The following is a 40,490-nucleotide window of genomic DNA, read 5'->3' as shown; positions in this document are numbered from 1 at the left end:
CGCGCCGGTCACCTCCACCACCTCGTCGGTGGTGGACACCGCGTCCTGCACGGAGGCGACCGTGAAGACCTGGTCCGGTCTCGACAGGCTCGACCAGCGGGATTCCGCTCAGCGCACGCTCGACCCGAACCACCGTGTGAGCGGCCCGACCAGGTCCGCCTGGTCCTCGCCGACCCACACGACGTGGCCGTCCGGCCGGAGCAGCACCGCCGGCACGTCCAGCTCCGCACCCGGGTCGGCGACGTGCGCCACCCGGTCCGTCCATCCGGCCACGGAGAGGCGGCCGGTCCGGTCGAGCAGCACGCCGCGGCCGTCGTGCATCCGCTCGTAGAGGCGGCCCCGCTCCAGCGTGACGTCGGGCAGCCGCCGGCCGAGCAGCTCGTGCCCCTCGCCGACGTCGTAGCGGATCCCCGTCGCCATGACCTTCTCGGCCAGGCGCCTGCTCACGTCCTCGATGTCCATCAGCTCGGACAGCAGCCTGCGCACGGCCTGGGCGCCGGGTTCCAGGGACAGCAGCTCGCCCTGGGCGCGGGTGTTGTCCAGCACGTCGGCGGCCACCGGGTGGCGTTCGGCGTGGTAGCTGTCCAGCAGCCCCTCCGGCGCCCGGCCACCGACCTCGGCGGCCAGCTTCCAGCCCAGGTTGAAGGCGTCCTGGACGCCGAGGTTGAGCCCCTGCCCGCCGTACGGCGGGTGGACGTGCGCCGCGTCACCGGCGAGCAGCACCCGGCCGACCCGGTAGCGGTCGGCCAGCCGGGTGGCGTCCCCGAACCGGGACAGCCAGCGCGGCGAGTGTGCGCCGAAGTCGGTGCCGGCGAGCTTGCGCACCTGCCGCTTCAGCTCTTCCAGGGTCGGCGGCGTCGCCCGGTCCTCGGCGACCCCCTCCGCGGGTGCCCCGAGGCGGAACAGCCCGTCCCCGAGCGACATGGCGCCGAACTCCCGCTGGGTCTTGCGCACCTCGGCGACGACGGCGTCCACCTCCTCGGGCGGCGCGGTCAGCTCTACCTCGCCGAGCAGCGTCTCGCGCCGGGCGGGCTCCCCGGGGAAGCCGACGCCGAGGAGCTTGCGCACGGTGCTGCGGCCGCCGTCGCACCCGACGAGGTAGCGGGAGCGCAGCCGCGTGCCGTCCGCCAGCTCGGCGGTCACGCCGTCGTCATCCTGACTGAGGCCGACCAGCTCGCAGCTCCGGCGGATCTCGATGCCGAGGTCGGTCGCGTGCTCGGTCAGCAGGCGCTCCGTGGTCGGCTGCGGGATGCCGAGCACGAACGGGTACGTGGTGTCCAGGCCGCCCGGCGTCGGCTTGCTGATGCCCGCGAAGAAGCCGCCCACCGGGTACTGCTTGCCGAGCGGGAGGAACCGGTCCAGGAGCCCTCGCTGGTCCAGCACCTCGACGGTGCGGGCGTGCAGCCCCAGCCCGCGGACCACCTTGGTCGGCGCCGCCTCCTTGTCCAGGACGAGCACGCGCACGCCCCGCAGCCGCAGCTCGCTCGCCAGCATCACGCCGGTCGGCCCGCCACCCACCACTGTCACATCGATCATCGGTTCCCCCGTCAGCATCGCGACATCCGCAGGCTCTGGCCTGGGTCGCCGATTCTGCGTCACGACGGGGGTCTTGCCGCAAGACCCCCTGTGCGCTATACGTTGAGAGTGGAGGGGAACGCCATCGCTCAGGCGGTGCCGGGAGCGCCCGGCAACAGCTCGCCCAGGTCGAAGCCGACCGGCTCCTCCAGCTGCTCGTAGGTGCACGACGCCGGCTCGCGATCCGGGCGCCAGCGCTTGAACTGGGCGGTGTGCCGGAACCGCGTGCCCTCCATGTGGTCGTAGCCCACCTCGAGCACGCGCTCGGGACGCAGGGGAGTGAACGACAGGTCCTTGCCCGAGCTCCAGCGCGACTGCGCTCCGGGCAGCCGGTCGCCGGCCTCGCCGCTCGCCGGGTCGGTCCAGCCGCGCCACGGATGCTCGTCCGCCGCCGGCGTGCCGGGCTCCACGACCAGCGCCGCCAGCTCCTCGACCAGCTCCGCGCGCCGAGTCGCCGAGAACGACGCGGCGACGCCGACGAACTGCAGCCGCGGACCGTCGTCGGCCTCGTCCCACAGGCCCAGCAGCAGCGAGCCGAGCACCGGGGCCTCGGGCGTCGAGGTCTTGTGCAGCCGGTAGCCCGCCAGGACGACGTCGGCGGTGCGGGTGTGCTTGATCTTCAGCATCGCGCGCTTGTTGGGGGCGTACGGGCCGTCGGCGGGCTTGGCGACCACGCCGTCGAGCCCCGCACCCTCGAAGGAACCGAACCAGTCCTGGGCCACCGCGGCGTCCAGGGTGCGCGGCGTGGCGAACACGAGCGGGCCCGTCAGCCCCAGCCCGTCCAGGGCCGCCAGCCGTTCGGTGAGCGGCCGGTCCATGAGCGACTCGTCGCCCAGCGCGAGGACGTCGAACACCACCAGCGCGGCGGGTGTCGTCTCGGCGAGCAGGTTCACGCGCGACGCCGCCGGGTGGATGCGCTGCGACAGCAGCTCGAAGTTCAGGTGCGCCGCCCCGCCGTCCGGCGTCTGCGCGATGACTATCTCGCCGTCGACCGCGCACCGCTCCGGGAGCGCCTCCAGGACCGCCGCGACGACGTCCGGGAAGTAGCGGTCCATGGGCTTGGTGTTGCGTGAGTCGATCTGGACCTCGGAGCCGTCGCGGTAGACGATGGCGCGGAAGCCGTCCCACTTCGGCTCGTAGACGTAGGCGGGACCGACGTCGGTCTCCGCCTGGGCCGGGATGGACGCGACACTCTTGGCGAGCATCGGCCGGACCGGTGGCTGCACGGGCAGGTTGAGTGTGGTCACGGTACGAGCCTGCCTCAGCGCGGGACGTAGCGCAGGTAGACGGCACCGTTCGCGAACGTCCGGGTGTCGACGAGGCGCAGGCTCAGCCGGGCGTCGGGGGGCAGGGCGGGCAGGCCGCCGCCCAGCACCTCGGGGTAGACGAAGAAGCGGAACTCGTCGACGAGCCCGTGCCGGATGGGCTCGGCGGCCACGGTCGGCCCGCCCACCGAGACGACGCCGGGCGCGCAGTTGGTGATGCGGCGCAGCTCGCCGAGCTGCAGGTCGCGCACCAGCCGGGTCCGCGCGGACGTGACCGCTTCCTCGGGCAGGGACGACGACGCGACGACCTTCTCCACGCCCTGCCAGATCTCGGCGTACCGCGTCTCGTGCGGGTTCGCGTCCGGTCCCGGGTCGTGGTTCTCCCAGTAGACCATCGTCTCGTACATGCGCCGGCCGTGGACGTAGACGGCGACGTCCGCCTCGATCTCGTTGATGAACTCGAGCACCTCGTCGGTGGGCGTCGCCCAGTCGAACCTCCCGTCGGCGTCGACGGTGTACCCGTCGGCGGACATGTTCGCGAAGTAGCTCAGGGTTCCCATGCCCCTTCCGACGGCGCCGCGGGGCGGAACTCATCGGTCCGCGAGGGTGACCGTGCGCGCGTGCGAGCCGCTCCGGGCTGGGCCATCGTGGAGGTGAACGGTGCTGACGGTGAGCGGTCAGCCTGAGCGGGAGGAGCAGCCATGCCGAAGCGTGACCCGGGCCCGAGCGTCAAGGACAAGGAGCTGTACGAGAAGCTCCGCGACGACGGCAACTCGAAGGAGAAGTCGGCGCGCATCGCGAACGCCGCGGCGAACACGTCCCGCAAGAGCGTCGGTCGCAAGGGCGGCAAGAGCGGCGACTACGACGACTGGACGGCCGAGGATCTGCGCAAGCGCGCCGCCGAGATCGGCATCGAGGGCCGCTCGAAGATGCGCAAGGGCGAGCTCATCAAGGCGCTCCGCAACCACTGACCTGCCGGAGGGGCCGGGTCAGTCCTGGCTCTTGTCGCGGTCCTTGTCGCGGCTGGGCTGGACGCGCTTTGGCTCGCCCGGCATCTTCGGGTACTCCGGGGGATAGGGCAGGTCCTCGAGGCCGTCGGCCTCGTCCCGGGCCGCGAGCTCCAGGGCCGCGTCCAGCGAGCAGTCCAGCGCCGGGTCGCGGTCGGCGCGCAGCGCGGCGAACAGGTCGCCCCGCTCGGCGAATCGTGCGGGCGCCGACAGGACGTCGAAGTCGTCGGGGTGCACGCCGCCGACCTCGTCCCAGTCGAGCGGCATGGAGACGGTCGCCCTCCCGTTGGCCCGGATCGAGTAGGCCGAGGCGATGGTGCGGTCCCTGGCCATCTGGTTGTAGTCCACGAAGATGGCCTCGCCCCGTTCCTCCTTCCACCACCGGGTCGTGACCTTGCCCGGCAGCCGGCGCTCCAGCTCCCGCCCGATCGCGATGGTCGCCCGCCGCGCTTGCGTGAACGTCCACCGGGGCTCCAGCGGCACGAACACGTGCAGCCCGCGCCCGCCGGACGTCTTGGGATAACCGGTCAGGTTCAGCTCGTCCAACAGCTCCCTCAGGTGCGGGGCGACGGCGGCCGCGTCGTCGAAGTCGGTGCCCGGCTGCGGGTCGAGGTCGATCCGCAGCTGGTCGACCGACTCGACGTCGTCGCGCCGCACAGGCCAGGGGTGGAAGGTGAGCGTGCCCATGTTGGCCGCCCAGGCCACCACCGCCGGCTCGGTGGGGCACACCTCGTCCGCCGTCCGGCCCGACGGGAACGCGATCGTCGCGGTCTCCACGTAGTCCGGCGCGCCCTTCGGGACACGCTTCTGGTAGAAGCCGTCGCCCTTCGGGTCGTCCGGCTTCGGCATCCGCGTCGTGAGGCGCGCACCCTCGTGCCAGCCCTTGGGCCAGCGCTCCAGCGTCGTCGGGCGGTGCAGGAGGGCGCCGGTGATGCCGTCGGACACGGCGACGAAGTACTCGACGACCTGCAGCTTGGTGATTCCACGGGGAAAGACGACGCGGTCAGGGCTCGTGACGCGCACGGTGCGGCCTGCGACGTCGAGCTCCACCGCTGGTGTCTTGGATGCGGCCATGACCCGAACCTAGCTCGCAAGCTGCTCCAGCGCTGCTGAAAGCGCGCGGTGCGCCGCCGGACGGCCGACCACCCGGACCCGCTGGTCGAGGATCCTCCTGGCGTGCCGCAGGTCTGCCCCGCACCCGGCAAGGGCCACCAGGGCGGGCACGGCGACCGCCGTCGGCCTTGTACAGGCGACGTCGAGAGCGGTCCGGACGAGCCCGGTCACCGGCACCCCCGCGAGCCGGACCGTGTCCCGCGCCAGACCGGGCGCACGCCGTACGATCCGGCCCGGTCGCGGGGCGGGGCGGTGCGTGTCGGGGGAGTAGGCCAGCTCCACCGGCGTGCCGGCCGGCCAGGCGGGGGCGACGACGCCGTCGTACACGCCGGTGTGCACCCAGGCGGCCGTCGAGGCCGCGAGGACACACCGCACGGCGACGTCGTCCGCGAGCACCAGGGCACGGTGCCCCGGGCCGACCACCGACGTCGCGGCCACGGCCGCGCCGTCCCGCAGCTCGACCAGGGCACCTGCCCGCCGCAGGTCGGACCACGCCACCTGCCCACCCACGTGTGCGGGGGTCACGACCAGCGGCACGGGCGCCGGACGAGGATCGAGGAGAGCGGCGAGGGAGGTGCCAGGGGACTGCATGGGGCAGAACCTATGCGCAGCGGGCCCGGTCGCGCAGTGCGACCGGGCCCGCTGTGGACAACTCCGGGGGCGTCAGCCCTTGGAGTCCTCCGCCGCCTTGACTACCTGCTCGAGCCACGAGCGACGGGCGGCGACCGCGGCCTCCAGCTCGGAGATCTTGCGCTTGTCGCCCTTGGCCTGAGCGGCCGCGAGCTCCGCCTCGAGGCCCTCGATGGCGGACTGGAGCTGCGCCGCGGCACCCTCGGCACGCGCACGCGTCTCCGGGTTGCTCCGCTTCCACTGCGCCTGGTCGGCGTCGCGGATCGCGGTCTCGACCGCACGCAGCCGGCCCTCGACACGCTGGATGTCACCGCGAGGAACCTTGCCGGCCTCCTCCCACCGCTCCTGGATGTTGCGCAGGGTGGCCTTGGCCTTGTTCAGGTCCTTGACCGGCACCAGCGCCTCTGCCTCCAGCAGCAGCTCCTCCTTGACCTTGAGGTTCTCGCCGTACTCCGCGTCGATGACGGCGTTCTCGGCGTCCCGCGCCTCGAAGAACCGGTCCTGCGCGGCCCGGAACCGGGCCCACAGGGCGTCGTCGTCCTTGCGTGACGCGCGGCCCGCTGCCTTCCAGCGCGTCATGAGGTCGCGGTACGCGCCAGCGGTGTAACCCCAGTCCGTGCTGGTGGCCAGCGACTCCGCCTCCGAGACCAGCTTCTCCTTCTCGATCTTGGCGCTGCTGTTGCGCTGCTCCAGGTCGGCGAAGAAGTGCCGGCGTTCGCGGTCGAACGCGGTGCGGGCGTGGCTGAACCGCTTCCAGAGCGATTCCTCCGTCGGGCGGTCGATACGCGGCCCGGAGCGCTGGGCTTCCTTCCAGCGGTCGAGCAGCAGACGCAGCTCCTCGCCGGCGGGGCGCCACTGCATCTTGCTCGGGTCGGTCGCCGCGATCTTTTCGGCGGACTCGACGATCGAGGTACGGGCGGCGACGGCCTCCGCCTTCGCGGCGGACCGGGCCTCCTCGAGGGCGGCCCGGCGCTCGGCGGCACGGCCGCGCAGCGTCTCGACGCGTGCCCGCAGGGCGTCCAGGTCGCCGACGGCGGCCGGCTCGGCGGTCTCCTCGCCGAGCTTCTGGAGCGTCTGGTCGATCTCGCGCACCGACAGGTCGGCGCTGTCCAGGCGGGCCTCGAACAGGCCGACCTTCGCGGCGAGGTCGAGGTACCGGCGCACGTACAGCGCCAGCGCCTCCTCGGTGGTGACACCGGGGAACTGGCCGACGATGCGCTCACCCGCGGAGTCGCGGACGTACACGTTGCCTTCGTCGTCCACGCGGCCGAACTTCTCCGCCTCGGCGTGCGCGGCGGCGTCGGCGACCGGCACCACGGGCGCGGGTGCGGCGGCCGGCGCAGCCTGTGCCGCAGCGGCCGACGGCGCGCCCGGCTTGGGCGGACGCGGCCTCGCGAGCGCGGCCGGCGACGGGATCGCGGCCGGCTTCGCGGGCGTGGGCTGGGCGGCAGGGGCAGGGGTCGCCTCGGCAGGAGCCTCTTCGGCAGGAGCCTCTTCGGCAGGAGCGTCCTCGACGGGGGCTGCCTCGACAGAAGCCTCTTCGGCAGGAGCGTCCTCGGCCGCGGTCTCCACCGCAGGAGTTGTCTCCGTCGCGGCAGCCTCCACGACAGGGTTCTCCTCCGCCGGCGCCTCCTCGACAGGGGTCTCCGCGACGGGGGCGTCCTCGACCGGGGCCTCCGTCGTGGGGACCTCCTCAGAGGGCGCCTGCTCGGCGACCTCGGCCTCGGGAGCCTCCTCGACGGGAGCCTCCTCGACAGGGGTCTCCTCAGCGGGAGCCTCGGTCACGGCCTCGGGGGCCGCCTCGACGACGGGCTCCTCGACGGGGGCCGCCGGGGCCGCCTCTGCGGCGTCCTCGGGTACCTCCACCTCGGCCGGCGCCTCGGTCACCTCTGCTGCCTCGCTCACCGCCTCGGCGGGAGATTCGGCTGCGGTCGGAGTCTCGGCCACGGGCTCGGCGGGCGCGTCCTGCTGGACGGGCTCTGCCGAGCGGGAAGTGGGTTCGCTCACTGGGTCTCAACTCCTTCGATGGTGACCGGGGTGGCTGGTGCACCGTCAGGTACACCGTCCGCCGCTCCCGTGTCAGCGACTGCCTGGACGAAGTCCAAGCCGGATGTGATCGTGCCGAAGACCGTGTACCCGCCGGCTGCGTCGGAAGGGATGGTCGATTCCTCGTAGACGAGGAAGAACTGGGAGCCCATGGACTCGGCGTCGCCGCCGCGGCGCGCCATCGCCACGGTGCCCGCGGGGTAGACGCCGTCCTCCGGGGCGTTCTCGATCGGGCCGAACGAATAGCCCGGGCTGCCGGATCCGGTGAACGTCGGGTCGCCGCACTGGAGCACGTAGATGCCCTGCGTGACGAGCCGGTGGCAGCCGGTGCCGTCGAAGTAGCCGCCCTGGGCGAGCGTGACGAAGCTGGCGACGGCCTGCGGGGCCTTCTCGCCGTCGAGCTCGAGGACGATGTCCGCTTCTGTGTCGCCCGAGCAGGCCCGCAGCGTGACCGTCCACGTGCGGTCCTCGGCGACCGACGGGTCGGCGAGCTCGTAGTCGTCGCGCGCCTCCTCGACGCCTGCGGGGCAGGCACCGGCAGCGGCGTCGTCATCGGGTGCGTTGTCGTTGATCAGCGCCGCGACCACGAACGCGCCCACCAGCGCGAGCACGGTGACCAGAGCGACCAGGCCCCACAGGCGCTGCCTGCGGGCGCGCTCGGCCGCCTGCCGCTGCGCTCGTTTCTCCGCCTGCCTGGCCTGCTGCGCGCGCTGCCGCTGCTTGCTGGACGCCACCGCGTTCCCTTCTCCGTGCTCTCTTGTGCTCGCCTCGACCCGGGGCTTGGCCGCGCTGGACCGATTCACTGCCGGATCCGGGGCGAATCACCCCGTGCGGGGACAGTGTAGGCATCGGAAGCCATGACGTACTGTCTGAACCTTTTCACCGAAGGGTGAAGAGGGCCTGTCAGCGAGGGTGCCAACCGCTAACGTGGGCTTCGTGGAGCTCCGTGTCGTGGTCGCACCCGTGTTCGGCACCAACTGCTGCGTCGTGTCCTCCGGCACCGACTGCGTGGTCGTCGACGCCGGCGCGGGAGTGGCCGACGCCGTCGCGCGCCTGGTCGACGAGGAGGGTCTCACCCCGCGCGCGGTCCTCGCCACGCACGGCCACGCCGACCACACGTGGGACGCCGGCGAGCTCTGCGCGCGGTACGACGTGCCGATGCGCCTGCACGAGGCCGACGCCTACCGGCTCGCCGACCCGTTCGGCACCCTGAGCCCCGCGCTGGAGGCCGCACTCGGTCTGCACCGCGACGACTACCGCGCGCCCGCCGTCGTCGAACCGTTCGCCACACCCGGCGGCTCCGCGGTGCTGACCTTCGGGCAGGTCACCCTGCACGCCCTGCACGCGCCCGGCCACACGGAGGGCTCCACGCTCTACCGCCCCGACGACACGGTGATCCTCACCGGAGACGTCCTGTTCGCGGGCTCCGTCGGCCGCACCGACCTGCACGGCGGCTCGGGCCAGGTGATGGGTGAGACGCTGCGTGAGGTGGTGCGCGGGCTGGACCCGGCGCTCGCCGTCGTGCCAGGGCACGGACCTGCCACCACCGTGGCGCACGAGCTGGAGACCAACCCGTTCCTCGCCGCGGAACGCATATGAAGGCCTACGTCGACCAGCGCGCCGGGATGGCGGCGGACGGCTGGTCGGCGGCGTGGACCTTCGACCTGGAGCACTGGGGCACCTGCGGCCAGGGACCCGACGACGCCGCGGCGCTCGCCGACCTCGGCGTCCGGTGCGGGCTCGGCACCATGGCCGTCGAGGCCGGGGAGCTCCAGGTCGCGGAGCGCGTGGACCGTGCGCGGAGCGGGGACGAGACGGTGTTCGCCCGGGACCGGGTACCGGCGTCGGAGGCGGAACGACAGACGACGCTCGCGATCCTCGAGCATGCGCGGGCCAGGACCCTTGAGCTGGTGCGCGCGGCGCCGCCCAGCGTGCTGGCCTACCGCGAGCCGGACCGCGTGCTCCCGCCCTACGCCTGGTGGCACACGGTGGGGCAGCTCGCGCTGCACATCGCGGACACCGAGTCGCGCTACTACCTGCCGATGCTCGGGCTCCCCGCGCGGGACCGGGCGAGCGACCTGGTGACCGAGCTCGAGGAGTCCGGCGAGCACGTGCGGCGCGTGGTGTCCCAGATGGCACTGCACCTGGAGTCGTCGTCCGACCGGAACGGGAGCTGGACCAGCGTCAAGGTGCTGCGCCGGCTGGCGTGGCACGAACGCGGAGAGCTCGAGGTGCTCGACCGGCTGGTCGCGCACGCGCCTGTGGAAAGGCCGGGCTGACAGGGCTCCGCTCGTGGGAAGATCTGTGGCATGGCAAAGCCCACTCCTCTCTCCGGTTTCCCCGAATGGCTCCCTGACGGTCGCATCGTCGAGCAGCACGTCCTCGACACCCTGCGACACACCTTCGAGCTGCACGGGTTCGCCGGGATCGAGACGCGGGCCGTCGAGCCGCTGGACCAGCTGCTGCGCAAGGGCGAGACCTCCAAGGAGGTCTACCTGCTGTCGCGGCTGCAGGAGGAGAACGGTCAGACCGCCGACAAGCAGCTCGGCCTGCACTTCGACCTGACCGTGCCGTTCGCGCGCTACGTGCTCGAGAACGCGGGCAAGCTCGCGTTCCCCCTCCGCCGGTACCAGATCCAGAAGGTCTGGCGCGGCGAACGCCCCCAGGACGGCCGCTTCCGCGAGTTCATCCAGGCCGACATCGACGTCGTCGGCGCGGGCGAGCTCCCGTACCACTTCGAGGTCGAGGTGCCGCTCGTCATCGCGGAGGCCCTCGGCTCGCTGGCCGGGATCGGCCTGCCGCCGGTCCGCATCCTGGTGAACAACCGCAGGGTCGCCGAGGGCTTCTACCGGGGCATCGGCCTGGAGGACGTCGAGGGCGTGCTGCGCCAGATCGACAAGCTGGACAAGATCGGTCCCGAGAAGGTCTCCGGCCTGCTCGTCGCCGAGTGCGGTGCCACGGAGGACCAGGCCAAGGCCTGCCTGGCGCTCGCATCCATCTCCGGGTCGGACGTCGGGGTGATCGCAGAGGTCCGTGCCCTCGCCGAGTCGCACGGCGCGATGACCGAGCTGCTGGAGACCGGCCTGGGCGAGCTGGAGGCGCTGATCGCGGCGGCCTCGGAGCGTGCTCCGGGCGTGGTCGTGGCGGACCTCAAGATCGCGCGCGGGCTCGACTACTACACGGGCTCCGTCTACGAGACGGTGCTGGTCGGGCACGAGCAGCTCGGTTCGGTGTGCTCGGGCGGCCGCTACGACACGCTCGCCTCGGACGGCAGGAACACGTACCCGGGCGTCGGGCTGTCGATCGGCGTCTCGCGTCTGGTGTCGCGCCTGCTGTCCGCGGAGCTGGTGCGGGCGACGCGTTCGGTGCCGTCGGCTGTGCTCGTCGCCGTGTCGTCCGAGGAGGAGCGCGCGGTGTCCGACGCCGTGGCCACCGCGCTGCGGGCCCGCGACATCCCGGTCGAGGTGGCGCCGAGCGCCGCCAGGTTCGGCAAGCAGATCAAGTACGCCGACCGGCGTGGCATCCCGTTCGTGTGGTTCCCGGGCAGCGCGGGGGAGGACGGCGTGGTGGGCGCCGACCAGGTCAAGGACATCCGCTCCGGCGAGCAGGTGGACGCCGACGCCGCGACGTGGACGCCGTCCGACGCGGACCGTTGGCCGCAGGTCGTCCCGGTGCCGTGACCGCCCGGCGTTCGACGCCGCGCGCGTAACAACTTGACGCCCGTTCGAACGAGTGTTCGAATCGGGTATGCGTTGGAACGGTCAGGCGATCAATCATGACGACGGTGCGCTTCCCGGGCTCGAGCTGCCCGGGTTGCGCACCGCCGGGCTGCTGCGGACCGTCCGATCGCCCGAGTTCGCGGGCGTGACCTTCCACGAGGTGCTGGCCAAGAGCGCGCTGTCGAAGGTGCCGGCGGTATCGCAGATGCCGTTCAAGTGGACGGTGAACCCTTACCGCGGCTGCTCGCATGCGTGCTTTTACTGCTTTGCCCGAAATACCCATGAATACCTGGATCTGGACTCCGGGCACGACTTCGACTCCCAGGTAGTCGTCAAGGTCAATGCCGACCAGGTGCTGCGCGCCGAGCTGGCCAAGCCCTCCTGGAGCCACGAGGCCGTCGCGCTCGGCACCAACACCGACCCGTACCAGCGGGCCGAGGGGCGCTACAAGCTCATGCCCGGAATCATCTCGGCGCTCGCGGACTCGGGCACGCCGTTCTCGATCCTCACCAAGGGCACGCTCCTGCGGCGCGACCTGCCGCTGCTGACCCAGGCCGCCGAGAAGGTCGACGTCGGTCTCGGGGTATCGCTCGCGTTCGCCGACTCACCGGCGGGCAAGGAGCTGCAGCAGGCCGTCGAGCCCGGCACGCCGACACCCCGCGCGCGCCTCGACCTGATCCGTGCGATCCGGGCCGCCGGACTGCCGTGCGGCGTCATGGTCGCGCCGGTCCTGCCGTGGCTCACCGACTCGCTCGCCCACCTCGAACGGCTTCTCGACGACCTCGTCGACGCCGGCGCGACGGGCGTCACCGTCCTGCCGCTGCACCTGCGGCCGGGTGCCCGCGAGTGGTACCTGGGCTGGCTCGAACGGGACCACCCGCACCTCGTGGAGGGTTACGGCCGGGTCTACGCGCGCGGCGCCTACGCGCACAAGGGGTACCGCGACTGGCTCTGGGAGCGGGTGCGGCCGTTGATCGCCGAGCGCGGGCTCGGGGGTGCGGCCATGCATCGCGCCCGGGCCGCCGGAGCACACGAGAGCGGTCAGCACGTGGAGGGCGACTACCCGCGGGGTGCGTTCAGCGGGGTGCGGCCCGACGGTGCCGGTGCGGCGTCCTTGGTCGCCGACCTCGGGAGCGAGACCCTGTTCTGATGGAGCGCTCGCGCCGCCGCCCGTACGCCGCAGCGTGACCCACGACGCTAGCGTGCACGTCCACACCCGTCTGACGCCGAGCAGGTTTGCCTGATACCCGCGCCCGTGGAGCACCTGCGGACGTTTGCCCGCGCCGGGGGACCTCTACGCCGTACCCTGACCTGCGGCGCTACCGTGTGGCCGTGACCGAGCCCGATCCTCGACCCTGTCCGGCCACGGTAGGCCGCGCCCTCGGCCAGCAGTCCAGAAAGGCACCACGATGACCACCGCCCCCGTCCCCGAGTGGCCCCGCGTCGAGGCCGTAGCCCGGCCCGACGGCACTGGCGAGCTCACGATCGACGGCACCAGCCACTCGATCCAGGCGGTCACCATCGAGGAAGCCCGGCTGGCGATCCTCTCGCGTATCGCCGACACCGCTGCCGAGCTCCAGCGCCCGGTGCGGGTGCTGGCCAGCGAGCCGGACGGGCAGTGGTCGCTGATCGTTCATCCGGACGGCCGCGTCCAGGCCGACGACGGCAGCCCGGCGAGCCCCGCTCCCACCGCGCCGTCGCCTTCGGTCTTCGCGCCCGGCGCGGCAGGCACGGGCGGGGCGGCGACCCCCGGGCTGCCAGCGACCGGCCCGGCCGAGGCCGCCGTCGAGGAGCCCGGCGTCGAGGAGCCGGCCGTCGAGAAGCCCGACACAGATGCCTGGGCGCGTGCTGCCCGCCAGGCCCAGGCGACACCGATGTCGACCGGACCTCAGGAGATCACCGACTCCGCTCCGGTCGACCGGCCGGCGTCCCGCGAGCTGCCCGACGACGACACGGTGGTACGAGCCCACGGTGAGCTCGTCGACGCCGCGCCCTTCGAGCTGCCCGACGACCAGACGGTCACCCGCGCCCGCGGCGAAGCAGTGGTGGATGCGGCGCCCTTGCTGGAGATACCTGACGAGGTCACGGCCGTGCGAGCCCATGGCGAGGTACTTGCCGGCGCGCCGGTCTTCGAGCTGCCCGATGACCTCAAGCTCGTGCGAGCCCCCGGCGAACCTGTCGCCGCCGCGCCGTTCCTCGAGCCGCCCGAGGTCGACACCGTCGTGCGAACCCATGGCGAGGCCGTGGACGACGCGCCTGCCCCCGCCGAGCCGGCGGCACCACGCCGACGGCGTCCCGCGCTCCTCGCGGTCGCCGTCGCGGGGGCCGTCGTGCTGGTCGCTGCCGGGACGTTCGCCGTGGTCGCCCTGACCGGCAACCTTCCCGGACCTGGACCGACCGCCCCCGTGGACGCGCTGCCCGGCGCGGGAGCGACCCTCCCGGCCCAGGCACCCCCAGGCTTTGACCGGACCGCGCTCTGGTCGGTCCCGGTCGGCGACGAACCGCAGATCCTGCTCACCCCCGACGGCGGGGTGCTCGCCGCAGCCGCCGGAGAGGACACGTTCACGATCTACGACCGGGCCACGGGAACCACCACGTGGAAAGGAAAGGACCCCGTCGACGGCCTGCGCCTGTCGCAGATCGGCGGGGAGCCCGTGCTGGCCGCCGACAGCCCAGGAGCGCTGCACGTGTGGCCGCTGGGAGCCCCCGAAACCGCCGGGGTAGCGCCCACCGCCATCGACCTCGGCAGCGACCAGGCCGAGGTCACCTACGGCGGCCCGGCGCCGCTGATCGTGCTCCCGGACCAGGGCGTGGCACTCCTGGACAAGGAGAGCGCCACGGTCACCCTCGAGATGCCCGATGGTGCGACGCCGGTGGCCGCGACCCCCCAGCACGTCATCGCGGTCGGTCCTGGTGTCTGGTGGACCATCAGCCCCGATGCGGATCCGGTCCGCAAGAACCTGCCCCGGCCCAAGCAGGCGGTCGGCGACCCGACCGCGGCGATCGCCGTGGGCAGTAACCAGCTGGCCGTCGTCTGGCAGACGAAGGACTCGGCGAAGGACGTCCTGGCCCTGGTCGGCCTGAACCGCAACACGATCCGCGCGAGCGGCCTGATCCGCTCGTCCGCGTTCCCGCCCGAGGCCGAGCCCCTGCGGGACCGCGCGGGCTCGTCCCGGACGATCGGGCCGGTCCTCGTGGACGTCGGCCCCAAGCCCGTTGTCGCCGACCTCGGGGACCTGACTCCCGAAGCAGTGGTCGGGCGGACCGTCTACGGCACCAGTCAGAGCAAGCCGGCCGTCGCGGTCGTGGGCCCCGACGGCGTCAAGCTCAAGGTCGCCGAGACTCCCGGCGAGGCCGCACCGGTCGCGGCGGTGACCAAGAACATCGCGTTCGTCGTGGCACCGCAGGGCGACGAGACCATCCTGTACGCACTGCCCCGCGCCGAAGCGAAGAAGTCCTGACCGGGCGAACTTTCGTGGCGCGGCCCTGATTCACCTGTTTCACTCGGCGCATGATCTTGCGCTCGACGGCGTCGCGCCGAGCACGCGCGGCCCTCTCCCCAGTCCTGTCCCTCCTCTTCGTCGGCTCGCTGCTGGCCGTGGGTGCCGCGCCCGCCCAGTCGGCGACCAAGACCTCACCGGCAGCCACGGCGGCTAGGGCTGACATCCCCTGGACCACGTGTGCGAACGAGGCTGCTGCGGCCTTCGACTGTGCCACGATCGAGGTCCCTCCGACTACGACGAGCCGCAGGGGCCCACCACCACTGTTGCGGTGACCCGCCTGCCCGCGCTGGACCAGGAGAACCGCATCGGCAGCGCGGTGGTCAACTTCGGCGGGCCCGGCGGGCCGGGCGTGGCGACCCTGCACGGGATCGGCCAGGGGCTCTTCGACGCGTCCGTCCGCGAGCGCTTCGACATCGTCAGCTTCGACCCGCGCGGCATCGGGATGTCCGATCCGACCACGTGCTTCCCCACGCTGGAGGACGAGCAGGAGTTCATGGCGTCGAGCCTGATCCTCCCGCAGGACGAGTCGGAGAACGCTCGGTTCGTCCGTGAGGCGGCGACGCTCGCCAGGGGCTGCACGATCTTCGGCGGCGACCGCCTGGCGACGGCGTCGACGGCCAACGTGGCCCGCGACATGGACGTGCTGCGGCAGCGGCTGGGCGAGGACACGCTCACCTACGTGGGCTACTCGTACGGCACGGTCCTCGGCGCGACGTACGGGGCGCTCTTCCCGGACAACGTGCGCGCCATGGTGCTCGACGGCACGCTCGACCCCCGGGTGTGGACGGGAGACGCGAAGGGCAAGCTCTTCGGCGACCGGATCCGGCAGGCGGAGGGCGCCAGCGAGACGTACGCCGAGTTCGTGCGGCTCTGCACCGAGGCGGGCGAACGGTGCGCGCTCAACGCCCTGGGAGACCCGGCCGAGGTCGTCGAGGGTGTCTACGCGGCGCTGAAGGAGCAGCCCGTCGAGCTCCCGACGGGCCCGGGGACGACCATGACGTTCGGGTACGGCCACCTGGTGGGCCAGATGTTCTTCACGATGTGGGACTCGGCGGACTGGACGAACCAGGCGGCCTTCGTCGCGCAGCTCGCGGTGCTGACGGGCGTGGTCCCGGCGCCGAGCGCCGAGGCCCGGGGTTCCGGTTCCGGCCCGTCGATCAGCGAGCTGCTGCGCCGCCTCGGTATCTCGGAGGACTATCAGTCCATCGGTGGCCAGGTCGGCCCAGTCTGCGCGGACGCCGACTTCCCGGGCCGCGTGTCGTCCTACCCGGCCAAGGTCGAGGCGCTCGACGAGCAGTACCCGCACTTCGGGCTGTTCCGCGGCTGGCTCGGCATCCAGTGCGAGTTCGTCCCCGTCGACGACGAGGACGCGTACGAAGGCCCGTGGCAGCAGACGACGCAGCAGCCGGTGCTCGTGATCGGGACCCGGTTCGACCCGGCCACGAGCTACCACTTCACCGCGCCGTACGCCTCCCTGTGGCCGGACGCCCGGATGCTCACCGTCGACGGCTGGGGACACACGACGATCGGCAGGAGCAGCTGCGCCGACGCGGCGATCGCGGAGTACCTCGTCACGCTCGAGGCCGACGACGGCGCGGTGTGCGAGCAGGACCTCGTGCCGTTCGCACCGGCCGGCTGACCGTCGTCCCCGCGAGGTAGAGCGCCTGTCCGGGTCTTCCTGTCGACACAGGGAGTCCCGGACAGGCGCTCTACCTCGCGGAGGCGGCCCTCAGGCGCGCAGGGTCTCCAGGTGCTCGGCGATCCGGCCGATCGCCTCGGTGAGGACGTCGACGTCGGGCAGCGTCACGAGGCGGAAGTGGTCGGGCTCCGGCCAGTTGAAGCCGGTCCCGTGCGTGACCAGGATCTTCTTGTCGCGCAGCAGCCCGATCACGAAGGCCTCGTCGTCCTTGATCCGGTATACCTCGGGATCAAGCCGCGGGAAGCAGTACAGCGCCCCGCGCGGCCGCACCGACGTCACGCCCGGGATGTCGTTGAGCAGTTTGTCGGCGAGCATCGACTGCTCGTAGAACCGGCCGCCGGGCACGATGAACTGCTCGATCGACTGGTAGCCGCCCAGCGCCGTCTGGATGGCGTGCTGTGCGGGCACGTTGGCGCACATGCGCATGTTCGCGACGAGGGTGAGGCCCTCGAGGAAGTCCCTGGCCCGGTGCTTGGGGCCGGAGATCATGGCCCAGCCCGACCGGTAGCCGCAGACCCGGTACGCCTTCGACAGGCCGCTGAACGTGATGCACAGGACGTCGTCGGCGGCGAAGGTCGCGGTGTGGTGGTGCGTGGCGCCGTCGAACAGGATCTTCTCGTAGATCTCGTCGCTCAGGAGGATCAGGTCGTGCTTGCGGGCCAGCTCCGCGAGGCCCTTGACGGTCGACTCGCTGTAGACGGCGCCCGTCGGGTTGTTCGGGTTGATGACCACCAGCGCCCGGGTGGCGGGAGTGATCAGCGACTCGATGTTCTCCAGGTCGGGGTTCCACCCGTTGGACTCGTCGCAGAGGTAGTGCACCGGCCGTCCGCCCTGCAGGCTCACCGCCCCGGTCCACAGCGGGTAGTCCGGCGCGGGGATCAGCACCTCGTCGCCGTCGTCGATCAGGGCCTGCAGCACCAGGCTGATCATCTCGGAGACGCCGTTGCCGATGAAGACGTCGTCCACCCGCGTGTCGAGGCCGTGGGTCTGGTAGTAGTTCGCGACCGCCGTGCGTGCCGAGTAGATGCCCCGGCTGTCGCTGTACCCCTGTGCGTCGGGCAGGTGGTGGATCATGTCCGCCAGGATCGCCTCGGGCGCCTCGAACCCGAACGGCGCCGGGTTGCCGACGTTCAGCTTGAGGACCTTGTGACCCTCCGCCTCGAGCCGGTACGCCTCCTCGAGGATCGGACCCCGGACGTCGTAGCGGACGGACTTCAGCTTGCGGCTCTGCTTGATCTCTCGCACCGGCTCATGCTCTCAGACCGCACGGCGGACGTCGTACGAAGTTCACCCGGGCAAACAAGCCGGTTCCGCCCGGACGGGATCCGCCGCGCCAGTAGCCTCCGGTCGGGCAGTGACGCCCCCAAGCACTCGAACACCCGGACAGGTAACTGATGGCCACCACACATGACGCGGCACCGACCGCCGAATTCTTCGACCCCTGGGCACACCTGCCCGACGGCGCCGCGCTGCGAGCAGCCTGCGAGACGGATGACGTCGCCTCGGCGCTCGCCGTCCTGCGCGGCCTCACCCGGACCGACGACCTCCTGGCCGCGCTGTGGACGATCGCGGATCACGCGGTCGGCCGGGACGGGTCCCGGCTCACGGAGGCGATCTCGGCGGCCGACGACGGCACGCCGCTCGCGCGTACCCTGCGCGCGCTGAGGTACGTCACGGAGGGCTGGGAGGCCCGGTCGCACGCCCGGGCGCAGTTCGTCTCCGCGGGCCAGTTCGAGCAGTTCCACGACTGGCTGCGCCGGGCCGAACGGATCCTGTTCGACGTGTGCGCGCAGCACCCCGGCTACCTGCCTGCCTGGGAAGCCCGGATCACGACGTCCCGCGGACTCGGCCTCGGGATCGGTGAGACCCGGCGCCGGTACGACCGGCTGGCCGCTCTCGACCCGCAGGTGTTCGCCGCGCAGCGGGTCTGTCTCCAGCAGGTCGTGCCCAAGTGGGGCGGCTCGTGGGAGCAGGCCTCGGCGTTCGTCACGGAGTGCGCCGCACAGGCCGGACCGGGATCGCTCGGCCACCTGCTCGTGGTCGACCTGGCGATCGAGCGCTGGGTCGACGGCGAGAAGACCGTCCCGCCGGCGATGGTCGACCGGGTGCGCCAGGCGGCGACGCAGTCGGTGTGGGACCCCCACCACACGGCGAGCGCTGCCACCGCGACCGCCCACACGAACCTCGCGATGTTCTTCTCGCTGGCAGGCGTGCCGGCGGATGCGTGGCTGCACTTCGCCGCCGTCGGACAGGCGCCCGTCGAGGGCGCGTGGGGTTACTACAACGCACCCGAGCAGATGTACCGCACCCAGCGTGACGCGGCCGCGAAGGCTGCGGCGAAGGTGGCCGGCGGCCCCGCGGGCGCACGCGCATGACCGCCGTCACGCTCCCCGACCTGTCCGAGTTCCCCGGCGTCTCCCTCGCCGAGGCCGACGGCGTCCCGGTGCTCCTCGCGCCTCGCGAGGGCAACACCGGCGGCGGGATCATCTTCCGCGTCGGCTCGGCGCACGAGACGCTCGCCACCTCGGGGATCACCCACCTCATCGAGCACCTCGCCCTGCGCGGCCAGGTCCTCAGCGAGGCGCACCTGAACGGGCAGACGCACGCGGACATCACCCTGTTCCACGTCACGGGCTCCGCCACCGACGTCGTCACCTATCTCAACGACGTCTGCTCGGCGCTGCGCGCCCTGCCGGTGGATCTCATCGACACCGAGAAGGACATCCTCCGGTCCGAGGCCGCGGGGAAGCACCGCGGCTTCGGCGCACGCCTCCGGATCAGCAGGCACGGCGCTCGCGGCTTCGGCCTGGCGGGGTACGGCGAGCGGGGCCTCGACCGGATCACGACCGACGAGGTGCTCGACTGGGCGTCCACGTGGTTCACGCGCGAGAACGCCGTCGCCTGGGTCACGGCGGACTCGCTGCCCGATGGCCTCGACCTGAGGCTGCCGGCGGGTGAGCGGATGCCGCCGCCGGTCCTCACGGACGTGCTCGGGACAGGCCCTGCCTACCTCACCGGACTGGAGGACGGCGTCGCGCTCGACACCGTCGTGCCCCGCGGCACCGCCGCAGGCCTGACGGCCCGCGTGCTCCGGGAGGTGCTGCACCGCGACCTGCGCGGCACCGCCGACATCGCGAGCACCATCGACGTCGACCACGACTTCCTCGACGCCCAGCACACGCGCCTGTCCGTGGTGGTCCAGGGCACCGAGAACCAACAGGGCGCGGCCGCCGGAGGTCTGGCCGACGCGCTGAGCGGCCTGCGGTTCCACGTGACCGACGACGACCTGGCCGCTGCACGTGCGGGAGCCGTCGAGGAGCTCACCGAGGCCGCGGAGGCGCCCGCGGCGGACCTCCTTCCAGGGCTGGCCCACCGCATGGTCACCGGGCGCCCGCTCGAGGGACCGGAGCGGATGCGGGAGAAGGTCGAGAGCGTCACGGCGGACGAGGTCCTGGCCGTCGCCCGGGAGGCATGGGGGAACGCGCTGTGGTTCGGCCCGGTCGACATGGACTGGGCGGGGATCAACCCCACGGCGAGCTGGTCGGAGCAGCGCGCCGAGGGCCGTAGCTTCCAGCGGATCGACGTACCGGACATGTCGCTCGTCCTGGCGGCCGACGGCGTCGGGACGGTGACCCCTCAGGGCGCCGTCACCGTCCGGTTCGAGGACTGCGTGCTGCTGGAGACCGTGCCCGACGGCGCTCGCGCGCTCACGGGGGCGGACGGGTTCCGGGTCCTGATCGAGCCGACCCTGTACGGCGGACTTGACCCGGCGGCGGTCGCCGCGCACGTGGACCACCGCGTCCCGCCGAACGTGGTGGTGCACCTGCCCGCGCGGGAGCCGGACGACATCCCGGTGCCGCGGCCGCCGGCGAAGGAAGCCGCTCCGCGTCGCAAGGCCGACGCCGGACCACGCTCGGTGCTGGCGACGGTCGGCCTCGTGCTCGGCCTCTGGGCGGCGGGCGTGGTCGTGCTCGGCGGGGGTCAGCTGCTCCTGCAGGAGGCCTTCGACGTCAACGTCCGACTGGGCTTCCTGCCCGTGCTCGCCCTTGGCTGGGCGACCTACGGCCTCATCAAGAAGCGACACCCGAAGGAAGGCCGATGACCACCGACGCGCAGACCCGCCCGCGCGAGCTGTACGCACACCGACCGGGGCGGGCGGCGGGCGGACTCGTGTTCCGGGTCGGGTACGCCGACGAGACCCTGCCCACCAGCGGCACCACGGCCCTCGTCGTGGCGCTCGCGCTCCGTGCGGTCGAGCGACCGGGGCTCGAGGTCGCCGCCTCCGTGGGGCCCGTCGTGACCGAGGTACGCGTGAGCGGGTCCGAGGACCGGGTACGGGCCACGCTGCGCGACCTGTCGCGCGCCCTGGCGGACCTGCCGGTACGGCACCGCGAGACCGAGACCCGTGCGCTGCGCGAGCGCGCGGCCGACGGCGGCGCGCTGCCGCCCTGGCGACACGGGTTCCAGGGCTACGGCCTCGGACCCGGTGAGTACACGGGGCTGTACCGGACGACCGACGAGCACCTGCGGGCCTGGGCACGCGAGCGCTTCGCCGGCTCGAACGCCGTCGCCTGGTTCACCGGGGAGACGGCTCCGGACCTGGACCTCCCGCTGCCCGACGCCGTGGGCGCGGCGGCGCTGCCACCGCCACCGCCCGTCCACGGTCCAAAGCAGCCGCTGCCCGCCGATGCTCCCGCGGGCGGGACGAAGGTGCTCTGGGACGCCCTCGTGCCGGACGTGCCGGCAGCCGTCGTGCTCGCGGAGGTCGCTCGACGGGCGCTGTTCAAGAACCTGCGCCACGACCGCGGCTGGACGTACGACGTGTCCACGTCGGTCGGCGTCCTCGACGGCGAACGGGCCACGTTCCAGATCGCCGCGGGACTGCGTGCCGAGACCGCCGCTGCGGCGACGGGCGAGTTCCTGGACACCTGGGGGCGGCTCCGGTACGCCGTCGGCGCGGACGAGCTGGAGGCAGCACGCGCACACCTCCTGGTCACGTTCGACGAACCGCACCAGGAAGCCGCCTGGCTGCCCGACGACGCCGTCCGGACCCTGCTGGGCCGGCCGGTCCCGACGCCGGCCGAGCGGCGTGCCGCGATCGCCGCGGTGACCGCCGCCGACGTCACCTCGCTCGCACACCAGGCGTGGGACTCGGGGCTGCTGGTCGCACCCGTCGGACAGGGCTGGGCGGGCACGTCGCTCGTCACCCGTGGGGCGGGCGAACCCGTCACGGGCCGAGCCTTCGAGCGCATCGACGCCGACGCCACGGTCGTGGTCGGCGACGCGGGCGCCACGCTGCGCGACGGGCGGACACGGACCACTGTCCGGTTCGACGAGACCGCCGTGCTGCTGGCCCACCCGGACGGTGGCCGGCTCCTGGTCGGGCTGGACGGTGCACAGATACCGTTCGAGCCGACCCTCCACGACGACCTTGACGGGCCGCAGGTCGCAGAGCTCGTCGACCGGCACGTGCCCGATGAGCTGACGGTGCACGTGCCCCGCGAGGCCGCACCGGAACGGCCGGACAAGGACCAGATCAACCGGGCGGGGCGGGCACGCGCCGACCGCGAGGTCGAGGAGGACGGGATCCTCCGGACCGCGGGAGCTGCGGTGGCCGGCACCGGCCGGGCCGCCCTCGAGCTCGGCAAGCTCGTGGTCACCCTCGCGCTGATCCTGGTGCTGCTCGCGGCCTTCGGCGGCACGTTCCTGTCCGGCGTCATCCTCCTCGGCGAGGTGGGCGGCTGGCTCGACGGGGACGGGTCGTGGCCCAAGCTCGCCATGACCGCCGCGGCGGGTCTCGTCAGCGCCGGCGTGACCTGGCTCTCCTACCGGGCGATCCTGCGGCTGGGCGGCAACGACAAGGGTGACCCGAAGAACGGCTGACGGCCGGCGGGCGGGTCAGCCCTGCGCGAGCCGCGCAGGGAACCCGCCCGTCGCCACCGGACCCCAGCGCTCGATCGTGATCCGCACTATCGACTTGCCCTGCTCGACCATGGCCGCGCGGTACTCGTCCCAGTCGGGGTGCTCCTTGCCCGCGGCGGCGCGGAAGTAGTCGACCAGCGGCTCGACGGACTCGGGCACGTCCAGCACCTCGGCGGTGCCGTCCACCTGGACCCAGGCCTCGCCGAAGTCCTCGCCCAGCGCCATGAACGACGCCGCGGGCCGCGCCTTCAGGTTCTTCACCTTGGCCCGCTCCGGGTACGTGGAGACGACGACGCGCCCCTGCGGGTCCACGCCGTAGGTGACGGGGCTGAGCTGCGGGGCGCCGTCGGCCCTGCTGGTCACGAGGATCCCGTTGCGGCGCGAGCGGAGGAACTCCAGCAGCTCGTCACGGGTCACGGTGGTGTTGGTCGCGATGGTCCTTGGCATGGGCGCCAGGCTACGCCGGACCACCCACACCCCGGCCGACGGCGCCAAGGACCCGCGACGATGACTAGAATCTTGGGACCTCACCCCCACGCTGGAAGGACCTCTCAGTGCTCCGCACCAACACGGCCGGCTCGCTACGAGCCGAGCACATCGGCCAGACCGTCACCCTCACGGGCTGGGTCGATCGCCGCCGTGACCACGGAGGAGTGGCGTTCATCGACCTGCGTGACGCATCGGGCATCGCCCAGGTCGTCATCCGGGACGAGGAGATCGCCCACCCGCTGCGCGCGGAGTACGTGCTGCAGGTGACCGGTGAGGTCGGCCGCCGCCCCGAGGGCAACGCCAACCCGAACCTCGCCACCGGCGAGGTCGAGGTCGTCGCGACCGAGGTCGTCACGCTCAACGAGTCGGCCCCGCTGCCCTTCCAGGTCTCCACCGCGCTCGCGGACACCGAGGTCATCGGCGAGGAGGCGCGCCTCAAGCACCGCTACCTCGACCTGCGCCGGCCGGCCCCGGCCGCCGCGCTGCGCCTGCGCTCCAAGGCGAACCAGGCCGCGCGGCGCGTGCTGGACGCACAGGACTTCGTCGAGATCGAGACGCCGACGCTCACCCGGTCCACCCCGGAGGGCGCCCGCGACTTCCTGGTCCCCGCCCGTCTGGCGCCCGGCTCCTGGTACGCCCTGCCGCAGTCGCCGCAGCTGTTCAAGCAGCTGCTCATGGTCAGCGGCATGGAGCGCTACTACCAGATCGCCCGCTGCTACCGCGACGAGGACTTCCGCGCGGACCGGCAGCCGGAGTTCACGCAGCTCGACGTCGAGATGAGCTTCGTGGACCAGGACGACGTCATCGCCCTGGGGGAGCAGATCCTGCAGGCGCTGTGGGCCCTGGTCGACGTCGAGATCCCGACGCCGATCCAGCGCATGACGTTCCACGAGGCCATGCGCCTGTACGGCTCGGACAAGCCCGACCTGCGCTTCGGCAACCCGATCGTCGAGCTCACCGACTTCTTCGCCGACACGCCGTTCCGCGTCTTCCAGGCGGAGTACGTGGGCGCCGTCGTCATGCAGGGCGGGGCGTCCCAGCCTCGCCGGCAGTTCGACGCCTGGCAGGAGTGGGCCAAGCAGCGCGGCGCGCGTGGCCTCGCGTACGTGACGTTCTCGGAGGAGGGCGAGCTCGGCGGCCCGGTCGCCAAGAACCTGTCCGACGACGAGCGGGCGAACCTCGCGAAGGTCACCGGCGCCGAGCCGGGCGACGCGGTGTTCTTCGCCGCAGGCAAGACCTCGGACTCCCGCTCGCTGCTCGGTGCCGCGCGCGTCGAGATCGCGCACCGGACCGGCCAGATCGACGAGGACGCCTGGGCGTTCGTGTGGATCGTCGACGCGCCGCTGTTCAAGCCGGCCGGCGAGGACGACGACGTCGACCTCGGCTCGTCCGCCTGGACCGCGGTGCACCACGCCTTCACGTCGCCCACCCCCGAGTGGATCGACAGGTTCGAGGAGGCGCCGGGCGACGCCCTGGCCTACGCCTACGACATCGTGTGCAACGGCAACGAGATCGGCGGCGGCTCGATCCGTATCCACCGGCGTGACGTGCAGGAGCGCGTCTTCGAGGTCATGGGCATCGGGCAGGAGGAGGCGCAGGAGAAGTTCGGCTTCCTGCTCGACGCCTTCGCGTTCGGCGCCCCGCCGCACGGCGGCATCGCGTTCGGCTGGGACCGCATCGTCGCCCTGCTGACGAAGTCGGCATCGATCCGCGACGTCATCGCGTTCCCGAAGTCGGGCGGCGGCTTCGACCCGCTGACGGCGGCCCCGGCGCCGATCACGCCGGAGCAGCGCAAGGAGGCCGGCGTGGACTTCAAGCCCGAGGCCGCAGTGCCGGTGCCGGCCACCACCACGGCCTGACCAGAGGTACATGACCGAGGCCCGGCCGGGGAGATCTTCTCCGGCCGGGCCTCGGCCGTGTCACGACCGAGGCTCCGTTACCGCGTCTGACCCGCGTGTTTCCCGGGCGTGCCCACTCCATCACTGGTTAGGTGGAACCGGGGCGCCGGTCCCGGCACCCCGGGACTCAGACCTGGAAGGAAGCCTCATGACCGAGAACGTAGGCGGCACACCGCGCGATCCTCAGCAGGACCCGGGGACGCAGCCCACCCAGCCACTGCCGGAGTCGTCGCTCGGCGCGGAGCCCCCGGCCGGCTCGGCGGACCCTGACCGCACGGAATCCTTCGAGCGCACGGAATCCGTCGAGCAGAGCGGTGCTACCGCGCCCTACGGGCAGCCCGCCGTGAGCACGCCCTACGAGCAGCCTGCCGACCCTGGGGCATACGGGCAGCCCGCGGCCCCGGTCCCGGGCCCGGGCCAGTACGGGTATGCGTCCTCGCCGCCCAAGAACGACCTGGCCGTCTGGTCGTTGATCACCGGAATTCTCAGCTACGTCATGTGCCCGATCCTGCTCGGCGTCGCCGCGGTCATCACGGGCACCATGGGCCGCCGGGCCGCCGACGAGGGCCTGGCGGACAACCGCGGCATGGCCACCGCCGGTCTGATCCTGGGCTGGGTCAACATCGCGCTGTCAGTCCTCGGCATCGTGCTCTTCTTCATCCTGCTGGGTGCCGGGCTGCTCGCCGGAGCCTTCGGCGAGTGGAGCGACGTGAACGACATGAACGGCTACGGCTACTGACCCATCGGCCCGCACGGGCCCGGGCAGATCTCCCCGGGCGGGGGCGTGTGTTTCACGTGCCCCGGACGGTCCCCGACCTGTAGGTTTGGCCTCTCTCCGCCGGTTCAGCCCCGGCACCACGCAATCAGAAAGGCAGCACGATGACCCAGCCTGACGGCGGCCAGTCGCCGTACGACCCGCCGCAGCAGCCGGAGCAGGGCCAGCCGGCCACACCGCCGCCGGGCTCGGTTCCCGGGCAGCCCGCGCCGTACGAACAGCAGCCGTACGAGCAGCAGCCGTACGAGCAGCAGCCGAACCAGCAGCAGCCCTATCAGCAGCAGTACGAGCAGGCGCCGGTCTACGCGCAGGGTGGGCAGCCCGCGCCGTACGGTGCCGCGCCGCTGCCGAAGAACAACCTCGGCGTGTGGTCGCTCGTGCTGGGCATCCTGGCAGTCCTGGGCTGCGGCCTGCTCACGGGTATCGCCGCGATCATCACGGGGCACAAGAGCCGCAAGGCCCAGCAGGAGGGCCAGGCCGACAACGGCGCCATGGGCCTCGTGGGCATCATCACCGGCTGGGTCGGCATCGCGTGGACCACCGTCGTGGTCGGCTTCTTCATCGCCGGCGCGATCATGGCGGCAACGGCGGTCAACGACCCGGCCTTCCAGGAGGAGCTCCAGCAGCAGATGGAGCAGGAGTACGGCGACAGCGGTCAGACCATGGACCCTGAGCTCCAGGAGCTCATGGACGAGCTCGAGAACCTCGAGAACAGCTGAGACACCCGTAGCCTGTCAGCCCGCCGCATCCGAGGTGATAACTTCTCGGTCGCGGCGGGCTGACTCGTCGTCCTGTGTCCGCGCCGCGTGGCGCGGCTGAGCCTGGAAGGCAGCCCCCGATGACCCAGCCCGACGACGGGTACGTCCCCCACGACCCGCCGAACCAGCCGGCTGTCCCGCAGCCGCCGGGGGACCAGCCCCCGTCCCCGCAGCACTCGACCGGGCAGTACCCGACAGGGCCGCAGCCGACGGGCCAGCAGGCCCCTGGGCAGTACCCGACCGGGCAGTACCCGACCGGCCAGTACTCGACCGGCCAGTACCCTTCCGGCCAGTACCCCTCCGGGCAGCTGCAGCCACACGTGCCGCAGGGCCAGGTCCAGTACCAGTACGGCGCGCCGCAGCCGTACGGTTACGCGCCCGCGCCGCCGAAGAACGATCTGGGTGTCTGGTCCCTGGTGACCGGCATCCTGAGCTGGATCCTCTGCCCGCTCGTCCTCGGCATCGTCGCGGTCGCCACCGGGAACGCCAGCAGGAAGGCGATCCGGGACGGCCTGGCGAACAACACCGGTGCGGCGACGGCCGGACTCATCCTCGGCTGGATCAACATCGCCTTGTTCGGCGCCGGGATCCTGGTGTGGCTCGGCATAGTGCTCGTCGGGCTCCTCGGAGCGGGGCTCGCGGTCTCCCAGACATGAGCCCGATCAGTTCGCTCGCTACGGAGCACAGCGCCCTGGAACCCCGCACGTGGAAGGTACGAGCATGACCCAGCCGGACGAGTGGAAGTCCCCGTACGACCCGCCGCAGCGGAACACCCCGGACCCCGTCCCTGACCAGGCTTCCGTCCCGGACCAGTCCTCCGCGCCCGACCAGGCAGCGGTACCGCCCCCGTACGGGCAGCCGTACCCGGACCTGCAGCAGCCCGCGCCGCCCCAGCCCTACCAGCCGGGGCCCGCCGACCCGCAGCCATACACCCAGCAGCCGTACCAGCAGGTCGGCCCGCAGGGGCCGTATCAGCAGGCCGGCGCGCCCGGGCCGTACCAGCCCCACGCGGGGCAGTACGGAGCTCCCTACGGGTACACCGCCCCCGCCGAGAAGAACGCACTCGGCGTGTGGTCGCTCGTTCTGGGCATCCTCAGCATCCTCATGCTGCTGAGCTGCTTCGTCGGCTTCCTCGCGGCCATCCCCGCGCTCATCACGGGGTACATGAGCCGCAAGGCCAACAAGGAGGGCCTCGCCGACAACCCCGGTCTGGCCCTGGGTGGCATCATCACCGGCTGGGTCACCATCGGGCTGACGGTTCTCGGCGGCATCGGCATCGCGATCCTGTTCAGCATCCCGGAGTTCCGGGAGGGCTTCTTCAGCGACTCCTCCACCTACTCGGACTACTGACCCCTGGCCGCCGCGACGTAACCGTCGGGGCGGACCAGCAGGGTGGTGGCGCCGCCGTCGGCCCTGCGGACCACCACACGCTCGGCGGGATCCACCTCGCCGAGCGCGCGGGGCAGGTCCGGCGTCGGCGCGCCCGCGGGGGCGACCAGGACGAACCGGCCCGCGCGCAGCGCCTCGGCGAGGCGCGAGCCGCCCTCCAGCGGCAGGTCGCGTGCGCGCGTACCGACCAGGGGGTGCGCTCCGCGCGGGCTCCGGTACGCGACGCCGAGCGCGGACACGGTGAGTGCGGCCCGACGCCGGATCGGGGCGACGCGCGACACGACGCCGATCACGGATCGGCGCACGACCGCGAACAGCGGTCCCGGGAGGGTGGCCACCCGCAGGATACCGCCGCTTGCCCACAGCACCTGCTTGCCGACGGGGTGCCGCTCGGCCTCGTAGCTGTCGAGGACGGCCGCCCCCGCGCCGTCGGGCAGCCGCAGGGCGGCGGCGAGCTTCCAGCCCAGGTTCGCGGCGTCCTGCATGCCCGTGTTCATGCCGAGGCCGCCCGCCGGGCTGTGCACGTGGGCGGCGTCGCCCGCCAGCAGCACGCGGCCCTTGCGGTAGGTGGGTGCCTGCCGCTCGTCCGCGTGGAAGCGGGACAGGAAGCGCGGGTCGTGCATGCCGAAGTCGTCCCGCAGCGTGGCGCGCGCGATCGAGCGGACCTCGTCGAGGTCGACCGGCTCGTCCTCGCTGACGTCGCGGTTGCCGTGCCAGCCGATGAACCGGTACCAGCCGCCGCCGAACGGGGCGAGGAAGCCCAGCGAGTTGTTCTCGGCCGAGACCGTGATGAGATCGCTGGGCTTGCGGGCGAGCCGAACGTCCGCCAGGACCATCGAGCGGATGACGGCGCGGCCAGGGAACGGGATGCCGACCGCTCGCCGCACCGCGGACCGGGCGCCGTCGGTGCCGACCACGTACGCGGCACGCAGCGACGAGCCGTCGGCGGTGGTGACGGTGACGCTCTCGGCGTCCTGGGCCAGGCCCGTGACCTCGGCGTCGTGCCGGAACACGGCGCCGGCCTCCTCGGCTCGCCGGCGCAGCAGCCGCTCCACCTCGTACTGGGGCGCGACCAGCACGTACTGGAACCGGGACGGCAGGTCCGCCAGGTTGATCGTGAGGCGCTGGAAGAGCTGAAGGCTCCGGACCGGCTGGCCCTGGGGGAGCAGCTCGTCCGCGAGGCCACGCGCGTCGAGCACCTCGAGGCTGCGGGCGTGCACGGCGAACGCCCGGGTGAGGTTGCTCAGCCCTGCCGGACGCTTCTCCAGCACGGTGACGCGGGCACCCGCTGTGGCGAGGTCTCCGGCGAGCAGAAGGCCGGTGGGCCCGGCTCCGACGACTATGACGTCCGTGTTCATGGTGTCCTCCTCGGCTGCCGCGCCGGTGGTCGTTCCGCCAACGCTTGTTTGCCAACGCTTGTTGACCACCACCTTAGCCAGCGCGTCACGCACGCGTCAACAGGCGTTGGCCTACAGTTGTTGACATGACAGGTGAGATGACAGGCTCTGAAGCCCCGCGCCGCTCCGACACGACCCGCGCCGCGATCCTGGACGCGGCGAAGGAGCGCTTCGCGGCCGACGGGTACGAACGCGCGACGGTGCGCGCCATCGCGCGCGACGCCGGGATCGACCCCTCCATGGTCATGCGCTACTACGGCTCCAAGGAGGGCCTGTTCGCCGCGGTGATCGACGTCGAGCTCGACTTCCCGGACCTCAGCGAGATCGACCCGGACCGGCTGGGCGTCGTCCTGGTCACGCACTTCCTCGAGCTGTGGGAGCGGGACACCGTGCTGCGGACCCTGCTGCGCGTGGGCGTGACCAACGAGTCCGGCTCCGACCGCCTGCGGCAGGTGTTCGGCACCCAGCTGGTGCCGGCAGCCCGGGCGTTCGTGCCCGACCCGGCAGACGCCGAACGCCGCGCCGCGCTCGTGGCCTCGCAGGTGCTCGGCATGGCGCTGGTGCGGTACGTGCTGAAGTTCGGTCCGGCCGCTGACATGTCCCGCGACGACGTCGTCGCGTGGCTCGCACCCACGGTGCAGCGGTACATCACCGCTGAGGCGCCGTGACCCGCGGCGTGCCTCAGCCGGACCAGCCCGGCCGGCGGCTCAGTCCGCCCGGGGCCAGACGACGGTGAACCTGGCGCCGCCGTCCGGCGACTCGCCGACCGCTACCCGGCCGCCCCGGCGGCGGACGAGCTCGGCGACCAGCGCCAGGCCGAGGCCGGCGCCGCCGGAGGCACGGGCGCGGTCGTCGGAGACCCGGTAGAAGCGGTCGAAGATCTTCGACCGGTGCTCCGGCCGCACGCCCGGCCCGTCGTCGTCGACCAGCACGCGGACGGTGGACCGGCTCGCCAGCACCGACACCACCACGCGGGTACGGGTGTACCGGCAGGCGTTGCGCAGCAGGTTGTCGAGGACGAGCTCGACCTCGGTGTGCGCGGCTGCAGCCCAGGCCTGGCCGGTCATGGCGTTGACCACCATCGGCGCCGGCTGCTCCCCGGCGCGCGCGACCGCGGCGTGCACCTCGCCCACCAGGTCGACGGTCTCGGACGGCGGGAGCTCGCCGGCATCCGAACGGGCCAGCACCAGCAGCCCGTCGAGCAGCGCCGAGAGCCGCTCGGCGTCGGCCAGGACGTCGGCGTGCACCTCGTGCGAGAGCTCCGGGTCGGGGTTGGCCACCGCGACCTCCGACTGCAGGCGGATGGACGCGACGGGGGAGCGCAGCTCGTGCGCGGCGTCGCCGGTGAACCGCCGCAGGCGTTCCGCCGTGGCGTCCTGCTGGTCCAGGAGGGCGTTGAAGTCGTCGGCCAGGGCGCGCAGCTCGCGGGCCGCGGCGTCGGGCACCGCCACGCGTTCACCGGGGGCGAGACCGCGGACGGACCCGCGCATCCGCGCGACCGGACGCAGCGCCGACCCGACGGCGAACCAGATCGCCACCCCCGCGACGACCGTCCCGACGAGCGCCGTCACCAGCAGCCACCGGCTGCCCGCCGCCTCGGCGGCATGCTGCCCCACGAGCCCGGCCCCGACGACCACGAGCCGCTGGCTGCCGTCCGGGACGGTGACGACGGTGCCGTGCCAGCGGACCGGCCCCCGGCCGTCCGCGGTGGTCGGCGTACCGGCCTTCAGGCTGCGCACCTCGTCGCGTGTCAGGGCCGGGGGTGCGCCGTCGTCGACGGGGCCGCCCGCGGTATCCAGGACGCGGACCGCCAGGCCGTCGGGCGCGGCGGGTGCGCCGCCCGCGGCGACCGAGCGCGCGGCGCCGCGCAGCGCCTCCTGGAGCTCGTCGTCCACCGCATCCGTCAGCAGCGGTCCAAGGCCCCGGCCGGCGACCGTCGCGAGGCCGAGCAGGCAGGCCAGCGTGACCGCCGTGACGAGGGCTGTGATCCGCAGGCGCAACGACGTGCCCGCCCAGCGCCCACCCGGCGTCGTCTGCCCTGATGTCCGCACTAGCGTGGCTCGCCGAGCTGGTACCCGCGTCCCCGCACGGTCCGGACCAGGTCCCCGGCGCCCGCTGCGGACAGCTTGCGGCGCAGGTAGCCGACGTACACCTCCACGACGTTCCTGGTCGCCGCCCATTCGTCGCCCCACACCTCGTGCAGCAGCTCCTCCTTGGTCAGCACCGTCCCGGCCCGCAGGGCCAGCGCCTCCAGCAGCGCGTACTCGCGCGGGCTCAGGGGGACGTCGACGGAGTCGTACCGCGCCGTGCGCGCCTCCCGGTCGACCGTCAGCGGCCCGAGCCGGATCCGGTCCCGCGCGGTCCCCGCCGCCGCCCGGCGCAGGGTGGCGCGCAGCTGGGCGAGGAGCACCACGAAGGAGAACGGCTTGACCACGTAGCCGTCGGCCCCGAGGTCCAGGCCGTCGGCCTGGTCCACCTCGCCGTCCTTCGCCGACACGAGCAGCACGGGCGTCGCGACGCCGTCGGACCGCAGCTCCTGCAGCACGCGGTACCCGGACAGGCCGGGAAGCATGATGTCCAGCAGGATCGCGTCGTACGACCCGGTGCGGGCCAGCTCGAGCGCCGACGGTCCGTCCGCGGCGACCGTCACGTCCATGCCCTCCGCGCGCAGGCCGCGGTCGAGCGCCTTGCGGACGCCCGGCTCGTCGTCGACCACGAGGATCTGCGGCCTCATGCGTGCCAGCATGCCGTATGGCCTGCCCTGCCGGGACCTCCCGCACGGAACTCGCCGCGTGCGACCGCTCCCTGAGGAAGGTCTCAGCAGGCAGGGGGCATCGTTGACGGTATCGATCGACCTATCGATCGACGGTATCGGTAGCGCACACTGGTCGAAGAGCGAAGGAGCCGGACATGAGGCCCAGGACGAAGGCACTGGTCGCCGCGGGATCGGGAATCACCCTGGGGCTCGCGGGTCTCGCACTGAGCGCCCTGCCCGCGGGTGCGGACGACGAGCTGGTGCTGCCGGAGATCGGCGCCGAGGAGCTGGTCGCCTCGGCGCTCGCGGCCGAGGCGCCGGCGTTCGCAGGAGAGGCCGAGCTGAAGAACGAGCTGGGCCTGCCCGCCGTACCCGGGACCGAGGCGCTCGACTTCGAGACGGTGCGCGTGTTCCACGACGGCGCGGAGGGCGCCCGGGTCCAGGTCGAGCGGCAGGCGTCCGAGCTGACGTTCGTCAAGAACGCCGAGGAGGCGTGGGCCTACGACTCGCAGGAGCGCACGGCCAAGAGCCTCACCTGGGACGCGGCCGACGCCGACGCCGCGCGCGGGCACGCCGAGGCCGAGCTGGCGGACCCGTCGCAGGCGGCGGCCGAGATCATCGAGCGCCTCCGCCCGACCAGCGACATCTTCGTGGACGGCACGGCGAAGGTCGCCGACCGCGCGGCGTACGAGCTGGTGCTGACGCCGAAGCCGACCGAGAAGACGCTGCTGAGGGAGATCACCGTTGCGATCGACGCGGAGACGCGGATCCCGCTGCGGTTCGACGTCTTCGTGGGCGGCACGTCCGATCCCGTCCTGTCGCTCGGCTTCGTCGAGCTGGAGCTCGGCGCGCAGGACGCGGACCTGTTCGAGTTCACGCCGCCGGAGGGCGCAGAGGTCGAGACCACCGAGGCAGACGACGCCGCGGGCGCGCTCCGCGACGCCAGGGGCGAGGACGCCGTCGAGGAGCGGACGACGACGGTCGGCGACGGCTGGGACACGGTGGTCATCGGCGAGGCGCCCGCCGAGGCGCCGTCCGCCCGCTCCTTCGAGGACGGCCCGCAAGGCGGTCAGGACCTCAGCGGGATGCTCGAGCAGATCGGCACGCCGGTGTCCGGCGAGTTCGGTTCAGGGACCCACGTGCAGGCCGCCGTCGGCGGCGTCGTGCTCACCGACGACGGCCGGGTCGCGGCCGGTGCGGTGCCGCGGCAGGTGCTCGTCGACGCCCTCGACGGCACGGTCCGCCGGTGACCCCTGCGCACGCCGAGGAAGCGACGGTGCCGGAGGCCGCGAGCGGCTCCGGCACCGTGCTCGCGGCCCGCACCAGAGGGCTGCGCAAGGTCTACCGCGGCACGGTCGCCGTGGACGGCGTCGACCTGGAGGTCCCGGAAGGCGCAGTGGTCGGGATGCTCGGGCCGAACGGCTCCGGCAAGACGACGACCATCCGGATGCTGCTCGGCCTGGTCCAGCCGACCGAGGGCGAGATCGAGCTGCTGGGCGTGCCGGTGCCCGGGTCCGCCGACCAGGTGCTCCCGCACGTCGGAGCGCTGGTGGAGGGGCCGGGCTTCCACCCGTTCCTGTCCGGCCGGGAGAACCTGCTGCGCTTCGCCGCCGCCGAGCCGCTGCTGGCGGGCGGCGACCTGGACGGCGCGGTGTCGACGGCCCTGGAGCGGGTGGGTCTCGGGGGCGCGGCCAGGAAGAAGTACCGCGCGTACTCGCTGGGCATGAAGCAGCGCCTCGGGCTCGCCTCGGCGCTGCTCGCGCCGCGCAGGCTGGTCGTGCTGGACGAGCCGACGAACGGCCTGGACCCGGCCGGCACGCAGGAGGTCCGCCGGATCATCGCCGAGCTGCACGACCGCGGTGTGACGGTGCTCGTGTCGTCCCACCTCCTGGCGGAGGTCGAGGCCACCTGCACCCACGTGGTGGTGCTCAACGCGGGTGTGGTGGTGGCGCAGGGCGCGCTGGACGACCTGCTGGAGTCCGGCAGCCCCACGCTCCTGGTGTCCACGCCCGACGGCGCAGCCGCGGTGGACACCCTGCGGGACCACCGGATCCCCGCCCGGCTCGCGCCGGGCGGCGTCCGCGTGGACCTCACGACGACGGAGCCTGCGACGGTGATCGAGACGCTGGTGCGCGGCGGCGCGCGCGTGGACGAGGCCCGGCGCGAGCGCACCGGCCTGGAGGAGGCCTTCGCACGGCTCACGCACGACGTCGGCGAGCTCGTCGGCGAGCTGGACGCGGACGAGCCGGAGGTGGCGCGATGACCGCCGTGGTCGGCACGGTCGAGCCTGGCTCGCGGCGCGCCCCGCTCGGACGCCTGCTGCGGGCCGAGGTGCGGTGGATCTTCCGGCGTCCGCGCACCCTGGTGGTGCTGGCCCTGCTCGCCGCGCTCCCGGTGATCACCGGTATCGCCGTCGACCTGACGCTCGACGGCGGCGGCGCCCCCGTCGACTCCGGCCCCGTGGGCGCCGGTCCCGGCGCGTCCGACGGCGGCCCGCCGATCTTCGTGACCATGGCCACCAGCGCGTTCGTGCTGCCGCTCGGTTCGCTCATGACGCTGCTGATGCTCATGCTGCCGCTCACCGTGGCGATGGCGAGCGGTGACGCGCTGGCCGGTGAGCAGTCCCACGGCACGCTGCGGGGCTGGCTGCTCGCCCCCGTCTCCCGCGGACGCCTGCTGCTGGTCAAGGCGGTGGGTGTGCTCGTCGTCGCACTGGTCGCGTCCGGCGTCGTCGTCGCGTCCGGCCTGGTGACAGGGCTGGTCCTCGCGGGAACCGACGGCCTGGTCTCGATGTCCGGCACCGAGCTGTCGATCGCCGACGTGCTGTGGCGGCTGGGCGTCGCCGTCGCCTGGGCGACGCTCTACCTGATGGCGGTCGGAGCCGTGGCGCTCGCGATCTCGGCGTCCACCGAGCACCCGATGGTGGTCGTGGTCGGCGTGCTCGGCGGGCTGATCGTGTCCGTCGTCCTGCTGCAGATCTCGGCGCTGGACTGGCTGCACCCGTACCTGCTGCCGTCGTCGCTCGCCAGCCTGGTCGACCTGATCCGCGACCCGGTCTCGTTCGACGGCCTGGCCGAGGGCGCGTTCCGGGCGGCGTGCTACCTCGTGATCGGTATCTCGCTGGCCTACGCCCGTCTCACGACCAGGGACGGCTGAGCGGGTTTCATCCCTTAAACGTTTAGCGCCGTGTTCCGCGGCCATTCCCACGTCCTACGTTTCCCTCGACCGCGCCGCTGACGTCGCACGAGACGGAGACCACGACATGACCATCGATGCTCAAGGCCCCACCGAGGCCGTCGGACCCGCCGCACCACGCTCAGCCGCACACGCCGCCACGCGGGCCCCGGCCCGGGACACCGAACCAGCCCCTGCCACCGGATCCCGCGGCTGGTGGGCGTTCGCGGGACGGGCCGCTCCCGTGCTCGGCTGGCTGATCACGCTCGTGATCGCCGTGAACCTCGGCCAGGGCGCGTACGGCCAGCTCACCGAGTCCGAGCGGTCCGTCGGCATGTTCGAGGCCATCGGATACCCGGCGTCCGCCGTCCTGCTGATCGGGGTGCTGCAGGCCGTGGCGGTGGTGCTCTACGTCGTGCCGTGGACGGCGTTCCTCGGCGGGCTGCTGCTGACCGCCTACCTGGGCGGCGCCGTGGCCGCGCACATCCGGCTGGAGGACTCGCTGTCGCACACGCTCATGCCCGTCCTGTACGCCGTCGGTGTCTGGGCCGCGCTGTTCCTGCGCAGCGAGCGCATCCGCTGGGCCGTCCTGACCGGACGCTGATCTCGCCGGGGCGCACCGTGGCGTGCGGCAAGGGCGCCGTGAATCACGTTGCGCCCCGGCGTGGGGTCGTGGCAGGCTTTCTCTGCTCCTGCGGGCGGTCCGCGGTGTGAGGGAGCAACCCGAAGGACTGTGATGACAGGCATCTCCCGGTACGAGACCACCTCGCGCTGACGCCTGTCCCGCCGCACCATCCGTTGCGGCATCCCGGCGTCGGCACCAGCCACCACCCGGGAGTCCTTCCATGTTGTCCAACCCTTCTGTCGTGCTGCACGACGTCACTTTCGCCTGGCCCGACGGCGCCGTCGCGCTCGACCAGGTCTCCGGTTCCTTCGGCCGCGGCCGCACGGGCCTGACCGGCCTCAACGGGGCGGGCAAGTCCACCCTGCTGCGCCTGGTCGCCGGGCTCCTCACGCCGACGTCGGGCAAGATCACCCTGAGCGGGACCGCCGACTACCTGCCGCAGCGGATCACCCTCGACGCCTCACCCCACGAGATTCCCTCGCTGCGCTCCGGAATCTCGCGAGGACCCCGAGGCCGTGCCACGGTCGCCGACCTGCTCGGCATCTCGCCGGTCGTGCGCGCGCTGCGCGCCATCGAGTCGGGCGACGTCGATCCAGCGCACTTCGACGTCGTCGGCGACGACTGGGACGTCGAGGAGCGCGCCGTCGCCCTGCTCTCGGCCACGGGCCTGCCCACAGGGCTGGACCGTTCGGTCGCGACGCTCTCGGGCGGCGAGACGATGCTCACCGCGATCACCGGCGTCCGCCTGCGGCAGTCGAACGGGAGTGCCGCCGTCGCCCTGCTCGACGAGCCGACCAACAACCTCGACGGAGGCGCCCGCGAGCGCCTCTACGAGCTCGTGCGGGGCTGGCGGGGCGCGCTCGTCGTCGTCTCGCACGACCTGGCGCTGCTGGAGCTGCTGGACGAGACGGCGGAGCTGCGTGCCGGCTCGCTGACCACCTTCGGCGGTCCGTACTCGCAGTACCGGGAGTGGCTCGCGGTGCAGCAGGAGGCGGCGGCGCAGACGTTGCGCGCTGCGGAGCAGACGCTGCGCCGGGAGAAGCGGCAGCGGATCGAGGCCGAGGAGCGGATAGCGCACAGCGAGCGCAAGGGGCGCAAGGACGCCGCGAACAGCAAGTACGTCAAGGCCGTGATCAACGACCGCCGCAACAGCGCGGAGAAGTCGCAGGGTGCACGCCGCGGGATGCTCGACGACAAGGTGGACGCGGCCCGGGCGGCGGTGGACCAGGCGGAGCGCGCGGTGCGGGACGACGACCGGATCTCGGTGGACCTGCCGGACCCCGGGGTGCCCGCGGGCCGACGGCTGGCGGTGCTCCGCGGCGCGGACGGCCGCGAGGTGGTGATCCAGGGCCCGGAGCGCATAGCCCTGACCGGCCCGAACGGCGTAGGCAAGACGACGCTGCTGGAACACCTCCTCCACCCTACGGCCTCGTTGAGCGCTGGGTACGTGCGGGTCGAGACCGATGTCGATCGACAGATACCCAGCACTGGACGAAGCCGCGGCGGGGCGGGGGGTGAGGTGCTGACCGAGCGGGTCGCGTACCTGCCGCAGCGGGTGGACGTGCTGCCCGACGACGTGGCCGTGCTGGAGGCGGTGCGGGCGGGTGCACCGCACGTGCCGCCGGGGGAGCTGCGCAACCGTCTGGCGCGGTTCCTGGTGCGGGGTGCTGCGGTGGACCGGCCGGTCGCCACGCTGTCGGGCGGCGAACGGTTCCGGGTGGCGCTGGCCAGCCTGCTCCTGGCCGACCCGCCGGCGCAGCTGCTGCTGCTGGACGAGCCGACGAACAACCTCGACATCGCGAGCACCGACCAGCTCGTCGACGCGCTGTCGGCCTACCGGGGTGCGCTCCTGGTGGTGAGCCATGACAAGACGTTCCTGGACCGGCTGGACCTGGACGCGGAGATCCGCCTGGACGCGCAGGGCAACCTGACGGAGATGCGTCGGTAGCGCAGTGTGGACGGTGTACGGGGAAGCCCTGATGTTGCGGGTGTCAAGGAAGTCGTAAGTTCTCCTTACTTACAAGCTTGAAAGTAGAAGGAGGACGACCATGCAAGCACGTCTACGGCGCCGTGTGTTCGGTGGCCTCGCGGTTCTGTCCATGGCACTCGTCACCGCGCTGACGCTCGGCGGCGGCGCGCTGCCGGCGCAGGCGGCCACGGGTTCCATCACCGGCTACGGCGGCAAGTGCGTCGACGTCGCCGCGGCCAACAGCGCGAACGGCACACAGGTCCAGCTCTACGGCTGCAACGGCACGAACGCGCAGAGCTGGGACGTGCGCGACGACGGCACGGTGCGCGCTCTGGGCAAGTGTCTCGACGCGGCGGGCGGGAGCTCCGCGAACGGGACCCGCGCCCAGCTCTGGGACTGCAACGGCACCGCCGCGCAGCGGTGGACCGCCGGCGGCGACGGCACGCTGCGCGTGCTGGGCAAGTGCCTGGACGCGACCGGGCCCAGCTCGGCCGACGGCACACCCCTGCAGCTCTGGGACTGCACCGCCGGTGCCGCGAACCAGCGCTGGACGCTCCCGACGGGCGGCGGCAACCCGCAGCCCAACCCGGCCAAGATGCCTGCCGCGCCGTACCTCTACCTCGGCTGGGGCAACCCGCCGAGCGCCACGTCGGTGATGAGCCAGACGGGGATCCGGGCGTTCACCATGGCGTTCATCCTGTCCTCCGGCGGCTGCAACCCCGCCTGGGACGGCAGCCGTCCGCTCACGGGCGGCGTCGACCAGCAGACCATCAACGCGATCAAGGCCGCGGGCGGCCAGGTGCAGATCTCGTTCGGCGGCTGGTCCGGCAACAAGCTCGGCCCGAACTGCTCGACGCCGGCCGCGTTCGCCGGGGCCGTGCAGCAGGTCATCAACGCCCACCAGCCGCACGTCGTCGACTTCGACATCGAGAACTCCGACGAGTTCGAGAACTACACCGTCCAGGACCGCATCCTGCAGGGTCTGATCATCGTCAAGCAGAACAACCCGAACGTGAAGATCGCCGTCACGATCGGTACCGGCCGCAGCGGTCCCGAGGGTGCGGGCACCCGGCTCATCAACCGGGCCGCACAGCTCGGCGTCCCGATCGACAACTACACGATCATGCCGTTCAACTTCGGCTCCTCGAACATCGCGCAGGACACGATCAACGCGTCCGAGGGGCTGAAGAACCAGCTCAAGTCCGCCAACGGCTGGACCGACGCGCAGGCCTACGCCCACATGGGCATCTCGGGCATGAACGGGAGCTCCGACCAGGGTGAGATCACCACGACGGCCGCCTGGACGCAGATCCGCGACTACGCGCGCAACAACGGGCTGACGCGGTTCGCGTTCTGGTCCGTGAACCGCGACCAGCCCGGGTACGAGTTCACTCGCATCACGGCGGGGTTCTGATGCGCCCCGGACGGCGCGGGGCGGCGGGGGCGCTGGTCAGCGTCGGTGTGAGCGTCGCGGTAGCCGTCGGCATGCTGCTGTCGACGGCGGGGGCGGCGAGCGGGGCTGCCGGCGGGGGGACGACGGCGGCGGGCGCACCCGCCGCCGTCGGGCAGGCCGGGGTCCCCGACGCCGGGCCGGCTGCCGTCCCGGCGGACGTGCCCACCACCTTCACGCACCCGGGGGTGCACGTCAGCCGGTCGCAGCTCGACTTCGTCCGGCAGCAGGTGCAGGCCGGGGCGCAGCCGTGGCGGCGTGCGTACGACGCGATGATGGGCAGCCGGTACGCGTCGCTCTCGTACACCCCGCATCCGCGGGCGGTGGTCGAGTGCGGGTCGTACTCCAACCCCAACTACGGGTGCACCGACGAGCGGGAGGACGCCATCGCGGCGTACACGCACGCGCTCGCCTGGTCGGTCACCGGCGACGCGCGGTACGCGCAGAAGTCGATAGCGATCATGAACGCGTGGTCGCCCGTGATCCGGGACCACACCAACTCCAACGCGCCCCTGCAGACGGCGTGGGCGGGCTCGGTGTGGCCGCGGGCCGCGGAGATCATCCGGTACACGGGTGCGGGCTGGGCGGCGGCCGACGTCGACCGGTTCGAGACGATGCTGCGCAACGTCTATCTGCCGGAGGTGATCAACGGCTCCCGCAGCAACGGCAACTGGGAGCTGTCGATGATGGAGGCCGCCGTCGGCATCGCCGTCTTCCTCGACGACCGGAACGCGTACGCGTCCGCCAGGCAGCGGTTCCTCGTACGGGTGCCCGCGTTCATCTACCTGACCTCCGACGGGTCGGTGCCGCGCACCGTTCCCGGCACGGGCAGGGACACGCCCGACCAGATCTTCGCGTTCTGGCACAACCAGCGCACGCTGGTCAACGGCCTCGCGCAGGAGACCTGCCGGGACTTCACGCACACCGGCTACGGCCTCTCGGCGATCTCGCACGTCGCGGAGACCGCCGCCATCCAGGGTGACGACCTCTACCCGCAGGTGGGGGAGCGGCTGCGGCACGCACTGGGGCTCCACTCCACCTACCAGCGCGGTACCGCCGTGCCGTCGTGGCTCTGCGGCGGTTCGGTGCACCTGGGCCTCGGCCCGATCACCGAGGTCGGCTTCAACGCGCTGCACAACCGGCAGGGCCACGGGATGACGAACACCCAGGCCCTGACCGAGTCGATGCGGCCGCAGGGCACGAACAACCTGTTCGTGGCGTGGGAGACCCTGACGCACGCGGACAACCCGCGCGTGCTCGGCTGACACCCGTTGTGCGCGGGGTAGTCGTGGGACAGCCACCCGACATCAGCATCGGGCCGGCTGTCAGCAG

Annotated in this window: 35 protein-coding genes; 23 read left to right on the top strand and 12 right to left on the bottom strand. The window is 72.6% G+C overall.

Going from position 1 to position 40,490, the window contains the following annotated elements:
- Positions 1 to 108 precede the first annotated feature (108 nt).
- The 3 genes from rox to AB0I32_RS24405 form a co-directional block, all read right to left on the bottom strand.
- Positions 109 to 1,536, bottom strand: coding sequence for a rifampin monooxygenase (gene rox, locus AB0I32_RS24415; RefSeq protein ID WP_357510790.1), 1,428 nt, complete (start codon positions 1,534 to 1,536; stop codon positions 109 to 111).
- A gap of 128 nt (positions 1,537 to 1,664) precedes the next feature.
- Complete coding sequence (locus AB0I32_RS24410) at positions 1,665 to 2,822, bottom strand: ATP-dependent DNA ligase (RefSeq protein WP_357510787.1); 1,158 nt, start codon at positions 2,820 to 2,822, stop codon at positions 1,665 to 1,667.
- Between the two features lie 14 nt (positions 2,823 to 2,836).
- Positions 2,837 to 3,400: a dihydrofolate reductase family protein gene (locus AB0I32_RS24405; protein WP_357510785.1), complete on the bottom strand. Its 564-nt coding sequence runs from the start codon at positions 3,398 to 3,400 to the stop codon at positions 2,837 to 2,839.
- 141 nt (positions 3,401 to 3,541) lie between these two features.
- On the opposite strand from AB0I32_RS24405, the gene AB0I32_RS24400 reads away from it, so the two are divergent.
- Entirely contained in the window at positions 3,542 to 3,811 is a 270-nt protein-coding gene (locus AB0I32_RS24400) for a Rho termination factor N-terminal domain-containing protein (protein ID WP_357510783.1), read from the top strand.
- Positions 3,812 to 3,829: 18 nt separating this feature from the next.
- Here the strand turns inward: AB0I32_RS24400 and AB0I32_RS24395 are convergent, their stop codons facing one another.
- The 4 genes from AB0I32_RS24395 to AB0I32_RS24380 form a co-directional block, all read right to left on the bottom strand.
- Positions 3,830 to 4,921 carry a DNA polymerase domain-containing protein gene (locus AB0I32_RS24395; protein WP_357510781.1) on the bottom strand — a complete coding sequence of 364 codons (1,092 nt, stop codon included), beginning with the start codon at positions 4,919 to 4,921 and terminating at the stop codon, positions 3,830 to 3,832.
- Between the two features lie 9 nt (positions 4,922 to 4,930).
- Entirely contained in the window at positions 4,931 to 5,551 is a 621-nt protein-coding gene (locus AB0I32_RS24390) for a hypothetical protein (protein WP_357510779.1), read from the bottom strand.
- A 72-nt stretch (positions 5,552 to 5,623) separates the two neighbouring features.
- Positions 5,624 to 7,597, bottom strand: coding sequence for a DUF349 domain-containing protein (locus tag AB0I32_RS24385; protein WP_357510777.1), 1,974 nt, complete (start codon positions 7,595 to 7,597; stop codon positions 5,624 to 5,626).
- The gene (locus tag AB0I32_RS24380; RefSeq protein WP_357510775.1) at positions 7,594 to 8,370 is read right to left on the bottom strand and encodes a peptidylprolyl isomerase; all 777 of its coding nucleotides are present in this window, start codon (positions 8,368 to 8,370) and stop codon (positions 7,594 to 7,596) included. The genes AB0I32_RS24385 and AB0I32_RS24380 overlap by 4 nt, the downstream gene beginning before the upstream one ends.
- 202 nt (positions 8,371 to 8,572) lie before the next feature.
- Here AB0I32_RS24380 and AB0I32_RS24375 point away from each other — a divergent pair, with 202 nt between their 5' ends.
- From AB0I32_RS24375 to AB0I32_RS24350, 6 genes are all read left to right on the top strand, one after another.
- On the top strand, positions 8,573 to 9,235 hold the full coding sequence (locus tag AB0I32_RS24375) for an MBL fold metallo-hydrolase (RefSeq protein WP_357510773.1): 663 nt from the start codon (positions 8,573 to 8,575) through the stop codon (positions 9,233 to 9,235).
- Complete coding sequence (locus tag AB0I32_RS24370) at positions 9,232 to 9,915, top strand: DinB family protein (RefSeq protein ID WP_357510771.1); 684 nt, start codon at positions 9,232 to 9,234, stop codon at positions 9,913 to 9,915. The genes AB0I32_RS24375 and AB0I32_RS24370 overlap by 4 nt, the downstream gene beginning before the upstream one ends.
- 30 nt (positions 9,916 to 9,945) lie before the next feature.
- On the top strand, positions 9,946 to 11,316 hold the full coding sequence (hisS, locus tag AB0I32_RS24365; protein WP_357510769.1) for a histidine--tRNA ligase: 1,371 nt from the start codon (positions 9,946 to 9,948) through the stop codon (positions 11,314 to 11,316).
- A gap of 67 nt (positions 11,317 to 11,383) precedes the next feature.
- Complete coding sequence (locus AB0I32_RS24360; RefSeq protein ID WP_357510767.1) at positions 11,384 to 12,505, top strand: Rv2578c family radical SAM protein; 1,122 nt, start codon at positions 11,384 to 11,386, stop codon at positions 12,503 to 12,505.
- Between the two features lie 259 nt (positions 12,506 to 12,764).
- Complete coding sequence (locus tag AB0I32_RS24355; protein ID WP_357510765.1) at positions 12,765 to 14,816, top strand: hypothetical protein; 2,052 nt, start codon at positions 12,765 to 12,767, stop codon at positions 14,814 to 14,816.
- A 310-nt stretch (positions 14,817 to 15,126) separates the two neighbouring features.
- A complete protein-coding gene (locus AB0I32_RS24350; protein ID WP_357510763.1) occupies positions 15,127 to 16,497 on the top strand; it encodes an alpha/beta hydrolase in 1,371 nt (456 codons plus the stop codon).
- Positions 16,498 to 16,587: 90 nt separating this feature from the next.
- On the opposite strand, the gene AB0I32_RS24345 is transcribed toward AB0I32_RS24350, so the two are convergent.
- A complete protein-coding gene (locus tag AB0I32_RS24345) occupies positions 16,588 to 17,802 on the bottom strand; it encodes a pyridoxal phosphate-dependent aminotransferase (protein WP_357510761.1) in 1,215 nt (404 codons plus the stop codon).
- Positions 17,803 to 17,951: 149 nt separating this feature from the next.
- Between AB0I32_RS24345 and AB0I32_RS24340 the strand changes: the two genes are divergently transcribed.
- From AB0I32_RS24340 to AB0I32_RS24330, 3 genes are read left to right on the top strand one after another with little or no spacing between them, the layout of a single operon-like run.
- Entirely contained in the window at positions 17,952 to 18,932 is a 981-nt protein-coding gene (locus AB0I32_RS24340) for a hypothetical protein (RefSeq protein WP_357510759.1), read from the top strand.
- Positions 18,929 to 20,659, top strand: coding sequence for a hypothetical protein (locus AB0I32_RS24335; protein WP_357510757.1), 1,731 nt, complete (start codon positions 18,929 to 18,931; stop codon positions 20,657 to 20,659). The genes AB0I32_RS24340 and AB0I32_RS24335 overlap by 4 nt, the downstream gene beginning before the upstream one ends.
- Positions 20,656 to 22,440 carry an insulinase family protein gene (locus AB0I32_RS24330; protein WP_357510755.1) on the top strand — a complete coding sequence of 595 codons (1,785 nt, stop codon included), beginning with the start codon at positions 20,656 to 20,658 and terminating at the stop codon, positions 22,438 to 22,440. The genes AB0I32_RS24335 and AB0I32_RS24330 overlap by 4 nt, the downstream gene beginning before the upstream one ends.
- Before the next feature lie 15 nt (positions 22,441 to 22,455).
- On the opposite strand, the gene AB0I32_RS24325 is transcribed toward AB0I32_RS24330, so the two are convergent.
- Entirely contained in the window at positions 22,456 to 22,926 is a 471-nt protein-coding gene (locus AB0I32_RS24325) for a PPOX class F420-dependent oxidoreductase (RefSeq protein ID WP_357510753.1), read from the bottom strand.
- 107 nt (positions 22,927 to 23,033) lie between these two features.
- Here AB0I32_RS24325 and aspS point away from each other — a divergent pair, with 107 nt between their 5' ends.
- The 5 genes from aspS to AB0I32_RS24300 all read left to right on the top strand — a co-directional run bounded on the left by aspS (position 23,034) and on the right by AB0I32_RS24300 (position 27,749).
- Complete coding sequence (gene aspS, locus AB0I32_RS24320) at positions 23,034 to 24,827, top strand: aspartate--tRNA ligase (RefSeq protein WP_357510751.1); 1,794 nt, start codon at positions 23,034 to 23,036, stop codon at positions 24,825 to 24,827.
- Between the two features lie 187 nt (positions 24,828 to 25,014).
- The gene (locus AB0I32_RS24315) at positions 25,015 to 25,605 is read left to right on the top strand and encodes a DUF4190 domain-containing protein (RefSeq protein WP_357510749.1); all 591 of its coding nucleotides are present in this window, start codon (positions 25,015 to 25,017) and stop codon (positions 25,603 to 25,605) included.
- A gap of 140 nt (positions 25,606 to 25,745) precedes the next feature.
- Positions 25,746 to 26,360 carry a DUF4190 domain-containing protein gene (locus AB0I32_RS24310; protein ID WP_357510747.1) on the top strand — a complete coding sequence of 205 codons (615 nt, stop codon included), beginning with the start codon at positions 25,746 to 25,748 and terminating at the stop codon, positions 26,358 to 26,360.
- Between the two features lie 119 nt (positions 26,361 to 26,479).
- Positions 26,480 to 27,055 (top strand): DUF4190 domain-containing protein, encoded by a 576-nt coding sequence (locus AB0I32_RS24305; protein WP_357510745.1) that lies wholly within the window; start codon positions 26,480 to 26,482, stop codon positions 27,053 to 27,055.
- 64 nt (positions 27,056 to 27,119) lie between these two features.
- A complete protein-coding gene (locus tag AB0I32_RS24300) occupies positions 27,120 to 27,749 on the top strand; it encodes a DUF4190 domain-containing protein (protein ID WP_357510743.1) in 630 nt (209 codons plus the stop codon).
- Here AB0I32_RS24300 and AB0I32_RS24295 read toward each other — a convergent pair.
- Positions 27,743 to 29,146 carry an FAD-dependent monooxygenase gene (locus tag AB0I32_RS24295; protein WP_357510741.1) on the bottom strand — a complete coding sequence of 468 codons (1,404 nt, stop codon included), beginning with the start codon at positions 29,144 to 29,146 and terminating at the stop codon, positions 27,743 to 27,745. The genes AB0I32_RS24300 and AB0I32_RS24295 overlap by 7 nt on opposite strands.
- A 125-nt stretch (positions 29,147 to 29,271) precedes the next feature.
- On the opposite strand from AB0I32_RS24295, the gene AB0I32_RS24290 reads away from it, so the two are divergent.
- Positions 29,272 to 29,853, top strand: coding sequence for a TetR family transcriptional regulator (locus AB0I32_RS24290; protein WP_357510739.1), 582 nt, complete (start codon positions 29,272 to 29,274; stop codon positions 29,851 to 29,853).
- 39 nt (positions 29,854 to 29,892) lie between these two features.
- On the opposite strand, the gene AB0I32_RS24285 is transcribed toward AB0I32_RS24290, so the two are convergent.
- Both AB0I32_RS24285 and AB0I32_RS24280 read right to left on the bottom strand, forming a co-directional pair.
- Entirely contained in the window at positions 29,893 to 31,236 is a 1,344-nt protein-coding gene (locus AB0I32_RS24285; protein WP_357510737.1) for a HAMP domain-containing sensor histidine kinase, read from the bottom strand.
- Positions 31,236 to 31,919: a response regulator transcription factor gene (locus AB0I32_RS24280; RefSeq protein ID WP_357510735.1), complete on the bottom strand. Its 684-nt coding sequence runs from the start codon at positions 31,917 to 31,919 to the stop codon at positions 31,236 to 31,238. Before AB0I32_RS24280 ends, AB0I32_RS24285 begins: the two co-directional genes overlap by 1 nt.
- Before the next feature lie 176 nt (positions 31,920 to 32,095).
- Here AB0I32_RS24280 and AB0I32_RS24275 point away from each other — a divergent pair, with 176 nt between their 5' ends.
- The 7 genes from AB0I32_RS24275 (at position 32,096) to AB0I32_RS24245 (ending at position 40,423) form a co-directional block, all read left to right on the top strand.
- Positions 32,096 to 33,190: an outer membrane lipoprotein carrier protein LolA gene (locus tag AB0I32_RS24275; protein ID WP_357510733.1), complete on the top strand. Its 1,095-nt coding sequence runs from the start codon at positions 32,096 to 32,098 to the stop codon at positions 33,188 to 33,190.
- A 26-nt stretch (positions 33,191 to 33,216) separates the two neighbouring features.
- Positions 33,217 to 34,203, top strand: coding sequence for an ABC transporter ATP-binding protein (locus AB0I32_RS24270; RefSeq protein ID WP_357510792.1), 987 nt, complete (start codon positions 33,217 to 33,219; stop codon positions 34,201 to 34,203).
- Positions 34,200 to 35,096, top strand: a complete 897-nt coding sequence (locus tag AB0I32_RS24265) for an ABC transporter permease subunit (protein ID WP_357510731.1) — start codon at positions 34,200 to 34,202, stop codon at positions 35,094 to 35,096. The genes AB0I32_RS24270 and AB0I32_RS24265 overlap by 4 nt, the downstream gene beginning before the upstream one ends.
- A 106-nt stretch (positions 35,097 to 35,202) precedes the next feature.
- Positions 35,203 to 35,718 (top strand): DoxX family protein, encoded by a 516-nt coding sequence (locus AB0I32_RS24260; RefSeq protein ID WP_357510729.1) that lies wholly within the window; start codon positions 35,203 to 35,205, stop codon positions 35,716 to 35,718.
- Between the two features lie 241 nt (positions 35,719 to 35,959).
- Entirely contained in the window at positions 35,960 to 37,687 is a 1,728-nt protein-coding gene (locus AB0I32_RS24255; RefSeq protein ID WP_357510727.1) for an ATP-binding cassette domain-containing protein, read from the top strand.
- A gap of 100 nt (positions 37,688 to 37,787) precedes the next feature.
- A complete protein-coding gene (locus tag AB0I32_RS24250) occupies positions 37,788 to 39,122 on the top strand; it encodes a ricin-type beta-trefoil lectin domain protein (RefSeq protein ID WP_357510725.1) in 1,335 nt (444 codons plus the stop codon).
- Complete coding sequence (locus AB0I32_RS24245) at positions 39,122 to 40,423, top strand: alginate lyase family protein (protein WP_357510723.1); 1,302 nt, start codon at positions 39,122 to 39,124, stop codon at positions 40,421 to 40,423. The genes AB0I32_RS24250 and AB0I32_RS24245 overlap by 1 nt, the downstream gene beginning before the upstream one ends.
- The last annotated feature ends 67 nt before the right edge of the window (positions 40,424 to 40,490 follow it).

Source organism: Promicromonospora sp. NPDC050249, from assembly GCF_040656015.1.
Lineage (GTDB): Bacteria > Actinomycetota > Actinomycetes > Actinomycetales > Cellulomonadaceae > Promicromonospora.
Note: the sequence above shows the minus strand (reverse complement) of the source record. Positions and strands in the feature narration are given on the sequence as shown.

Bases quoted from the DNA above. Each gene is read 5' to 3' on its own strand.
- AB0I32_RS24265 (WP_357510731.1), top strand. From the start codon at position 34,200: ATGACCGCCGTGGTCGGCACGGTCGAGCCTGGCTCGCGGCGCGCCCCG.
- AB0I32_RS24300 (WP_357510743.1), top strand. From the start codon at position 27,120: ATGACCCAGCCGGACGAGTGGAAGTCCCCGTACGACCCGCCGCAGCGG.
- AB0I32_RS24310 (WP_357510747.1), top strand. From the start codon at position 25,746: ATGACCCAGCCTGACGGCGGCCAGTCGCCGTACGACCCGCCGCAGCAG.
- AB0I32_RS24255 (WP_357510727.1), top strand. From the start codon at position 35,960: ATGTTGTCCAACCCTTCTGTCGTGCTGCACGACGTCACTTTCGCCTGG.
- rox (WP_357510790.1), bottom strand. From the start codon at position 1,536: ATGATCGATGTGACAGTGGTGGGTGGCGGGCCGACCGGCGTGATGCTG.
- AB0I32_RS24305 (WP_357510745.1), top strand. From the start codon at position 26,480: ATGACCCAGCCCGACGACGGGTACGTCCCCCACGACCCGCCGAACCAG.
- hisS (WP_357510769.1), top strand. From the start codon at position 9,946: ATGGCAAAGCCCACTCCTCTCTCCGGTTTCCCCGAATGGCTCCCTGAC.
- AB0I32_RS24395 (WP_357510781.1), bottom strand. From the start codon at position 4,921: ATGGCCGCATCCAAGACACCAGCGGTGGAGCTCGACGTCGCAGGCCGC.
- AB0I32_RS24295 (WP_357510741.1), bottom strand. From the start codon at position 29,146: ATGAACACGGACGTCATAGTCGTCGGAGCCGGGCCCACCGGCCTTCTG.
- AB0I32_RS24280 (WP_357510735.1), bottom strand. From the start codon at position 31,919: ATGAGGCCGCAGATCCTCGTGGTCGACGACGAGCCGGGCGTCCGCAAG.
- AB0I32_RS24290 (WP_357510739.1), top strand. From the start codon at position 29,272: ATGACAGGTGAGATGACAGGCTCTGAAGCCCCGCGCCGCTCCGACACG.
- AB0I32_RS24330 (WP_357510755.1), top strand. From the start codon at position 20,656: ATGACCACCGACGCGCAGACCCGCCCGCGCGAGCTGTACGCACACCGA.
- AB0I32_RS24335 (WP_357510757.1), top strand. From the start codon at position 18,929: ATGACCGCCGTCACGCTCCCCGACCTGTCCGAGTTCCCCGGCGTCTCC.
- AB0I32_RS24355 (WP_357510765.1), top strand. From the start codon at position 12,765: ATGACCACCGCCCCCGTCCCCGAGTGGCCCCGCGTCGAGGCCGTAGCC.
- AB0I32_RS24245 (WP_357510723.1), top strand. From the start codon at position 39,122: ATGCGCCCCGGACGGCGCGGGGCGGCGGGGGCGCTGGTCAGCGTCGGT.
- AB0I32_RS24390 (WP_357510779.1), bottom strand. From the start codon at position 5,551: ATGCAGTCCCCTGGCACCTCCCTCGCCGCTCTCCTCGATCCTCGTCCG.
- AB0I32_RS24260 (WP_357510729.1), top strand. From the start codon at position 35,203: ATGACCATCGATGCTCAAGGCCCCACCGAGGCCGTCGGACCCGCCGCA.
- AB0I32_RS24250 (WP_357510725.1), top strand. From the start codon at position 37,788: ATGCAAGCACGTCTACGGCGCCGTGTGTTCGGTGGCCTCGCGGTTCTG.
- AB0I32_RS24400 (WP_357510783.1), top strand. From the start codon at position 3,542: ATGCCGAAGCGTGACCCGGGCCCGAGCGTCAAGGACAAGGAGCTGTAC.
- AB0I32_RS24360 (WP_357510767.1), top strand. From the start codon at position 11,384: ATGCGTTGGAACGGTCAGGCGATCAATCATGACGACGGTGCGCTTCCC.
- AB0I32_RS24340 (WP_357510759.1), top strand. From the start codon at position 17,952: ATGGCCACCACACATGACGCGGCACCGACCGCCGAATTCTTCGACCCC.
- AB0I32_RS24370 (WP_357510771.1), top strand. From the start codon at position 9,232: ATGAAGGCCTACGTCGACCAGCGCGCCGGGATGGCGGCGGACGGCTGG.
- AB0I32_RS24325 (WP_357510753.1), bottom strand. From the start codon at position 22,926: ATGCCAAGGACCATCGCGACCAACACCACCGTGACCCGTGACGAGCTG.
- AB0I32_RS24275 (WP_357510733.1), top strand. From the start codon at position 32,096: ATGAGGCCCAGGACGAAGGCACTGGTCGCCGCGGGATCGGGAATCACC.
- AB0I32_RS24315 (WP_357510749.1), top strand. From the start codon at position 25,015: ATGACCGAGAACGTAGGCGGCACACCGCGCGATCCTCAGCAGGACCCG.
- AB0I32_RS24405 (WP_357510785.1), bottom strand. From the start codon at position 3,400: ATGGGAACCCTGAGCTACTTCGCGAACATGTCCGCCGACGGGTACACC.